Source organism: Photobacterium sp. Hal280 (assembly GCF_037162255.1).
Lineage (GTDB): Bacteria > Pseudomonadota > Gammaproteobacteria > Enterobacterales > Vibrionaceae > Photobacterium.
The window spans coordinates 57672-112353 of the sequence record NZ_JARLUO010000004.1 but is presented as its reverse complement, the minus strand read 5'-3'; the positions used below and the strand labels follow the sequence as shown (position 1 = coordinate 112353).

Below are 54682 nucleotides of genomic sequence, written 5' to 3'. Positions count from 1 at the left end.
CGAAAATATAAAAGACAAAGCCGCTCAACTGAGCGGCTTTTTTCTGTGCACCGGCTGGCCGGGAATCAGAACGAATAGCTGTACTGAACACCATACAGCAGTGCATCTGCTCGCGTGGTTGCGGTCACGGACGTGATACCGTTGGTTTCAGAAGCGTTTACGTCTTTACCCATCAGGTAGGTCAGGCCGACGTCCAGCGTCGACTTGCTGTCCAGATTGTAGCTGAAGCCGCCGGAGAACCATTGGCGATCTGAATCCGGGACAGAAATGGAGGTTTTCTTGTCCTGAGCACTGGTGTCATACATATAACCGGCACGCAGGGTCCAGTCAGCATTCACTGTGTAAGTACCACCAATCGCATAGTGCCAGCCATCCTGCCACTGGTAATCGTTCAGTGTCACACCTTTGTTGGTTTTCAGCGCATCAAAGCTGCTCCACTCGATCCACTGAACGCTATAGTGAACGGCGAACTGGCTGTTCAGTTGGTGGAAGCCGGAAAACTCCACCATATCCGGCAGTGGCATCAATAAGCTCTGGCCGTTCAGGTTGCCGCCTGCTGGCAGCAGATAAATGTCGCCTTCGGCTTTCAGCTCAGGGCTGTAATGATAGGCCAGACCGAAGCGGTTGAGGTCGTTAAGCTCATAGACTGTACCCAGGTTGAAGCCAACAGCGGTGCCGTCAACATCGACATCCAGCACGGTACCGCCGAATTTTGGGTTGGAACGCTTTAATTCACCCTGACCATAGATGATGTCCAGACCACCACCAATACTCCACTGAGGACTGAGGCGATAAGCCGCATTCAGCGCCAGGTTCAGACTTTTCACATCCGTCAGGCCGCCAAATTCGTTGGCAGCATAGCTGCTGCTGAATTCGGTCTTGGTGCCGAAGTTTGAATAAATCCCGGCACCCAGAGCCAGTTTGTCGTTGACAGGGTGAACATAATACAGGTTTGGTACGTATGATGTGCCACCGATTTGTGCATCATCAAGCGGCAGGACACTCGCGTAAGTCGTATCTTTGACGGTAATGTCTGTATCAATAACATTCAGACCCAGTGACATTGCAGGTGCATTAAACAGGGTCATCGCTGCGGCGTTACGTGACATCACTGAAGCATTGTCAGCAATGACGGCATCACCGGCAAAAGCACGGCCCAGGCCGGTGGCAGATTGTGAGTTAAGCTGGAATCCGGCAGCCAATGTTTGCTGCGAAGCCAGCATGACGGCGGTTGCCATCAGCGTTTTTGTAAACAGACGCTTCTTGTACATAGTTATTTTTATCCTGATCGGTTCTTGCTGGCACGTTAACTGTGCCAGAGAGGCAGCGATTGTAGGAGCAGGCAAAAAAACAACAAATCAGACCAGTATCTAAATGATTGTTTTATTGGAGTGGATAGGTACTGACTGATGAAATGATAGGCATTTTTTTGCGGTGGTCACTGGTCGTGATACCACCGCAAGGTTAAATACTGGTCCAACGCATGGCGTCTTTCAGTTGTTCAGCGACAGGCATGACATTTTCGCCTTTGTTCCCCACCACGATCAGGCTGGCGTTCTGAGAAGGCATGACAACGCCGCGCATTTTGCCGTCTTCGAAGCTTTTCATGGCGTTTGAAGATTGAGGTACGACAAAGACAGTGATCTTACCGTGCTTACCGCCGATGACCATGTGTAAGGCTCCACTGCCATTAAAGCCACAATGATTGAGATAGTAAACATGAGAAGGCAGACCGCTGAGCTCTGGCCCGAAAGGCTTGAGTTTGGCGTTCACCTGAGTCAGAGACACACCTTCATCAACCTGATCGACAAATGGGGCTTCGTTATAAATATGCGCCAGTGCAATCTGACCCATGTCTTCGGCAGGGCTCAGCGAAAATCCAGGCTGAAACTGACCGATTAACAAGCCACACAGGAAAGCCACGGAGGCCGCAATCGCTAAATGACGACGGACTTTTTTCTCGGCCTGATAGCCTTGCCCGGACTGGCGGAACAAGATTTTATCGGCCAGATCTTCCGGAACATCCACTTTCATCGCTGCAGACAGCTTGCTGTCTAATTGCTGTAACTCATCGTGAAGTTTACGGTTAGCGATTGACGCATTTTTCGTAGCGACCATTTCTGGACTCTGATCATTAGGATCTGCCAAAATTCGGCGACGAAATTCAAGATCGTCCATTCTGGTGGCCCCTCCGCTCGGTTTGCTTTTCTAAAGCATCTTTTAACTGGTTACGCGCTCTGAACAATCGGGTCATCACAGTGTTTCTGTTCAGTCCAAGGATATTAGCAATTTCATCACCGTTGAATCCAGCCATGACCTGTAAAACCAAAGGTTCACGGTATTCAGACGGCAGTTGTTTGATCATCTGTTGTAGCTGGCCCAGTTCAGACTCATTTAATCCGCCTGCGTCCGTGTCATGATCATCAGCAACGGGGTGATCGTCTATGTCGACCAGATCGAGTTGCTTACGCTCAAAACGCCGGGCATTTTCGCGACGCAGAATAGTGATCAGCCAGGCTTTGGCTGCACTGTCATCGTTGAGGCTGTCCAGCGATCGCCATGCGCGCAGGCAGGTTTCCTGCACCAAATCTTCGGCAATATGCTGATCATGGCACAGCCAGTAGGCGTACCTGTATAGGTCTTTGTGCCAGGCCCTGACCAGGGCTTCATAGCGTGTCTGTTTATTCATATCCACAGAGACCGAGGTACCTGTGTTTTTCTTGCGAAAAAATTGCTTAATCATGATGTAGCCCGTCCGTATCCATTGAGCCGTCGTCAATAATACGGGAGATAACAGGAATTGGATTCATAAAATAGACTGTTGTGTTATTGATTTCCCTCAATATCTGTCAACCCGCTTTCGTTATAGTAGCTGTGTTATCGGATTTAACCCCTGATAACGTCCTTTACGGACTGAGTATACCCTTCAACTACTTGCGCGCGGAAAGTGTCAGTATTTCAATTGATAACTCAATAAGGAATGCTGAACGTTATTGTTCGCTCTTTTTATCAAACTTGCACAAACGACTGACACGTTGAGTTTGTTAACCATACCATAGCGGTGTGGTTTTTTTGCGCTATGTTTTAACTCCTTACATTTTTCATTGTTTTTGGTTGCTCCAACTTCTTAAACATTAATTTGAATTAAATAACAATGCCGTTACAATCGGTGTGGTCTGACCTCTACCATAATGAAAAGGAGCCGCGATGACACGTCGCCAGAATCTCACGACCCAACAGGGTGAACGCATCGCTGTTGTAACCGGATTACGTACCCCTTTTGCCCGCCAGGCTACAGCCTTTAACGGTGTGCCTGCACTGGATCTGGGCAAGATGGTGGTCAATGAAATGCTGCAAAAGATTGATTTTGATCCCGCTTTGATTGAGCAGGTCGTGTTCGGTCAGGTCGTGCAGATGCCTGAAGCACCGAATATTGCCCGTGAAATCGTGCTGGGAACCGGGATGAATATTCACACCGATGCTTACAGTGTCACCCGAGCGTGTGCAACGAGTTTCCAGGCTGCGGCGAATGTGGCTGAGAGTATTATCTCGGGCACCATTGATATTGGTATTGCAGGCGGTGCGGATTCCTCATCGGTCTTACCCATTGGTGTGTCGAAAAAACTGGCTGCCACGCTGCTGGCGCTCAGTAAAGCAAAAACCATGAGCAAAAAAATGGGCCTGCTCAGCAAGCTCAGCCTGAAAGATTTAATGCCGGTTCCGCCTGCGGTTGCTGAATACTCAACCGGCCTGAGTATGGGCCAGACCGCGGAGCAAATGGCAAAAACGCACGGCATCAGCCGTGAAGAGCAGGATGCACTGGCCCACCGCTCTCACAGCCTGGCAGCCCAGGCGTGGCGGGATGGGTTGATTCAGGGGGAGGTGATCACCGCTTTCCCGGAACCGTATCGTCAGTGGATCGATAAAGACAACAACATTCGTGAAGATTCCTCGGTAGAAGGCTACGCGAAACTGCGTCCGGCTTTTGACCGTAAATTTGGCACAGTTACGGCCGCCAACAGTACGCCGCTGACCGACGGTGGTGCGGCGGTATTGCTGATGCGCGAAGGCCGGGCAAAAGAGCTGGGCCTGAAACCGCTGGGCTATATTCGTTCCTATGCGTTCTCAGCCATAGGCGTAGAGCAGGACATGCTGATGGGGCCATCCTATGCCACCCCGCTGGCGCTGGACCGTGCCGGTCTGACACTCTCAGATCTGACGCTGATTGAGATGCACGAGGCATTCGCCGCGCAAACTCTGGCGAATGTGAAAATGTTTGCTTCGAAAAAGTTTGCCCAGGAAAAACTCGGTCGCAGTGATGCGATTGGTGAGATCGACATGGACAAATTCAATGTCCTGGGTGGTTCGCTGGCTTATGGTCACCCCTTCGCCGCAACCGGCGCGCGAATGATTACACAAACGCTGCGCGAGCTGCAGCGTCGCGGTGGCGGTCTGGCGCTGAATACCGCCTGTGCCGCTGGTGGTTTGGGTGCTGCCATGATCCTGGAGACTGAATAATGACGGATGTAACCATGACTGAACAGACGAATACAGAACATACGGTTGAGCCGGCGCAATCAGCCTTCAGCCTGAGCTACGGCGACAATGGCCTTGCCTGGCTGAAAATTGATGTGCCGGGGGAAAAAATGAATACCCTCCAGGCCGCCTTTGCCACCCAGGTCGGCAGCGTGCTGGACGAGCTGGAAGCGAAAAAAGCAGAGATCAAAGGCCTGGTGGTTTATTCCGGCAAGCCGGATAACTTTGTTGCCGGGGCGGATATCCGCATGCTGGCGGCATGCACCACGGCCAAAGAAGCCGAGCAGCTGGCGACGCAGGGGCAGCAGATGTTCCAGCGTCTTGAAGCGCTGCCGTTTCATGTGGTCGCTGCCATTCATGGCCCGTGCCTGGGCGGCGGTCTTGAACTGGCGCTGGCGTGCCACAGCCGGGTATGTACCGACTCCGACGCCACCAAACTGGGTCTGCCGGAAGTTCAGCTTGGCCTGCTGCCGGGCTCAGGCGGCACGCAGCGTCTGCCTCGTCTGATTGGCGTGGCCAATTCGCTTGATATGATCCTGACCGGTAAACAGCTGCGCGCCAAGAAAGCCAAGAAGTTAGGCGTGGTCGATGAATGTGTACCGGACAGTATTTTACTCAAGGTGGCAGAAACACTGGCGCTGAAAGGCAAGCCGGTACGCAAGCACAGTTTCCAGGACTGGGCGATGGGCGGCAACCCTGTGGGCCGCGGTCTGGTGTTTGATCAGGCCCGTAAGAAGACACGCGAAAAAACCCGTGGCAATTACCCGGCGGCGGAAGCCATTTTAGATGTCATCAAATATGGCTTGCAGCACGGCATAGTCAAAGGACAAAAAGAAGAGGCCCGCCGGTTCGGAGAGCTGGTGATGTCTTCGGAATCTGCCTCACTGCGCAGCATCTTTTTTGCCACCACGGCCATGAAGAAAGAAACCGGTGTTGGTGACGATGTCAAACCGGCTGAGGTGAAGCGGGTCGCTGTACTGGGTGGTGGACTGATGGGCGGCGGCATCAGCCACGTGACTGCATCAAAAGCCGGCTTGCCGGTCAAAGTGAAAGATATCGCCAACGACGGCATTTTGAATGCGATGGCGTATAACTTTAAGCTGCTCGATAAAAAGCGTAAGCGCAAAATTATCAGCAAAGCCGAGCTACAAAAACAGATGCTGATGATCAACGGCGGTGTCGATTATCAGGGTTTTGATAAAGCCGATGTGGTGATTGAGGCGGTCTTTGAGGATCTCAGTCTCAAGCATCAGATGGTACAAGAGGTGGAAGCCCATGCCAGACCCGACACCATCTTTGCCACCAACACGTCCTCGTTGCCGATCAACCAGATTGCTTCTGCCGCAGCGCGTCCTGAGCTGGTGGTTGGTTTGCATTATTTCAGCCCGGTCGAAAAAATGCCGCTGGTGGAAGTGATCCCCCATGCCGGCACATCGCCGCAAACGGTCGCGACCGTGGTGAAATTAGCCAAGAAGCAGGGGAAAACCCCGATTGTGGTCGCAGATACCGCCGGCTTTTATGTCAACCGTATTCTTGCCCCGTACATGAACGAAGCCGCGCTGGCTCTGCTGGGCGGAGAGCCAATCGAACACATTGATAACGCGCTGCTGGATTTTGGTTTCCCGGTTGGACCTATCACCTTGCTGGATGAAGTGGGTGTGGATGTCGGGGCCAAAATCAGCCCGATTCTGGAAAAAGAGCTGGGCGATCGCTTCAAGAGCCCGGATGTCTTTGACATTTTGCTGAAAGATGGCCGTAAAGGCCGCAAGTCAGGCAAAGGTTTTTACCTGTACAACGGTAAGAAAAAAGGGGTCGATAAGAGCGTTTATAAACTGCTGAAGCTGAACCCGGCGCGAAAAGCCTCGGGCCATGACATCGCGATCCGCTGCGCACTGATGATGCTGAACGAAGCGGCCCGTTGTCTGGATGAAGGGGTGGTTTACAGCGCCCGTGACGGCGATATTGGTGCGATCTTCGGTATCGGCTTCCCGCCATTCCTGGGCGGTCCGTTCCGCTATATGGATCAGCTTGGTGCCAAGCGTGTCGTTGAATTGCTCAATGAGCATGTCAACAAGTACGGCGATCGCTTCCGCCCCTGCGAGCGTCTGCTGCAGATGGCGCAGGACGGGCAGCGTTTCTACGACTGATTTGCTGCTAAGCATCCAATAAATCAAAGGCCTGCATAGCAGGCCTTTGTCGTTAGAGGGAGATGGAGCAAGAGATGGCGCGAGAGATTGGAAACAAGAGCGATGCGAAACGGTTAACTGATTTTGTGGTGCTTTAACCCTTGCTGCACATTGATGCCCAGACGAAAGCGCCGGTACAGGCTTTTCGGGCGGACTAAGTGCAGCAGCAGAATCACCGAGCCTGCTACCATCAGCGGGTTAAAGCCAATCCACAGCATGAAAGTCAGTGAACACAGGGCGATAGCGGTCAGCAGACACAGCATGCTGTCAAGCTGGCGCGGATGAATAGCCTTCATACAGGGACGGCAGAACAGCCGGCTGTGTAAACTCTGGTTTTTCGCCGTAATAGACTGACGGCAGATCGAACAGGCGTGTGACATAACAGGTTCCTGAACATGGTTCTGAGAAATTATGCTTATTCGACCTCACGGCTTCTTGCATCACTATCCGATACAGACGGCCAGCCTGAGGCTGTATTTTTGGGTTTGTTAATGTAGATAATCGACTGACAGGAAAAGGAAAATTAAGAGGGATACTAAAAGTGGAATCGTGATTCCACTTTTTTCGTTTTGGATATGCAAGCAGTCTCCCCTTGAGTTCGAGATTCAGGAGGAGAAGCGGTTACCGGGCGTTACGCTGAAAATCGCTCACTGAGGTAATCGGATCGCCCACTTCCAGCGGGGTCAGGTTCAGGTGCGCGCCGCCCTGATAATACATCACCAGCCGGTTCGCGGTTCTGGGTTTAATGTCTTCGACCAGAAAACGGACCAGCTCAGCCCGGGACAATGATGCCATTTCGTGGGCAATTTTCTGCCTTTGGTCAAAATGATCATCTTTGTGGCCAATGCTGACCCAATAGCGCTGGGCACGGGCGCGTAAATTGGTATCCGGCTCGGACAACTGAGCGATCAGCCCTTGTTTACTGGCTTGCCATTGGCTCTCATTGAGCTCAAGCAACACCAGCGCGAAGGCATTGGTGAATTCATCAATGGCTTCGAGCAGCTGCAACGGACCGGCCACCGGCGACTGGATATACAGCAGCAGGCCCGGATAGCGGTTCAGCGGCAGATTCGCCGTGCCGACCATATACCCCAGTTGCTGTTCGGTGCGCAGCTCGTGGAAGAAGGTGGTCGACATCAGATGATTGGCCAGAGTGTAGGTGGCAATGGCTTTGGGCGACTGTTCCTGCGACTGGTAGTAAATCAGGATGGCGGAATCGGCATGGCCGCAGTCCACTTCATAGCGCAGCGTACTGCATTCGCCCAGATGGACCAATGGCCGCTGGGCCTCACCATAGAGCTGATCGGTGACCCGAAACGCGTCTTTCAGCACTTCTGCCAATGCCAGGGCATCATCTTTGCGCCAGTCACCGTACACGAAAGCGTCAATGTGCAATTCGGCAAACATGGCTTCGACAAAACCGGGTAATTCGGTGACTTCAACCGTTTCCAGCTCTTTGATCATCGCCGGGTAGGGTGGGTTATTCGGTTGCAGCAGGCCGGTCAGTTGATTAAACAACTGAGAGATGGGCTTGTCTTCCGCGGCATTGCGCCAGTTACGCAGCATCTGTGCTTTGATGCTGTTAAAGCGGTCGATATTGAACGTGCGGCCGGAGAATTTTTCCAGCAGCAGTTTGAGCAGCAATGGCTGCTTCTCGCTGAAACCGGATAACTGGAGTGTTACCCCGCCCTGATGGGCGTACAGGTTATATGCCATCCCTGCCACTTCTGCCGGGTAGGCCACTTCGTTGCAGGATTCCATCAGCATTTCGACACACAGGCGCGTCTTGACGATATTGCGCACAGAGCTGACCGCGTGCGGGCTGTCGATGGCGACATAGACCTGGCCTTTGGGCACTCTGAACTCATGTTCTTGCATGAACCATAACCGGAAGCCCGGCAGATCCTGAATTAACTGAGGAATCGCTTCCTGTTCACCGGTCAGCGGGTGAGGATCCATACGCTGGCACAGGTAGGGGTTTTGCTCGGGCAGCATGAGCGCCGGGTTATCGCCTGGCTCAGCCCAGGCCGTTAACTGCGCTTCGGTAAACGGCGTGACCGAATAAGGGGTGTGATACCAGTCGGCCACTCTGTCGTGCTTCTGGCCTTTTGCCACCAGTGTCAGGCGAAGATTGTCCGGGCGAAGATAGCCAAGCACATCTTGCAGCAGCGCTTCATCGTACTGGCTCATCATATAATCGCCGTAGACGATATCTTCCGGGGCATAGTGCAGCAGGTTCATCACCAGATAGCTGACGGTATCAAGCGGCCGGCTTTTTTCCTGGTAGCGGAACGCCTGCTCCAGCACCGCTTGCTTTTCCAAGTAGCGCCATTCTGCCAGCCCGTGTTCGGTGATGAGTCGGATGTACTGGAAAATGGTGGTGACGATATGATCGACACGATTCAGACCATCGGGTGTCAGGTTCAGGCCGATAGTAAATTCCCGGAAATTACTGCCACTGATCCCGCCGCCCGCCGCCAGGGTATTGATCAATCCTTCGCTTTTCAGGACTGACATCAGGCTGCCTGTACCTTCATTGCCCAGTAGATGCGCCAGATAAGACAACGGCTTGCTGCGATAATGGGCATCCATGGGGGGCAGGGTAAAAGACAGCGTGAGTTTCCGCACTTCTTTAATCGGCTCAATCGCAATAAAACAGGCGTTTTCCCTGTCTGTTATCAGTGGAACCTCAATGGCGGGTTTCTCTTTGCCTGAGTCGGGAATCGCACCAAAGTACTGTTCTGCGTAGGTTGCCAGTTCGTCCAGAGATTGCGGCCCCAGCAGCACCAGCCCCATCTGATTGGCAGAATAATGTTGCTGGTAGAAAGCGATCAGTTCATCGCGAACCGGATTATCCGGCCTGTCTTCCAGGGTGGTGATATCGCCGACTGAAAATTTAGCAAACGGGTGCTCAGGGTTGATGGTTTCTTTGTGTACCTGATAGAGGCGGCGTACATCGTCTTTGAGCTTGAGTTTGTATTCGGAATCGACAGCCTGGCGTTCTTTGTCGACCGCGTCGACATTGAACAGCGGGGCAATAAAAAATTGCCCGAAACGTTCCAGACCGGCAGCAAAGGCCGGCGGGGCGATCTCAAAAAAATAGGTGGTGTTTTCTGTGCCTGTCCAGGCATTGTTGCTGCCGCCGTACTGGTTTACGAAGGACTGGAATTCGCCCGGGTTGGGGAATTTTTCCGTTCCCAGAAAGAGCATGTGTTCAAGGAAGTGCGCCATTCCCTGGCGATCCAGAGGATCATCAAAGTGGCCGATGCCGACAGACAGCGCCGCTGCAGCCCGGGGTGCCGTGTGATCATGAACCAGCAAGACCCTGAGTTGATTGTCCAGCGTCAGATAGCGGTACTCTTTGGGATCGTTCGGACTTTTGAACACAGGAAGCGCCTATATTTACAGGGAATTAGGGTAATTATGACGCCCATTAATGGCACTGGCAAATTCTGTCTGGCCGGGATGTGTGACTGCGCGCCAGTAATCAGAGCGATTCAGCCGTCACGCTTTCACATCGCGTAATATGAAATGGCTACCCTGTCTGTGCCAGCCTTTGCTAGCATAACGACAGAAACGCGCAATCGGACTGGAGACTATGCGAATTTTTATCATGCGTCATGGCGAAGCACAGCATTTTGCCCCAAGTGACGCGGAGCGGCCCCTGACAGCCCAGGGCATGATGTATTCCCGACAGATGGCCAAGCAGTTAGCGAGTCATCTGGACGGGCAGCTTGATCTGGTGTGGGTCAGCCCGTATCTGCGCGCTCAGCAAACCTGGCAGGAAATGTCAGATGAGCTGCCTGTGCCAAAGACTCTGATGACGGTCGATGATATCACGCCCTACGGTGACGCCAGTCAGGTTGCGGATTACCTCAAAGCCGTGATTGCGCTGGAAAAGCCGAAAACGGTTCTGCTGGTGTCGCATTTACCGCTGGTGGGCTATCTGAGTGCTGAGCTGGTGCCTGGATTACAGCCGCTGATGTTCCGCACTTCATCCATTGCCGCAGTGGATTTTCATCCTGAAGGGGAACCGTCCGCCTTATTATGGCAGGAGAACCCTGTCGAAGCTGTTCAGCCGAATCACCATTGATGGGCTGCGGGACGCAGTTTTACCTTGCCAGCCTGTCCTGATTCGACAGGTCTGGTACAATGAACGATAAAAATAAAGACTGATAAATTAAGTGGTTATGAAAAAAATAGCATTCGTATTGCTTAGCTGTCTGGGACTGACGGCTTGCGCGACAAACATGGTGACACCCAATATTGTCGCCAACGGGGCGATCAAATGGGCAAATGGTGTGAGAGAAGAGATGAATATTTCTCAAACCGGCAGCACCTTAACCTTTGTGAGCCCGCCTTCTATGCTGAATCCGGGGGGTATCACCATTTTTTCCCGTATCGACAGTGCCCGTAACGGTAACTGTGAGCACTATTACAACGAAGGCTCGGTCAAAGTACGGATGCAGGTGTGTGATACCGGCGAAGTCACTCTGATCCAGGATGGCCAAGTGGTGAACGTCGGTTCATTGTCTCAGGCTGTGTATTGATCAGATAAAAGCAGCACTGCTGAGCGAGGCGTCAGGCGCAGTTGCCTGACACGCTTTCGTTTCGAGATAGGAAATTGCTTTACCGCTCGGGCACTTCAATCAGCACTAACAGGGCGCCGGCGCCACCAAACTCCAGCGGCGCCTGGTGAAATGCCATCACATCCGGATGCTGTGCCAGCCAGAGTGGCGCTTTTTGCTTCAGAATATGTTTGCCGATCCCGTGCATCACGCAGGCGCACGACACCCCGTCTTTAATGCAGGCCGCAATCATGGCCGCCAACTCACGTTTGGCTTCTTTTTGTGTCATGCCATGCATATCCAGAAAAATATCCGGCACATAGACACCGCGCCGTAACTTTTTCACTTCATACTTGGAAACGCCGGATCGGGCATATTGCATCGGGCCATGTTCGCTCAGATGAGGTTCGAACTCGTCAGAGAAATAAAACTCGTGATTATGGCTCTCTTTGGCATTCACATTGCGCTTATCGGCTTTCGGGCTCTGTCGGCGCGAAGTGATTATGGTATCATGCGACAACTTTTTAATGCCCTTCACTGCATCCCGAAAGAGCGAGAAATCGTCTTCCAGTGCAGGGTCTTTTTTACTCATAATGAATTTCCAACTACTTTATCGCGGTATTGTAGCGCCATTTGGAGGCTATTTTGGATAAGATTTTTGTCGACGAAGCTGTCAACGAACTTCACACACTGCAGGATATGCTACGTTGGACCGTCAGCCGATTCAACGATGCAGGTCTGTTTTATGGCCATGGCACTGACAATGCGTGGGATGAAGCGGTGCAGCTGGTGCTGCCGACCCTGCATCTGCCGATTGATATTCCGGCTGACGCGCGCTTCTCGCGCCTGACCAGCAGCGAGCGCCGAACGATTGTCGAGCGCGTGGTTCGCCGGGTGACTGAACGCACCCCTGTGTCTTACCTGACCAATAAAGCCTGGTTCTGTGGCCTGGAATTTTTCGTCGACGAGCGTGTGCTGGTGCCTCGCTCACCGATTGGCGAGCTGATTGATAACGGCTTCGAACCTTTCCTGACCCGTGAACCCACCCGTATCATGGACTTGTGTACCGGCAGCGGCTGTATCGGTATCGCCTGTGCCTATGCGTTCCCGGAAGCCGAGGTGGATCTGGTAGATATTTCTACCGATGCCCTGGCCGTGGCCGAGCAGAATATTCACGACCACGGTCTGGAACAGCAGGTAATCCCGCTGCATTCGGATCTGCTGCGTGACGTACCCAAAGACAAGTACGACATCATCGTGTCCAATCCGCCTTATGTGGATCAGGAAGATATGGACAGCCTGCCGGAAGAATTCCGCCATGAGCCGGAACTCGGCCTGGCCGCCGGTTTTGACGGTCTGGATCTGGTGCGCCGTATTCTGGCCAATGCCCCGGACTATCTGGCCGACGACGGTATTCTGATCTGTGAAGTGGGCAACTCCATGATTCACATGGAAGCGCAGTACCCGCACATTCCGTTCACCTGGCTGGAATTTGAAAACGGCGGCCACGGCGTCTTCATGATGACCCGTGAACAGCTGGTCGATTGTGCCGGCGACTTCGCCGACTACAAAGACTGATCTCTGCTTCACCGCACTTAAATAACGAAACAGCCAGATTGCGATCTGGCTGTTTTTGTATCTGCTGATTTTGTCAGGCATGACTTTGCGGTTGATCGCAAAAACGGCGTTTCGTTTTTTCACTCCGGCAGTCGAGGCCTAAACATGATGCAAGTATGCCAGGCGCTTATTTATCTCCGTACCAACAATCAATTAAAAAAGGAACTTAAGATGAGTCAGATTCAATCAAAACATGGATTCGCTCTGGGAGTTGTGCTGACAACGTTATCCATGACCCTGTCCGGATTTGCATCGGCGGCTGATCAAACAGGGACGACACAGCTGATCATCAATGATGGCAAGCAGGATCAGCTGGCCGAGGATGTAAAAGCAACGTCAGATTCACTGGAAAAAAGCGCTGTTCAGAAAGAAGCGTCACAAGAGCAATTAACGTATCCTGATGCGGATGAAGAGAAACATCAGCAGGACAGCCAGAAGGGGCATTCATCATACGGCAATACAGCAGTTTCTGATTGAATTCATAACGCGCAGAAATCTCAGGGGGCGCTGAGCGTCCTCTGAAGATTGCAAAGACCACAATTTCCGTGCCGAGTCCCTCTCAAGAAATATAATGCGATGACGCATCTCTGACGAACAGACGGGCGTGGTTGCTTGTTGCAAGCGCACAAGTGCAGCCAGGCTAATACCGGATAATCTGGTTATGTCTTCATTGACAGTTCTTATCACCTCCCCGCGAAACTTGCCCTAAACCACAAAGTTGACACTGCGATGTTATGTTTTAGTGAAACCTATCCCATATGCCAATAATATGTCTGACTCATCAGACGAAAATACCCTGCTTACGTGACTTCACTGTCAGGGGCGGTAGCGTACCTAAGCGCATCAAGCCGAGTTTACCGAACGGGACGTGGCACAAGATGACTCCTTGGCCTCTGGGATGCGTCCGATGAATATCGAAAACGGATTGAGCATGCACCAGTTTCTGGATCACTTTTGGATATCTGATTGGGTTGAGGGGAGGAGGGTTTGAACATCAGCACCTGCTTTGATGGAGTGATAGGACGTGAGGTTGTTAACTTGCCGAATGTAAAGGGGTTTTTGTTTAATCTGTTTTATATCAAGTGGTTAAGGTATAGGTTGGTCGGGTTATTCGACCGAGTTATATGGGATGGTGTTGTAGAACAAAGAGTTATATTTTTAAGGGGATTTTAATGAACGTCTATTTTTCGGACTATTTTTCTGTTTCAAAGGACGACCTCGAAGAGTATGGTGCGTTTAATGTCTCCTTGATCAATGACCTGCCTGTATTTATAGATCCGTTTTTGCTCTTTAATAGCGATAATCCGGAATATCAGAATTTGCATGATGAAATCATAAAGTATATTGGATTTCTCCGTGATATGTCAGAGGCTGGGAAGATCTCTAAAGGATTGATTCGACACTGGTTCTTATTCCCTGAAGTAAAACAAAATTGGCTAGGTTTCAGCAAAGTGGGAAATGGTGGATCTGGCCTAGGTCCGGGATTTGCAAACGCGCTAAATGAAAACCTTAGTAACATATTCAATAATTTTGGATCAGAGAAGATAACGAAAAGTAGTCACTTAGAAAAGCTATGTCTTATTAAGGAAGGAGTTGGAAAAGATAGCATAAGCGATTTCACTACCAATCTTATAAAGTCGTACTTGTGCGAATACACACAAGACTTTGCTCAAAAACATGTCGATTCGTCGCGAACTAAGTCAGTTATGGTCCCGCATGCGGAGTTTAATTATCAAACTCGTCGTTGGACGTCAAAAAGATATACGTTACCTTTTATAGATGGTGATTATGTATTGCTGACGCCAAAAGACATCCTTACCAAGGATGATGCATGGATTAACAAGCACGACATAATCGGTGATTTTGATGACATTATCGCGGCTATCCCCAATGTAGAGTTAAGAGATCAAGTAAACGACTATTTCCTTCGCCGGGTTCCAGAAGACGCTAAACAGCGTGAAATCAATGAGGCCATAGCGAAGACGTTAAGGAACTTCCCTGAGCTGATTGACCGCTACATCCGGCTTAAGGAAGACACAGGTGATCAAGCTGTTGCATTGAGTGAACAAAAGGTCCAAGAAATTGAGACGGTTTTCATTCGCCAAGTAGCTAACTTAATTGAGAACTTGAAGGGTAAAAGCAGTTTTTATGAGACATCTGACGATACACATGATGAAGCGTACAATCGCGTTCTATTTTTAAAGCAAGTTATTGAAAATAATGATGGCTACCGAATTTTTTATTCTAGTGGTCAACCAATCAAGCGTGAGTCGGACCTTCAGCTTATGTTTCGACTGACCTGGTACGCTTCGAAAGATGACGTTAATACTGAAGTCAATAATGGTCGCGGTCCGGTCGACTACAAAATATCCAGAGGGTCGAAAGATAGCACCCTTGTAGAGTTCAAACTGGCAAGCAATTCCAAGCTGAAGCAAAATCTGGCAAAACAAGTTGAGGTGTATAAGGCGGCAAACCAAACGAAGAAATCCATTAAAGTGATTTTGTATTTTAGCGACAGCGATCTATTTCGAGTTCAGAAGATAATGAAAGAATTAGAACTCAAAGAAGGTAAGGAATTGGTTTTAATAGATGCACAAACGACGAACAAGCCGTCTGGATCAAATGCAAGGTAAAATCAAACCATATTGGATGGGTGAGCATTGTAAAAACGGAAAAACGGAAAAACGGAAAAACTATTGTTTACTTATGGCGGTATCAAAAATATAAAAATAAGGATATGTGTAGTTCAGCCGTTACTTTATCCAGGAAAATGATGAATCGAATTCTTGCATTAATACTTATATTCACGTCTTCGATTGGGGTAGCCGGTGAAATTGTCGATCACAATAGAAATCGGATTATTCCAGTTGAGACTTCGTTTCCACCGAGCAGCTTTGACTGCTCTATTGACTCAAAGTGCCCAGTTATCTTCTTGAGTGCAGGCTATAGTGTTTCTCATCAAAAGTACCAGTTCCTGACAGATCTGTTTTCTGATCTCGGCTATTTGGTTGTCGCTATCGGACACGAACTGCCGAGTGATCCTCCGTTATCTGTATTAGGCAATTTATTTGAAACTCGCTCAGAAAACTGGATAAGAGGCTCTCGAACACTAAAAGTCGTGAGGCAGGATCTTCAAGCTAAATACCCCGAATACAGCTTTGATAGCTTAGTTTTGGTTGGTCATTCAAACGGGGGCGATATATCAGCTTGGCTAACTCGTGAATCGCCTTCATACGTAAGCCAAATCATTACCTTAGATCATCGCCGCGTTCCTCTTCCCAGAACTAAGGACATCAAAGTGTTGTCTGTCCGAGCTAGCGACTTTGAAGCTGATTATGGTGTTTTACTTACCAATACTGAACAAGTGCAATACGGTAGTTGCATTATAAAGATTCCTAATGCTCGACATAATGACATGACTGATTATGGTCCTATATGGCTTAAATCGAATATTCAGAAAATTGTTCGTGGCTGGTTAAACGAAGCATCGTGCGGCTTATAGGAATATTAAACGAATTATGATATCAATTGCGTCTTTTGCCCTCATCTTTTTCACTGAGGCTCCCATGATCTTTAGCGTAAAGCTGAGCTTAGCTAAATCTCAGGCTCAGTAATGAAAGGTACCGCAGGCTTCCATCCCGATAATCGCGGGTGGGATATTAGCAAACGTCTCAAGGACTTTTGACAGTGTGATTGATTTGTGGATTAAAATTTTGCCTTGGTGAACCTCACCAGGGTACGAAACTGTATTTGGCTAAATAAATGACATGGATAAGATGGTGATAGGGTGGCCTCCGGTTAGTCTGGAGTCAGACATCCTTGGTGTGACATAGCTTGATTAGATCAAGTCCATGCCATTTGTCATATATGAATAAGGAAATTTTTATGACATTTTCTGATCGTGAAAGAGAAGTGCTTTTGGCTGTGAAAGGTGTTGGCCCGACTGTGATCAAAAGATTTGAGGAAATTGGAATTAACACACTGTCTGATTTAGCGACCTATCAGGTTGATGAAATCGCTGAAATGGTGGCTTCTATGTTACGAACCACGTGCTGGAAAAATAGCCCCCAAGCTAAAGCTGCTATTGCGGCTGCAATTTTATGTGCCAAAGAAAGTGTATAACATACCAAGGGTCTTGTTTGTGCCGGGGTGTTCAGTTTTCTGTTAACGGTTTCAGTGAAAAGGCGGCGAACTGTTATTGCTCTATGTGTCGTAAATTTCATGGTGCAGCCTTCGGAACCTTGGTTGGGGTGCAGGGCTTAAACTGGCTTTTATCCCTCATTCCTTTCTGTAGACGGCTGTGATCCTGTGGTCACCGGTAAATGTTACAGGAGTTTCATGGTACAGAAGTTATTGTCAGCGATTTCAATTTATCGGGGCTTGCCGAGTAATATCTATTATCTGGCGTTAGCTCGAATGATTTTAGGAATGGGTAATTTCATCATTCCATTTTTAGTCTTACTTTTAACAGATAAGCTGGGTTATTCAGCCACGGTCGCAGGCTCTCTGGCTATGGGAGTGACAGGGACTTATCTTTTGGGGAGTTTTTTAGGCGGGAAGCTATCAGATGTATTTGGGCATAAACAGGTCATGGTATTTGGTGAGTTTATAGGTGCTATATTACTCATTTTGTGTGGCTTTTTTCCTGAATCATCTGTGTTAGTTCCGGTGTTTTTATTTGTGTCTTATTTCTTTGTGGGTTTGTCATTGCCGGCAAGTAACGCTTTAGTTGCAGACCTTTCTAATATGCATAATCGTGATGCGGTGATGTCTTTGAGTTATCTCGCATATAATTTTGGCTCTGCATTAGGTCCAATCATAGCGGGGTATTTATTCTGGCATCATACGGAATGGATATTTTTTGGTAATGGCTTTGCTGCATTGTTTGGGGTTTTGATTGTGGCTGTTTTTATTCAGGTACAACCAGAAAATGAAGCAATTAACGAAAATGAGTTAGAACAGCCTGTTGACGGAACCATATGGGGTGTTTTGAGTGCAAGACCAAGGCTTATATTATTTACGCTACTTTGTGGCCTGTTGTGGTACTCTTTACATCAAATGACAATGGCAAGCCCATTATATTTAAGTCATATGTTTGGTGAATCTGGCCCAATCATATTTGGCCAGTTAATGACCTATGCGTGTGTGCTGGTCGTGCTTATTACGCCTCTTTTAATGAAACTTACGTCGAGTAAAGCAGAGACTGTCAGTTTGGCCTATGCTGGCTTAATGTTTGCTTTTGGATATATGCTGGTGATGCTTTTTCCAACTATTCCTGTACATTTTCTGGCTTGGCTGTTTTTATCTTCCGGGGAAGTATTGTTACTGACAAAAGAGGGAATATATTTGGCGAATAACTCTCCGTCCAGTCACAGAGGAAGAATTCAAGGAGTACTTGTGACGCTCAGGAGTCTCTTGGTTATGCCAAGCTTTGTCGTTGTCGGATATTTTATTGATCGTTATGGTTACAGTGTTACTTGGTCTAGTGTGATTGTGATTTCAATTTTTTCTGCTGTTGGTTTCTATTTGATGAACAATATTAATAACAACCAGAAATCAGTCATAATTGAAAACAGGGAGTCAATATGAATTAATATGGCGTCAATAGAATTTTTTGGTGAGGGCTACATCTCCGTATATATGATGTTGATGCTTGGTATGTGATGGTTTCAATCTTTAAACATAATTTTAAACTAGGATGCAGTATGTCTCAAAGTTTTATATTAGCCGTTTTTCAGGGGCCAAAAGATGTTGTTATGGCACAACGGATTGTAAAAGTATCTGTTTACGTGTCGATATTAATGGTTTTTATATCAGCGGCTTTAGCCATCGCTGGTTTGTTTCAAACAAGTTCAGATGCCAGAATTCAATACATGTTGGATCCCTGGATGCTGATTGATGTTTTCTTACTGAGTGTTTTAACCTTTTTCTCTACAAACGGAAGCTATGGGCAGCAATTGTCTTTTTAATCTATCATTTGGTGAATTCGATTATAATCTACATCGAGTTAGAACAGTTTCCGGGTGCACTTGGTTTCTTGAAATTAATCTTATTTATGGCTGCTGTACGTTCGGTTTATATGATTAATAAAGAAAGTAAAAAAGATAAAACAGATCAGATGCTAAATGAGGAAACAGCTTAGAGATTTTTACAGGTAATGAATTCAAATACCCTTAAATAACATCAAAGAACCTAAAGGAAATTCTGGATATTCTAACGAATTCTTGTGTCAGTCTTTGGGTTTTCATTTTCTTCTCGCAAGGAAAGATGAACGCATAGATACCAATGCAGAGGTTTGGCGTCAATTCTATGAAAAAGCGCTGGTTCGTTCTTATTTAAATAGAACTTATTTTGCCGCAAAGATAAATGAGTCGAGTCTGGTTGCCAATATTACTGTGATTCTCTAGTGTTCAAATTTTAGTGTCTTTTCCTATGCTTCCTAAAAATTGAGAGACACATCATGGCTGATGAATACGAAAATGATATCCAGGTATTTTCCTAAGCGCTACAGTTCGGAGAAAAAATGCAGTTATCTAAAGCGTTTCAATATAAACAATGGGCCAATGCGGAGTTGCTTCAATTAGGAGAGCTGCAATTTTCAAAATTACCCGAAGTTGATGCCACTTTTTTCGTTCGGATTTTAAATCATACCACCGTTGTCGATAGTCTGTTCATCAGTCGAATTATCGGAGAACCTGAAAAATACAGTGGTGATAATACAGTAGAAACCCCTTCCTTATCCGAATTGCGTCAGACCATGAATGAGCATGACTCATGGCTTGTCAATTATACGCAGTCAGCCACGCCGGAAGAGCTCAAGCGCCTTGTTTCGTTCAAGTTTATTGATGGAGCCTTCGGGCAACTCACCGTTGAAGAAATCTTGCTGCATTTACTGACACATGGCAGTAATCACCGTGGTATGGCCTCAAGAGTGTTAGCCGAAAATGGTCTTGAACGTCCAAAAGATACATTGACGCGTTATCTGCATGAAACAGAGCCCACAAGAAGAGCGCGTGCTGGCACCGAATACTGATGGGCTTCATCGAAGACAAAAGGGGCAGTCAACGCATGGGATTTCCAGTGCGGTCAAGTTTGAAGAGAGGGCGATGTCACTCGTTATACAACAAGGAGGGAAACGTAAGATGAGCAACATATACCAAGGGTCTTGTTTGTGCCGGGGCGTTCAGTTTTCTGTTAGCGGTTTCAGTGAACAGGCAGCGAACTGTTATTGCACAATGTGTCGTAAATTTCATGGGGCTGCTTTTGGAACCCTGGTTGGGGTGCAGGGTTTAAACTGGCTTTCAGGAGAGCACTTGCTGAAAGCGTTTGTTGCGCCCAATGGCACGATTCGAACCTTTTGTTTCCATTGCGGTTCCAGTTTAGGTTTTCGCGTGAAAAATGCGACACCGAATGACATTGAGTTAGCAATCTCTACGTTTGACGACGATATACCCGTCAAAGTTGATGCTCAAATTTACACCGCATACAAGCCAAACTGGTGTCAATTGCATTCCAATTTACAGACGTTTTCCGAAGGGCGCGAAGGTTAGGTGTGCGTGGTTGTCTGATGCGGGTTATCTTTTGTTGTCGGTCAAATATCTCGATCAGGGATAAACAATAAAATCAGTTTTCATCAGCCCAAACAGGGAGTCAGAAAACAATGGACGAGATTAATTATCTGCTCATTATTGTGTCTGCTTTCGCAGCGATTGCCAGTCCAGGACCTGCGACGCTGGCGATAGCCGGTGCCTCTATGAAACACGGACGTTATCTGGGATTATCGCTGGCCGCCGGCGTGCTTACCGGTTCATTGTTGTGGTCTGCTTTTGCCGCGTTTGGTCTGGCAGCTTTAATGCATACGAATGTGTGGCTTTTGGAAACGCTGAGGTACTGCGGGGCGTTGTATTTGCTGTATTTAGCATGGAAGTCGTTACGATCCGCTTTTCAATCGGCTTCGTTAGAACTGCCAGACAGTCAGATATCGACAGCAAAAGGCAATTACTTAAAAGGTCTGCTGATTCATCTGACGAACCCCAAAGCCGTGTTGTTTTTTGGCGCTCTGTATTCCATGGGCGTACCAGCAGCGGCCGGACCCGCTGATCTGATCTCTGTCATTCTTGTGGTTGGTTTGGTCAGTGCATCCGTTTTTCTGGGTTACGCAGCGCTTTTTTCCCGCTCAGGGATCCGGCAGCTTTACCTCAGGTCCAAAAGGGGATTTGAAAGTCTGTTTGCACTGTTTTTCGGAGCCGCCAGTTTGAAGTTGCTGCTCGGTGCGAGTGGAAAATAAGCTTTACTGTGATATGAGCAATTGATAGGGCTTGGCTCGCAAGTCTGGTAAAATCGCCGTTCTCCAGCAATCGTGTTGATTGCCATGGCATACCTAAGACTAGGATCTATTTTGACCAATAATGATATCTTGCGTCGTGTACGCGATACCTTTGATTTTAAAAACGAGACGATAATTGAAATCTTCGCGATGGCGGATTTCAGCGCAACCGAAGCACAGGTTGCGGGTTGGTTAGAAAAAGACGCTGCTGAGACCTTCATCAAGCTGACTGACACAGAGTTAGCCGTGTTTCTGAATGGGCTGATCAATTTCAAACGGGGTAAGCGCGATGGCGAGCAACCCAAGCCGGAAGAGCACCTGAACAACAATATGGTGTTCCAGAAATTACGTATTGCATTGAATTTAAAAGCGGAAGATATTCTTGAGTTGCTGCAGACGGTTGGTGTGAGCTTAAGCAAGCATGAGCTGAGTGCCTTTTTCCGCAAACCAGACAACAAGCACTTCCGGGAATGTAAAGACGACGTCCTTCGTCAATTTTTATCTGCTGTTCAGCGCCAGTCAGGTGCCAACGCTAGCGGTACAGAATCCGGCGCCTAATGATAAATCCATAGCTTCCCCTGTTCTGTTCGGAACAGACTGATGATGGCGTCAATCACTGAACTGAAGATGGATGACTCCGCTTGGTTCACGATTTGACGCCATTTCGCCACATTGCCCCAGGCGGTCTTCAACTTTCTCTCTTCTATGCTATCGTTTGCAAACGACATTCTCTTCACGTTCAGAAATAGAAAGGAAATCGAATGACAAGTCGCGTTTATGTGTTGGCACAATTTAAACCCAAAGCAGGCAAAGAAGCCGAACTGTTTGACGTTCTAAAAGCGCTGGAGCCGGATTCGCTTCGTGAGGAAGGCTGCGTGCAATACATCCTGACCCGCCAGATCGACCACCCGAGTGCAACAAGAAACGACTATCCCATCGTCTTTAACGAAATCTGGGCAAGCGCTGAAGACTGGTCTGCCCATGGCCGCCGGCAACAAATTCAACACTTTTTCGAAACTCAGGTGAAAGCAGAATCAGGCTTGGTTGACGATGCAATCGTGACGGCCTATTCCGATGAAGGGTACAACTTTGACGCCCCTGTTTTCGACTAACCGCTGCGTATAGTGCTCATCTTGCTTTGTGTTCACCGCAAGCGGCTCAGCGGAGTGTGTGTCGCTTGCGTTGTTTTTCTCACCGCCGCCGAACAGGCCCACCCGGCAGTATGACCCGATACATGATAGAGCGGTCTGGACTATTCTTACGAGGCAAGTCTTACGTGAAGTGAGGCATTGCAGAATCGGACGGGGTGGCAGGTGCATGGCTGATGAAAAAGGTGAAAAACTTTCCAGAGAGCATCGACCGGAGGTGATCAGAGAAAGGCTGAATAGGCCTGCGAAGGAAAATCTTGCGTCAGATGTTGTTCTCGGGGGGATTGACGGCTGCGTGACCACCTTTGCTGTGGTATCCGGCGTCGTTGGCGCGGGATTTTCGCCGGTTGTTGCTCTGGTTCTGGGGTTTGCAAATTTGCTCGCTGATGGTTTCAGTATGGCTGTCAGCAACTATGAATCGATTAAAACCCAGGGCGAATTTATTAAAAGTATTCGCGATCAAGAACAGGAACACATCGATAAAATACCTGAAGGCGAAAGGGAAGAAATCCGGCAAATCTTCAAAAATAAAGGCTTCTCCGGCGAGACGCTGGAAAAGATTGTAGACACCATCAGCGCCGATCAGCAATTATGGATAGATACCATGCTCATTGAGGAGCATGGGGTGCAAAAAACGAATCGGAATCCTGTCAAGGCAGCCATCGCCACTTTTGTGTCGTTTGTGCTGATTGGCTCTGTGCCGTTGATCCCCTTTATGATGCCCGGCTTAGAAAAGTCTGTGCAGTTTGCCGGCAGCGCCTGTCTTGCCGCACTCATGTTTTTTTCCATTGGTGCTTTGAAAAGCCGGCTCTTCGCCAAGCCCGTCTTTATTGCCGGAATCAGCACGCTTTTTACTGGTGGCGTCGCTGCCTCGCTGGCCTTTCTGGTCGGTTACGTCCTCCGGGAAATCTTTGGGATCGTGGCGCTGTAGGGGCATCTCATCTGGGCATAGCCCCTAAAAAGCTTCGTATCAACCATGGTCCTGATGTTATTTCAGTCGAGTTTTCAAAGTGGGCTCAATGCTGCAATCGAACATGCCGCAATAGATTATGGATTACGCAATGATCTGACATCATGGCATATCCGGTATTCGATCACCGGGTGTAAACCCGAATATGTGTCGCTCATTCGGTCAGGTTGACCATTCATTATTTGTAGGGCGATCCAATCAAAGAAACTTGGATGCTTCCCCGTCTGATGAAGTCAGAAAATTCAGATATGCTCACCCTTCAGTGCACTGATTACCAAGAAGAGATTCTTTTTTCGGTACCCTTTCGCTAGTTCGGCTGATCGATGAAGAGAATGTTGTTATCTCGCATCTGGCATAAAAGTAGGTGCAAAAAATAAGCAGGAACAAATCATGAGTCATTTTATCAATACAGGCCTTGATCCGAATAGCGGGACGCAAGAACTTATCTATATCGATCCTGAACATGGTGCGCCACGGGTTTATTACCTCAGCCCGAATAGCGATGAAGCGAATTTAAATCTGGTTTGGGCCACTGCGTTGTTGAAAGCCAAAGGCAATATCAATCTGACCGGTTTTTTCAGTGCCGAACCTGGTTATGAGCGGTGCCGTATCGCTTATGACCGTAGTGGTTGTTTATATCTGGTGGATGAGAAAAATCAAAAGGCAGACTTTATTTATGACTACGGCATCGATCATATCCGGGCGGTCATTCTCTCTGATGGCCGGACACTGGCTGTTTTGTTTGAACCGGAGTGGGCTGACAACCATAGAGTGGAATTCTGGCAGTTTAGCGGCACCAAACTGAGCCGTTCCTATCCGGTAGAGCTGGACTGTTCTGCTGATGAAGACGAGGACAATGACGAGCCATCGGGCAATCTGTTGCCCCTGTACGAGATTCAATTTGATGACTTTCTCTTCGCGGGGCCGGATAACAGTCTGATTCTTTATGCCTGTGGTGAGCGCAGTTTTACCGACCTGAAAAATCGTCCGCTGCAATTTCTGATGCGGATCGATCTGAACCTGCCCCAGGGGAAAGCCAGTATTCGTGTTCAGCGGCTGGAGACGCCGCCGAAGCGATGGAAGCCGGAGAAGTGCTGTATTGCCGTGGATATCAACCGTGGCCTGCTGGCAATGCCCGGCATGGCAATTGAAACGACAGCCAGTCATGACAAGGGCCAGCCAGGCTACCGCCAGCAGGTCAATCTGATTGATTTGAACCGTATTCCGCCCGCAGGAGAAGCGCCGTTACCTGTGCAAGAGCTGATGTTACAGATACCGGTGCGTTGCTATACCGCACAGGAGCTGGGCAGTCGTTTTGATCCGGAAAATCAAAGAGATCAGGCCGCATTGATCCAAGGCATCACGAGTGTGCAGTTCAGTGAGCAGGACGATGCCTTCTGGGTTTGCTGGCACGATCATGCCGTACGCAAAACGGCCCTGAATGGCCAGTGGCGTTCCCCGGTTCTGGCTGTTGCCGATAAAGCGGATCCGGAGCGCATCCGTTCGTCTCGGAGCGAGACATGTCTGCTGCAGGCGATGCCTTCTCCGACCAAGCCGAGGATCCTGCTGGGCGGCTGGCATGATTTATATACCCTGAGGTTATCGACACAACAGCTGGCCGCTCTGGCAATGACAAGTCCAAGTGCAGCGCTTGAGGACTGGTCTGCGGTGCAGGAAGAGGTCTGTGACTGGGGAGATAACTGGTCTCAGCCACATAAGCAAAGTGACGCGCAGAAACTGCATCTGGCGCTGTTGGGGAAGCGGAAGACCAGAGTTGCCGATTTCGGGTCTGAGCAGGCGCTGGGGGCTGCGCTCTATTACCTGTCGCTGAAATGCAGTGATATGGCGAACTTTTGTACCGGCAATCACCTGATCCTCGCTTTTACAGACGGGAAAGAAGTCTGGAATGAAGCACAGTTTTTCAGCACAGTGATCCAGCTGTCTTTTGAATCAACTGCAGAATTGATGGCAGATATTCTGAACAGTTTTATCGCTTACGAAGGTGCTGATTATTGTTTCAGTGAAAATGAAAAACCGGCACTGGCAGATTGCGCGCTGCATCTTGGCTTATCTGACAGTCGTTGGCTGCCGCTGATTAGTCGTTACCTGAATGCCATCGACCCGGATCATGAAGCGTTTTTTACCGGGGAGGGAATCCACCTGCTGGAATCACGCCACGGCAATAGCCCTGAATGGGACAGCTTTTATCAGTCTCTGCCTGACACGATGGCCTGCCACGAAGAAGACTTTGAGTTTGAGGATGAGGACGAAGACGAAGAGGACAATGATGCTCCCCTGCGTTCGGATGAAGAAGTACGTGCCAGCATACCTGCTGAGCTGCTGGCGAAACTCGCTGTCAAAGAGCAAGAAGCCAGGGACGCTTACCAGCACCAGATTGATCGGGTAAATGAAGCTGAGAGCCAGGCGCAGATTGGCGAGCTGCTTGATGAGTGGCTGAACGAAAGCCATCAGGCTTATATTGACCCGGAGATTGCCAGTATTGATTACACCTCGCGCTTTCATGAACGGTTCAAAACCGAAGCGCACCTGGCCCTGGAAGCTGAGATCGAAAGCTACTTTACCGACTCGATGGACAGCTTCGCCGTCTCGGAAGGCGATTATTATGATCTGGATATCGATACCTTTCTGGATGCCTTGTTTGAAAAGGCGGAGGCATTGCAATGCTGGGACGCGCTGGAGCGTTATCTGAAAGCCCAAATTCAGTGGCTGGATGAAAACAGCGAAGGGAACGCCTGGTATATTGATGAAACCCCTTACGGTAACTACGCCGCAGAAGCCTTGCTGCGCCATGACGCAAGTTATGGTCCGCTTTATGCGCAATACCTGACCACATTGCGTCTGGCTGTGCCAGAAGAAACTGTGGGCGAATTTCTGCGCGAGATCATCCCTGAGCTGGGGATCAGCGCAGACACTTATCCAATCATTCTTGCCCGCCTGACCTTTGCAGCAGACCAGCATGGCCGAGAAGATTTTTACGACTGGTGTGAGACGCTGCCGATCCGTGACTGGTTGTATGAGCACAATCAGCTTGAGTTATTTATGGCTGCTGTTCGGGCATATGCTGAGCAGCATCATCTTGACGACGATGATGTGAAAGAAAGTGTGGATGAGATCCGGGAAATGTTGCAACTCGAAGATCCTGCGCAGCAGGCACTCCTGAGAGAACATTCCCAGGCTGAGTTATTACAAGCGCTGTATCTGCAGCGCCATGAGCTTTATCAGCAGGAACTCAACCGGATTGCCGGTATTGACTCCCCAAAGGCAATGGCAGCAGCGCTGAGCCGCTGGCAGGAAGAGCTTCGTCATCCTGATGCGCGTGTCTCACTGGATCCTCTGTGTTACGACTACGAAAAACGGTTTGAACTGCGATTTATGGGACAGGAGATCCGCCAGTTGGAGCAATCCATGGATAAAAGCCTGCTCGAACAGCTCGATCTGAAAAAGCCTAAAATTTATGGTTCTGCGATTCCTTATTGCCTGTTCGACAAAGCCAAAGCGCTGGGGTCCTGGGAAGTGCTGGAAACCTATCTGAAAGATCAGATTCGCTGGTATCAGGACAATCAGGTCAGTTCGGCGTTTTACATCGAAGAGCTGCCTTATGGTCATTATGCCGCCGGTATGCTGGCCGAAGCACACAGCCGCTATATTCCGCTCTATGTCGAATACCTGAAAGCTTTGTCTGTCATCACTGAGTACAAAGGAACCGGAGAGCAAATTGATGATCTGTTTGATCATTATTGCCGATACAAAGAGGGGATTCACGGCGGCTTTGAGGTTTTCCTGCCGGTGATACAAGCCAGACTGACTCATGCGCGGGGCGAATGCTGGGCGGAGAGTGTCCGCGACTGGTGTGAGGATTATGGGTTAGCGCAATGGCTGGATAGCAACCGGGAAGCTGCAGAAAAGTTGCGCGAGCAGGTTCAATATGAACTGATGCAGCAGGGTTATGATCAGGAAGAGATCAACAGCACCCTGGCGTTCATCGGCAACCCCGGTTGAGAGTGATTCTCCGGGCGAATTGAACTGTATTCGTTCAGATGAGGGCAGATCTTGTTTTCAGCGTTGGACAGAAACAGGATTTGCCCGCAATCAGACATTATCGTCCCTGAATATTTCTGAATAGTTCATCACTCAGCTCGCGCAACACACCAGGTGCGGGGCAGGTGTGAGAATAGGCGCGAATGCCGTAAATACCCATCACCAGATAGCGGGCGAGCTCTTGCGCGCTGCGGTTACCCGCGATTTCCCCATCGCGAATGGCTTGTGCAAATTTGCAGGCGAAGCGTTGCTCCCAATCTTTCAGCTTGTGGCTGATCAGGTGCTCAATTTCTTTATCGTCCTGTGCCAGTTCGCTCAGGGCTTTTTGCAACAGGCAATCTTTAATCTTTTCCTGCTCGCATTCGATCACCATTTGCTCCAGATAGGCTGCAATACCCGCCATGGCGGACGGCTGATTCTCAAACAGTGCCTGAAACGCGAGATCCCGTTCTTTTTGGTACTGCTCCAGTGCCGCGACCAGCAAGCCGCGCTTATTGGTAAATGCACAGTAGATCGACCCCGGATGCAGCCCGGTGGCCTGCTTGAGATCCTGCATGCTGGTTTTGCTGTAACCCTTGGCGATAAAGGCATCCATCGCGGAATGTAACACCGTTTCGCGGTCAAATTCGGCGCTGCGCATCTATTTTCTCTTATCCATGTGGCCTGCAGGGATTTTATCCGATCTTGAATGAGCATTCAAAAAATACTTGAACGCTCATTCAAGATCGTCTAACTTGAATGGGCGTTCAAGAAATGATCACAGGGTGTCCCTAATGGAAAATTTGTTTCAACCTCTCGCACTGAATCGCTCTATCACACTGAAAAACCGTATTCTGATGGCGCCTTTAACCCGCTGTATGGCGGATGATGAACTGGTGCCGACTCAGGCGATGGCTGATTACTACGCCCGTCGTGCGGATATTGGTCTGATTATCTCAGAAGCAACCATTATTCGGCCGGATGGGCAGGGCTATCCGAACACGCCAGGGCTGTTTACGCCGGCACAAATTGCGGGCTGGCGTAACGTCACCGATAAAGTCCATGACAATGGCGGCAAAATCTTCGCTCAGCTCTGGCATACCGGCCGGGTCGCGCATCCGCACTTCTTTGGCGGCGGTGATGTGCTGGCCCCTTCTGCGCTGGGTGTGGAAGGCACAGTACCGCGGATGCGGGAACTGAGCTACATGGTTCCGAAAGCGGCGACCAAAGAAGAAATTGAAGAACTGGTTGCCGACTACGCCCAGGCGGCGATTAATGCACTGGAAGCGGGTTTTGACGGTGTCGAAATCCACGGTGCGAACGGCTATCTGATCGATCAGTTCCTGCACTACAGCAGCAACGTACGTGACGATGAATTCGGCGGCAGCCCAGAAAACATGGCGCGTTTCCCGCTGGCCGTGGTGGATGCTGTAGTGAATGCCATCGGCGAAGACCGCACGGCGCTGCGCCTGTCACCGGGGGCTTACTTTAATATTGATGCTGATGCCCGCGATCGCGAGGTGTTTGACTATCTGCTGGCTGAGCTGGAAACCCGTCATCTGGCGTTCCTGCATGTGGGCGTGTTTGACGACAGTATGGCATTTGATTATCTGGGCGGCACGGCTTCTGAGTATATGCGCTCACGTTACAGCAAGACGCTGGTTGGCGTGGGTGGTTTTACACCGGAAAGCGGCAGCCAGGCGATTGCCAGTGGTAAGTTCGACTTGCTGGCGATTGGCCGTCCCTTGATTGCCAATCCCGATTATGTCGCCAAAGTCCGAGCCGGCGAAGCACTGACCGAATACTCCGATACCATGCTGGCCGAGCTGGTATAAGCAAAGTTTTACCTTGTTATATAAATCGAACGGAAGGCTTTGCCTTCCGTTTTTTTTGGGTGAGCAAAACCGCCTTTTGAATCTGACCCGTCGCACTTTTTCCATCGGCTGCTTGAATCGGTCACAGGGAGAAGCCGTGCAATGATTGGTAATGTGTATAAAGTGAGTCACGTCAGTCTCCCCGGTAAGCCACACTCTGTCATGGGTTCTGTAACTGATATAACAAGGATACCAAGATGAGTGTTTTACTGGATCAAGCAAGACTGTTTTTCGAAGCGTGTGAAACAGGAAAAGGCTGGCAAGTGTGTAAAACCTATTGTCATCCAGATGCAACTTTCTCATCGCAAACAGCGGTGCTTGCTGAGGTGAATACGCTGCAGGCATATACTGAATGGATGAAAGATCTATTCACGCCGTTACCGGATGGCCGTTATGATCTTAAGTTTTTTGCGGAAGATGAGAAACGGTCATCGGTTGCCGCTTATGCCGTTTTCCATGGCACCAGCAGTGGTCCGGGTGGACCGGTTGATCCGACAGGAAAAACGGTTGAAGCGGACTATGTTTATGTGATGCAATTTGAAGGTAATCTGATTCGGCATATGACGAAAATATGGAACGATGGCATCAGTCTCCAGCAGTTGGGGTGGATGTAACGCTGACAACCTAAGGCAGTCACCAGCGGTGAAAAGCGACAAAATTGAGGTTCATTAGGGAAGATGACAGTGAAAGAAATGAAACGCCCGCAGGATTTGGCGCGTTTACGGCGCCTGGCTTTGGGTGCACAGGGATTACTTCAGGCTCAGCCTTACGGACGAGGTCTGGCCGGTGCGCGTAACGCGATTAACCATTTAGGTTATGTGCAGATCGACACCATCTCTGTGGTGGAGCGCGCCCATCATCATGTCATTCATTCCAGAGTGCCTCAGTTCAAGCCCGAGATGACCAACCAAATGTTGCTGAACGGCGATATTTTTGAATACTGGTCGCATGCGGCAGCTTTTCTGCCCATGGCTGATTTTCGCTTTTCCCTGCCTTATAAACAGGCCATCAAAAGCGGGCAGACCCACTGGTACCGGGAACGGGATCAGAAACTGATGGGGGAGTTAGTGGCCCGTATTCGTTCGGACGGCCCGCTTCGCTCCAGAGATATCGAAACCAAAGCGAAAAAACGCGCAGGCTGGTGGGACTGGAAACCCGCCAAGAAAGCGCTCGAACAGCTGTATATGGAAGGTGACCTGATGGTCAGCAGTCGCGAAGGCTTTCAGAAAACTTATGATTTAACCGAGCGGGTGCTGCCCTCCCATGTGGACACCCAAATGCCAGAGACGGCTGATTTTGCGGCGCATTTGCTGGAGCGCCAGCTGCGCAGCCATGGGCTGATGTCCGTGAAAGGGCTGACGTATCTGCGCCGCAGTACCGATTTGCGCAAAGCGGTGAAAGCGTTAGTGCAGGAAAAGCTGGCGCTGGGCGCGCTGGAACAAGTGAAAGTCAGCAGTGGAGAAATCTTTGTGATGGAAGCCGGGGCACTGGATCGTCCGGCTCCCCGGCTGAATCAGCGCATGCTGATCCTGTCTCCGTTCGATAATGCCGTGATCCAGCGCGACCGGCTCAAATCGCTGTTTGACTATGACTACCAGATTGAATGCTATGTGCCTGAAGCCAAGCGTCAGTATGGCTATTTCTGTCTGCCGTTACTGTATCGCGGTGAATTTATTGGCCGGATGGATTGTAAAGCGCACCGAAAAATCAGCCACCTGGAAATCAAATCCCTGCATCTTGAAAACCATCGCTTTGATGCAGACCAGCTGATTGCGGCCTTTGCTGCGGCTGTCGCGCAGTTTTGTGATTTTCAGGCGTGCAGCACAGTGTCTCTGACTCAGGCTCATCCCAAACCGCTTGAGTCACCCTTGCAGTGTGCCCTGAAGGCGCTGGAAGAAAAGCAGGAATCCGCAACAGATCGCTGAAAAAGCCACAGGTCGCTGAAAAAGAAGGGCAGCCGCCTGCGTATGAAGATCAGGTTTTTGTCGTTCATAGGCAGGTCGCTGCAAGATGCTCAGGCAAAGGTACTCAGGTAACGATACTCAGGTAACGATACTCAGGTATAGTTAGCCACAGCACTTTTTGTATTTTTTACCGCTGCCGCAAGAGCAAGGATCGTTGCGGTTGGGTGTCTTTTCAAAGGTGATGGTGGCGGGCTTGTTCAGCAGCGTATCCAGCGCAACCGTGTTTTCTTTCTGAGTGGCATCGACAACAATATCGGCCACGATCGCGTGCTCAGCAACCAGCGCCTCAATCTCCGCTTTACGTGCTTCCGTGTTCACCACGACAGAAACGGGCGCTTCTTCAGTACCAGCTTTGACGCCACGGTTTACGTTATAGCCAGACTGCGCATGGTTTTGCATTACATCCCTGCGGCCTTTGAAAAAAATTTTGACATTGGAGGTTTATCACTCGTTGGTATGACGTAACAGAGCGGCGATTATACGCATAAATGGTCATTGATAAAGCAGTGATCAAACAAACCCGGTAAGAAAACGCCCTTCAGGGAATGACTGAAAGGCTGCACGCAGATTACCTAAAATGGAGGGCTGTTTTTCCGGTGAGGCCGGCTTGATTACAGTCCGTACCCGCCATTGACGTCCAGCACAGCATTACGCATGGCCAGCGATTGCTCGGAAAGCAAAAAGGCGATGGCACCGATTTGGTCTTCTGCGGACATCACTCTGCCCAATGGCGTGTTATCCAGTGAGGTAAACAAGGCGTGTTGCTGCTCAGTGGTCATGCCGGCTTTAGACTGAATCTCGGTCGCGGTAACCCCTGGGCGAACCGAATTGATCCGAATACCCTGCGGCGCGAATTCGAGATTGGCGACACGGGCAATCGCCTCAAAGGCGGCTTTACTGGCAGAATATACTGCGCTGTTGGCAAACGCCGTGTTGACGACAATGCTGGACACAAACACCACACTGGAAGGGTTGTTGAGGATCGGATGAAGCTGCTGCAGCGTCAGCCACGGCCCTTTGGTGTTGATGTCCATGGTCAGGTCAAACGCTTCTTCTGTGGTCGTCAGTATGGATTCGGGGTAGAAAACACCCGCGTTCAGCACCAGACCATCGAGCTGAATGTTGTCACGTTTCAGTGTGGCCGCAAGCTGTTTAATGTGTTCTGAACGGGCGCTGTCTGCCACATATCCGGTGCAGCCAATCGCTTTTGTTACGGTATCAATTCTGGCTTGATCACGACCTGTGATGATGACCTGGTGGCCGCACTGAACCAGATGTTCCGCCAGTGCCCGCCCGATACCGGCGGTGCCGCCAGTGATTAACATTGTTTTTCCTTTCATGGTATTTCTCCTGACTGTGATCTTGTCTCTAGCTGTGCGAACAGCGTAACAGCTTGATCTGTTGCCAATAAGGTACCAATATGTCCACATACTGATGCCAAAAGAGAAACAAACAGGAATGGATATGTCCTATCTGAACTTGCCGCTGCTGCACGTCTTCCATCTGGTGGCAGAGCGCGGCAGCTTTCAGGCTGCAGCGACTGAACTGCACTTACCGCGATCTTCGGTCAGCAAGAAAATTCGCCAGCTTGAGCAGTTTATTGGTCAGCCTTTGCTGCACCGTTCCACCAGACAACTGCAGCTGACGGATGTTGGCCGAAACCTCTTGCTGGGCACCGGTGATCTCAGGGCGGTATTATCGAACTTGCATGGGATCATTGACGAAACGCAACAGACGCCGAAAGGGCGGGTGAAAATCAGTGCCAGTATTCTGATGGGGCAGCGCTTTGTGGTGCCGGTACTGAAACAGCTGCGCCAGACGTATCCTGATATTGTGATTGAACTGAGCTTAGATGATCAGACGGTCGACTTGCTGGATGCGAAAATTGATATTGCCATTCGTATTGGTCAGCTACCGGATTCTTCCCTGATTGCCCGAAAAATCGGGGATAAACACTGGGGATGGTTTGCCTCGCCGCGTTACCTTGCTGAGCGGGGCCACCCTCAAGCACCGCATGAGCTGGCGCAGCACGATTGCCTGGTATTTGAAAATACGACTAGTCGCTTCAATTTCTGGCCGTTTCAGAACGCGAACGGCGACACAGAAACGGTTGAAGTGGCCGCGGCAATCAAAACCGACAACAGCCGGGCTTTGGTCGATATGGCATCTGAAGGGCTGGGGATTATGATGGTTGACCCTGCTTTCGTGCAGCAAGAGTGTCAGCAGAATCTGTTAGTGCCTGTGCTGACAGACTGGCGCCACCCAGAGCGCAGTCCGATACAGCTGGTCTGTGTCGGTGAACGGACCAAAGCATCGCAGGCGGTCTGGCAGTTTCTGCTGGCGCACTGGCCGGGGTAAAGCCATTCTCGGTAGTCAATGAAGAAAAGGAGAGTCAGGTATGTATCAGGGTCAGTGTCATTGCGGCAATGTCCGGTTAACCATTGCGCGACTCACAGAAACCGCCACGCGCTGTAATTGTTCGCTCTGTCACCGTTATGGGGCATTGTGGGGATATCTGACTGAGTCTGAGGTGGAGATTCAGGTGGGGGAATCCGGTACCGAATATTATGAACATGGTGATAAGTGCATTCATTTTCATCGCTGCAAACGCTGTGGCTGCGTGACACATTATTCCTCGGCGCCAGCATCCGGCAGTGATCGGCTCGCAGTAAATTACAGTATGTTTTCAGCCCGGGAGATCAGACCGATTCGTATCCGGTTGTTTGATGGGGCGGATACCTGGCAGTTTATTGACGAGTGAGTGAGCCAAAGTGCACTGATCAGGTCAATTGAACGAGCGCCAGCGCATTGAGCCTGATTTAGCAGACTGGCTGATGTGACAGACCGCAATAAAAAGGAAAGTGACTTTACTGTGACTTTCCTTTTTTCTTTTCCGATTGTCTCAAAGGATGGTACTAAAAAGTGAGCCGGAGTGCGGCTCAACCGAATGTTATTGATAGAATTGTTTTAAATTATTGTTTTTATTGTTATTTACTGTCATTTCTGTGACGTATTTTTGAAATAAAACTGTCATCAGACCGGTGTAAATTTCCTGACTCAAATCTGTCATGATTCTGAAAATAATTTGTAACGTGAAACAATAAAAACATGGAGTGTCTGATATGTCAGTTTGCAATTTATTGGAATTTTCAGAGTCTGGTGGCTGCGGATGTAAAATCCCGCCTCAGATGCTGACGAATATTCTGAAAACAACACAACAGAAAAACACCGTTAAAAATAACGATATTTTATTGGGCTTTGAAACCTCTGATGACTGCGCCATTTATAATTTCGGTGGTAAAAAGCTATTATTTTCGACTGACTTTTTTAGTTCAACTGTCAGTTCTCCCTATCTGTTCGGGAAAATAGCTGCAGCCAATGCACTGAGTGATATTTATGCGACCGGCGGCCGTCCTTTAATTGTCAATTCCATCCTGGCTTTTCCACCCGATGATATCCCCATGCCGTACATTGAAAAAATGATTGAGGGCGCCCAGGAAGTGATGGCGGAATGCGGGGCAACTGTGGTCGGTGGCCATACCATTAAAAATGCGCAGCCCTTGTATGGCTTTGCGGTGATTGGTGAAGTTGAGGATGCGCATATCCGGCAAAATAATACCCCCCGAAATCATGATCTGGTGATTATCACCAAACCGCTGGGGATTGGCATTATTTCAAACGCCCTGAAAGTGGGGAGATTGAGCGAAGCAGAGTTACCCGAGTCAACGCTCGAAATCATGAGTCGTGTGAATCGGATTGGTTACACTTTGGCTCAGTATCCTGGTGTCAGTGCGATGACAGATATTACCGGTTTTGGTCTCGCCGGACATTTGAGTGAGCTGGTGGACAACACTGGGTTTAACGTCAGCATTGATGGGGATGCGGTGCCTGTCATTGAAGGTGTGGAAGCTCTGAGCCTGACGGTGACGAAGAATCCGAGCGGTACTTACAACAATATCAGCCGTTATGCTCGGTTTGTGAAATATGAAGCCGACATCAGCGATGCGCTTCGTCTGATTCTGCACGATCCGCAGACGAACGGCGGATTATTGTTTACCGTCGACGAGGAAACCTATCGGGATCATATTCTGCCGCTGTTTGAAGCGGAACAGTCTGACCATTATGTGATCGGGACAATCAGCGCAGGGCAAGGGCAGATCATCATCAAATGAGTCAGGAAATTATCGTTGGCCTGTTAGGGATCATCACAGGCAGTTTGTCGGGTTTACTGGGTATCGGTGGCGGCATTTTGCTGGCACCTTTACTGATTATTTGCATGCCCTGGCTAAACGGAATCGCACTGCCGATGGTGACCATTACCGGATTGACGGTCGCCCAGAGCTTCTTTGGTTCCGTCAGTGCCCTGTTTCATCACTCCAAATATCAGCAACGGGATAAAAATCTGATTTACCGTTTCGGCGTCCCTATGGGCGTCGCCAGCCTGGCGGTTTCTTTATTCACGTTTCATTTATCCGACCAGGTGATTTTAATCACGTTCTCTGTGCTGGCGATCAGTTCCGTGGTGATCACGACCTTAGGCCCGGAATTCTGGCGAAAGTGGCTGGGCGAAATCCGGTTAGATTCTGTGGTATTGCCGATCATGGGTCTGTTGCTGGGGTTTACTTGCGGGATTGTCGGCCAGGGTGGCGGCTTTATTTATCTGCCGGTGATGATTGCTCTCTTCGGCTGCCTGCCCAAACTGGCTATTGCGACAGCGCCTGTGATCGGGATTATCTCTTCTTTTTCATTGTTTTTCGGACGTGCAGCTTCAGACACTCTGGACTGGATGCTCTGTGGTTATCTGGTGGCGGGCATATTCGTCGGCGCAAAGCTCGGTAGCTACCTGTATTTTCGGTTGAACGAAAAGATGCTTGCGCGTTGCGTGAATATTTTCGTGCTGCTGAGTTCTATCAAAATCATGTCGATGGCTATCGGCTGATCCAAACCGATTGGTGGAAAAATGATTAATGCGGATGTAAGCGGGTCTGACTGGATCAAGCCCGAGGTTTTTGATTACCTGAAACAGCAGTTTTCAGAACAACGTTTTGGCAACCCGAACTCGAATCATTTCATCGGAAACAGATTGTTTCAGGAGATTGAGATGGCGAGGGGGACATTGTGCGGGGTGTTATCCTGTGACAGCCACCAGCTGATCTTCAATGGTGGTGCAACCGAAGGGATCAGAAATGTGTTTTACAGTTTCTTTGAGCACCATAATTATCAGGATGCAGTGATTCTGCATTCGCCCTATGAGCATTCTGCGACGCTGGAAAACATTCGTTACTGTCGCTCGAAAGGTGCAGAGTGTATCGCTCTCGCGCATGAACAAAATGGGCTGCTGGATATGGCCGGGTTGCAGACTGCACTGAAAGACTGCCAGGGGAAAGCTGTTCTGGTGGCGGTGATGGCTGCGCATAATGAAACGGGGGTGATTCAGGACTATCAGCAGATTGCTGAATTGTGCCACGCATATGATGCGGAATATCTGTGTGATACGACGCAACTGATTGGCAAGCAGTCGTTTGATTTCGAGCGAAGCGAAGTGGATTATGCCGTCGCTTCTGGTCATAAGTTTGGCGCTTTGCCCGGCACCGGTTTTCTGCTGGTGAAAAACTCCTGGCATTTCAGCCCGCTGTTGCTGGGCGGCGGACAGGAATCCAGCCTGCGGGCAGGTACCCAGAATTATCTGGGCATTGCTTCTATGGCCATTGCTTTGCCGCTTGCACAACAACAGATGGTGAACCAGGCGGAAGTTACCGCGGTGCAGCGACGCTTTGAACAAGCGCTGAAGCACCACTTTCCCGGAACCGTCATTATCGGCGAAACGGCACCGCGTGTTCCCGGACTGACTTTCTGTGCTATTGGCGGCGTCAGCCGGGAAGCTTTGCAGGCGGTTCTGGAAGATGCCCGCATCATGGTGTCATCCGGATCGGCCTGTTCAGACCGGAAATCAGCCTTGTCGAAAGTGGCAACCGGGCTGGGGTATTGCGATGATGTGGCAAAAAATACCCTGCGTTTCAGTTTGGGGTACTCCGGGACAGAAGCCGTCTACGCCAGTCTGGCTGATACGCTCCGGCGTGTCGCGCCCAAAGCGCTGGTCGCCTGATGTTCACGGATGATGTTTGAGAAAAGCGCCAGCTGAAGATGCTGGCGCTTTTTGTTTTCACTGTTTCAGTACGACAGCGAACATCGTTAAACCCGTGCTGATGGTCGCCCGGCGGCGGGCTCAGAGCCACTACGAGAAGAAGCTCGCCGTCAGAATTAATAAAACTTGTCTCATATCGATTGATGATGCTCCGCCATGCGCCGCTTGCAGGCGCTGAATCCCGGAAGCATTGCCGGTGAGTGGCCGGCGGTGAAAGCGAATCTGCTCAGTAAGCTCAGAAATTAGGGTAGGGCTCGATAGAACAATGGGGGGCGGTTTCAGTCGGTTCGGTAGGTTAAGCACCGGACATTTCAGAGTTCAGCCACGTCATGAACACCTTTAATCGCGCCAGTCTGGCTGAGTTCGGGTCATAGACCATATAGCGCCTGACCGGATTCGGGTGAGGCAACTGAAAAGGGATCACCAGCTGCCCGGCGTCAAGCTGGCTCTGATATAAATAGGGGACGGCCAGTGTAACGCCATGGCCGTTTAACACCGCCGTCAGTGCCATATCGGTACTGTTGACCCGGGTCCACTTGGCGTGCTGTTTGCTGGCTGGCACACCTGTGTGTTCAAACCAGCTTTGCCAATCGTAGGCGCCGGGGTGTTCCAGGGTAACCAGCCAGGTGGACAGCAGATCTTCGGGGGAACTGAAAGCCAGATCACGGGCAAGTTGCGCAGAACAAACCGGGTAGACTGCGGATTCACCAAAGTACTCACAGGACAGGTTGTCCGGTGTGTGTTTTTCCACTTCAGTGCCGAAACGAATCGCCAGATCAATATGTGCTTGCCTGAGATCATCAAACCCCGCGGACGAGACCACTCGAATCTGGATATCAGGATGCAATTCGGAAAAGCGTTGCATCCTTGGCATCAACCAGAGCGTGGTAAAAGCCTGTGTTGAGCTGATGGTGAGCTCCCCTGCAATTTCTTCCTGATGAATTTGGTTCACTCCCTGCGAAATGATCGCCAAAGCTTGTTGCGCGCACTCGAACAGGCTTTGTCCTTGCTGGCTCAGCAGCATGCTTTTGCCTTTCCGGATAAATAATCGGCATCCTAAATGCTGTTCCAGTTGCCGCATTTGCTGGCTGACGGCAGCCTGGGAAATACAGAGCTCATGCGCCGCCAGACTATAGCTGTTGTGTCTGGCTGCGCATTCAAAGGTGACCAGTAGATTGATATTTTTCAGCAAAATAGGGGCGTCTTGTCTGTGTAGGGTCAGTATTATAAGTTTTTCTTATATTTAAAGTCGATTTGTATCGTTGGTGTTGAACTGCGTCGGCAAACAAAATGGGCATGCAGGGAACAGCCCGGCCCATTTGTGGTTTTCCAGTCAGGAGACAGACATCATGCAAGAATTTAAGCAGTTACATCAGCAAACGACGCCTTTCATCATCGGAAATGTTTGGGATGCTGCCAGTGCCCGTTGTGCTCAGCAGGCCGGTTATCAGGCGTTAGGGACTTCCAGTGCAGCCATCGCGAGTTTACTGGGCTATGAGGATGGCGAACACATCCCGTTTGCTGAGCTCATTTTTATGGTTCGGCGTATTGCCGCAGTCAGTAAGCTTCCCCTCAGTGTGGATATTGAAGCCGGGTTCAGCCGGAATCCGGACGTGATCGCCCATCATATTCAGCAATTAGCGGCGTTGGGTGTGGTCGGGATTAATCTTGAAGACAGCCGGGTCGACACAGAACGAACCCTTGTTCCGGCGGAGGAATTTGCGGCGATAGTGTCGGGCGTGAAAGCGATCCTGCAACAACACCAGACGGAGGTTTTTCTCAATGTTCGCTGCGACGCATTTTTACTGGGTTTAGACCATGCTTGCGCCGAAACGGTCAAGCGCGCTCAAATTTATCAGAGGGCAGGTGCTGATGGCTTCTTTGTGCCTTGTCTAACTGAGGCTGACGATATCAAGGCCGTTGTTGCAGCAAGTCGGCTCCCGGTGAATGTGATGGCAATGCCTGAGTTGCCTGCCTTTGATGAATTGGCGGGCTTGGGGGTAAAACGGATCAGTACCGGTAACTTTGCTCATGATGCGATGCACCGATATCTGCTTAATCTATGGGGTGGGATAAAACAATCGGGATCGTGCGAATCACTGTTCGGTACGGGCACGGCCGGATGAGCGGTTTTGCTGCTGCTGTTGATCCAGTTCAGAATGGGAGCGGAGAGCGTGATCTCGGGTGAGGACGTTGAGTCGGTGTGAAACACATTCAGGTTTATGGCTGCCGACCGCATGGTGCGGCCGGCGTTTTTGTTAGATGTCAGATCAGCATTTATGCCCGGTTGGCTGCCTGCTTGTCGGTCAGCGACTTCATCACACCTTCTTTATCATTCAGATAAGACTCCAGGCCATCACGGCGCAGATCGCAGGACGGACAGTTGCCACAGCCGTCACCAATCACACCGTTGTAGCAGGTCAGGGTCTGATGTCGGATATAATCCAGTTTCCCGTGCTGATCGGCCAGCGCCCAGGTTTCGGCTTTGTTGAGCCACATCAGCGGCGTTTCAATGTTCAGCGGACGATCCATGCCCAGCACCAGGGACTGATTCAGTGATTTCACAAATGCATCGCGGCAGTCCGGGTAGCCGGAGAAGTCGGTTTCACACACACCGGTAATCACGGCTTCTGCACCGATCTGGTAAGCGTAAATGCCTGCCAGCGTCAGGAAGAGTATGTTACGACCCGGCACAAAGGAATTGGGTAAGCCGTTCTCTTGCAGCGCATGGGACACCGGAATATTGTCCCGGGTCAGTGAGCTGATGGCCAGTTCATTGAGCAGGCCGACGTCCATCACCTTGTGCGCGGCAACCCCTAAGTCTTTCGCAATGGCCTGTGCCACTTCGATTTCCAGTTTATGGCGCTGACCATAGTCAAAGGTGATGCAATGGACTTCATCATAATTGGCCATAGCCTGAATTAAACAGGTGGTCGAGTCCTGTCCGCCACTGAAAACGACAACGGCTTTGCGCATGGTGCTGCTCCGAATCTGGTTCAAAAAGAAGGCACATCCTACCCTGAGAGTCAGGATATGCCAAGTGAGCCGTCCCTTCACTCATGCTTACCCGGCGTGAAGCCTCAGCTGAGTTGCCCTGTCTGTTCGAAGGCCGTCAGCTGATCGAGGTAGGGCTGAATGTCACCGATGTTATTGGCGACCCAGTCGGTGTCGAAATAGGTATCCAGGTAGCGCTCACCGCTGTCGCACAGCAAGGTCACGATGGAACCTTGTTCGCCGCGCGCTTTCATATCACTGGCGAGCTGCAGCACACCGTACAGATTGGTGCCGGTAGAGGCGCCGGCTTTGCGGCCCAGCAGTTTCTCCAGCCAGTGCACAGTGGCGATACTTGCGGCATCCGGAATGGTGCGCATGTCATCGACGACATCCGGGATGAAGCTTGGCTCGACGCGCGGACGGCCAATCCCTTCAATACGGCTGCCACGCTCACCTTTCAGGTTGGGATCCCGGGTGAGGTAGTAATCGTGAAAGACCGAATGCTCAGGATCCACCACACACAGTTGGGTGCCGTGCATCTGATAGCGAATATAGCGGCCGATGGTGGCGGAGGTGCCGCCCGTGCCGGCACTCATGACGATCCATGTTGGTATCGGGTGCGCTTCTAACTGCATCTGCTCAAAAATACTCTTGGCAATATTGTTATTGCCCCGCCAGTCAGTGGCACGTTCCGCATAGGTAAACTGATCCATGTAATGACCGTTCAGTTTTTCAGCCAAACGACGAGATTCGTCATAAATCTGGCAGGGATCATCCACAAAATGTGCCTGGCCGCCATAGAATTCAATTTGTTCAATTTTTTTACGGGCAGTCCGGCGCGGCACCACGGCAATAAACGGCAAGCCGAGCAGCCGGGCAAAATAGGCTTCAGAGACCGCGGTGCTGCCCGACGAGGATTCGATGATAGTGGTGTGTTCGCCAATCCAGCCATTGCACAGGCTGTAGAGGAACAGGGAACGGGCCAGACGGTGCTTCAGGCTGCCGGTCGGGTGGGTGCTTTCATCTTTCAGATACAGGTCGATCCCTTCAATGGCCGGAATATCCAGTTTGATGAGATGAGTATCGGCAGAGCGCTGAAAGTCGGCTTCGATTTTTCTGATGGCCTGGTTCACCCAGAGTGGATCATGACGCATGAAACATCCTTGAAAATTGACTGATTAACTCAATGAAAGTTTACGCAAACGAATGGAAATTTCTTTGCTATTATTATTGTTGATTTGATTAATTATAGAAATTTTTTCTTCAAAATAGACATTTCAGGGAAAAATATGGCCGAAAGGAATATAGCGGAAATAGATACCACGGACCGATTACTGCTGGATTTGCTGCAAATGGATGCCAGCCTGTCACTCAACGATTTAGCAGAAGCGGTCAATCTGACCACCACACCGTGCTGGAAACGGTTAAAACGGCTGGAAGAAGCGGGAATCCTGAAGCGGCGGGTGGCCTTGCTGGACCCGGTCAAATTAGGCCTGTCATTCATTGCCTTTGTGCAGATAAAAACCAGCGATCATTCACAGGAGTGGTATCACCGTTTTGTCGCGACTGTCAGTGAGTTTCCGGAAGTAATGGAGTTCTACCGCATGGCTGGTGAATATGACTACATGATGAAAGTTCAGATGGCAGATATGGCTGCGTTTGACAGCTTTTATAAAAAACTGGTCAACAGTATCAGCGGATTAACCAATGTGACTTCTACCTTTGCGATGGAGCCCCTGAAATACACCACAGCGCTGCCTTTATAAATCTCTGATTTGTATTGAAAAAGCACTGTATAAAAACGAATATTCCGTTAACGCCGTGAAAATAGGCAGCATCACCTGCTGTTTTGCTGCCATTCCTTACATTTGGGTTGATAATCAGCCTGTCTTTTTGCCAATATGTTGCTAGATTGTCACCTCAGTGTGATAAGCGATTTTATCCTCTCGATCCACCCGATCTGATTATATTTTTCTATTCTTCCGCTTACTTCTCGTGAGCAGAGCGTGTTTTGCTGGAGGAAACATGCAGGTTTTTTGGCAACTCAGGTGGTACTTTCGGCAAGAATGGCGGCGATATGGCGGCGCAATTGCGATTTTTGTCATCATTGCCTTTTTTGAACTGATCCCACCCCGGGCCGTGGGTTGGATTGTTGATGGTGTGGTTGAAGGCAAAATGACCCTCAACACCATGCTGATGTGGCTGGGCGGGCTGGCTGCGATGTGGGTGCTGGTGTACGTGCTGCGGATCGTCTGGCGTCTGTGGTTGTTTGGCAGTGCTGCAAAGCTGGGCACTGTGCTCAGAGACAAGCTTTATCGCCATTTTACCCGGCAGGCGCCGAATTTTTTGAGCGCCACAAAACCGGTGATCTGATGGCCCGCTCAACCAATGATGTGAATGCGCTGGTGATGACCGCCGGAGAAGGCGTACTGACCGCGGCGGACTCACTGATCACCGGCCTGGCGGTGTTGCTGATTATGTCCACCCAGCTCAGCTGGCAACTGACCATTCTCGCGCTCCTGCCGATGCCCGTGATGGCCTTGCTGGTCTCGCGTTTTGGCAGCCAACTGCATGACAGGTTCAGTGAATCGCAGGCGGCTTTTTCTGCCCTGACAGATACCACTCAGGAGTCGCTGAACGGCGTCAGGATGATCCGCGCTTTTGGTCTGGAGCACAGGCAGCAGGCGGCGTTTGAGAAAGTTGTTGACCATGCCGGTGAAAAGAATTTTGGTGTGGTCAAAGTAGACGCCAAGTTTGACCCAGTGATCCAGCTGACGATTGGGATGTCTTTTTCCTCAGCGTCGGTGGCGGGGCTTATCTGATTCATCAGGGCGAGCTGACTCTGGGCGATCTGACCGCGTTTACCCTCTATCAGGGCTTGATGATCTGGCCGATGCTGGCTATTGCCTGGTTGTTCAATATTCTTGAGCGCGGCTCAGCGGCATGGAAACGCCTGCAGGAAATTTTGGATCAGGCCCCGACGATTGTCAGCGGCACCCAGACACTGCCGGACACCCGTCAGGCGCTGGATATCCGGATTGAAGCGTTTTCCTGGCCGCAGCAACGCCAGCCTGCACTGCAGGATCTGGCGATCCAACTACCGGCGGGTCAGATGCTGGGGCTGGCCGGGCCGGTCGGGTGCGGCAAGTCCACCTTGCTGGCGCTGTTGTTACGCCAGCAGGAGCTGAACCATGGTCGCATTGCGTATGGCGGCGTGTGTATCCGCGACGCGGTGCTGGAACAATGGCGCAGCCGTTTTGCCGTGGTCAGTCAGAGTCCGTTCCTGTTTTCCCGCTCAATTGCCGAAAACATCGCATTGGGCAAGCCGGATGCCAGTCTGGAGGCCATCCGTCACGCTGCCGAATTAGCCTGTATTGATGAAGACATCCTGCTGTTCCCTGAGGGCTACAACACCCTGGTCGGAGAGAAGGGCATTACGCTGTCCGGCGGCCAGAAACAGCGTATCGCGATTGCCCGGGCGCTGCTGCTCAATGCTGAAATTCTGGTGCTGGATGATGCGCTGTCGGCTGTCGACGGCAAAACAGAGCACAGGATCTTGCATAACCTGCGCAGTCAGCCTCAGCGACAGACCGTGATTGTGATTGCCCATCGCCTGACCGCGCTGGAGCAGGCCGATGAAATCGTGGTGTTGCAGCATGGCCAGGTGAGCGAGCGCGGGAAACACGCTGCTTTGCTGAACAATGACGACTGGTACGCCGAGATGTACCGCTACCAGAAACTGGAACAAGCGATTGAGGAGGCGCAATGAAAACACAGGCGGTAAACCGGGCGGTACTGCAGCGGCTGCTCAGATACGCACTGGATGATAAGCGCAACCTGTTCATTGCGATCGCGCTCTTGTTTGTGGCTTCTCTGGCGGATGTGTCCGGCCCCTGGTTGCTGCAGCGTTTCATCGACCATTACATTGCGGTTGATCAGTTTCCGGTCGCCGATGTGGCGACGCTGGTGGCGGCGTATCTCGCGCTGATGATTCTGGCGGGTGTGTTCAAGTATGCCCAGTCACTGCGTTTTAATCAGATTGCCATCGGCGTGGTGCAGAAAGTCCGCAAGCAATTGTTTGCCCGGGTGATGAACCAGCCTTTGTCGGCGTTTGATTACATGCCCAGTGGCAAGCTGATCTCCCGGCTGACCAATGACACTGAATCGATTAAAGATTTTTATGTTTTTGTGATTGCGACTTTTTTAAAGAACGTCACTCTGATTGTGGTGATGCTCACTGTGATGTTTATCATGAGCTGGCGTCTGGCCCTGGTGGTACTGGCGTTGTTGCCGGTTGTGGTGGGCGTGATGGTGGTCTACCAGCACAAAAGTGCCAGTGCCTACCGGCGGATGCGCGACTTGCTGGCGGACATTAATTCTTCCATGAGCGAGTCGATTCAGGGGATGAGTCTGATCCAGCTCATGCGGCAGGAAAAAGCCTTTCGTGCCTATTTTGCCGGGCTGACCGATCAGCACCTGAAGGCGCAAATCGGCGTGACCAAACTGAACAGCATGCTGCTGCGACCCCTGATTGATTTGTTGTCCGGGATCGCCTTGCTGACGCTGGTGGCGCTGTTTGGTTTTGGTGGCACCGAGCTGATCGGGGTCGGAGTGCTGTATGCGTTTCTGAGCTATCTGGGCCGGGTGACTGAGCCGCTGATCGAAATGACGCAGCAATTATCTCTGCTCCAGCAGGCACTGGTGGCCAGCGAGCGGATCTTTGCGCTGATCGATTCACGTCAGCAAGCATACGGTGAGGATGAAAAGCCACTGACCAGCGGGCATCTGGCGTGCCGTCATCTGAGTTTCAGCTATGACGGCAAGCAGAAAGTGCTGAGTAACATTGATATTGAGCTGCCGCATCAGGGGTTTCTGGCGCTGGTGGGCCATACGGGCAGCGGCAAAAGTACCTTGGCTTCGCTCATGATGGGCTTCTATCCAAGTTCAGAAGGCGGCGTTGAGTTAGACGGGCGTGCGCTGGAAAGCCTGAGTCGGCCTGTGTTGCGTCAGGGCATCGCCATGGTCCAGCAGGATCCGCATGTACTGAGTGACACCGTGAGGGAAAATGTCAGCCTGGGCCGGGAGATGACTGATGATCAGATCTGGCACGCCTTAGAGACAGTCGGCCTGGCCGGACAGGTGCAACAATACGAGTTGGGCTTGGACACTGTGCTGGGGGGCGGGGAAGTGAATCTGTCTGCCGGACAAAAGCAGTTACTGGCGCTGGCACGCGTACTGGTCGAGCAGCCGAAAGTGCTGATCCTGGATGAAGCGACCGCCAATATTGACTCAGGGACAGAGCAAAAAATTCAGCATGCGCTTTCGGTGCTGCGTCAGAACATGAGTATTGTGGTGATTGCGCACCGGCTTTCAACCATCATGGATGCTGATGAAATTGTGGTATTGCACCATGGCGAAGTGATTGAAAGAGGCACGCATTTCAGTTTGCTTTCTGAGCGAAAACAGTACTGGCAAATGTACCAGTTGCAGCAGGCGAGTGATCACCTCCACCATTTGGAAGAAGCATCTGCAGAGACAGCAGAAAATTGACATCAGCCTGACAAAAATGTACAAGTCATTCACTATAAATGGCTCCCGGGATAATGGTGGCATATCGCTATTCCGGGAGCTTTGCCGTGAGTGAGTACTTAAGATCCGTAAGATGAACGTCTGTGAAATGAATCAGTCTTCACGCTTGCGCATCAAACCTTCCTGTACGGCGGAAGCAACCAGTTCGCCGTCACGGTTATAAATCTCACCCCGTACCAGACCGCGTGAACCGCTGGCTGATGGACTGTCAATGACATACAGCAGCCAGTCGTCCATCCGGAACGGGCGGTGGAACCACATGGAGTGATCGATGGTGGCCACCTGCATTTTCGGGGTCAGCAAGGTGACGGCATGGGGTTGCAGGGCAGTGACCAGGAAACCCCAGTCAGAGGCGTAGGCCAGCAGGTACTGGTGTATGCGAGGATCGTTCAACATTTCACCATTGGCTCTTATCCAAAGGTATTGTTTGGCCGCCTCTGATTGAGGATGGAGCGGATTGATCACTGTGACCGGACGGACTTCAATCGGTCGCTCGCAGCCAAAGGTCTCGACAAATTTACGGGGCAGCTGGTCTGCGATGGCTTTGACATGGTCTTGTTCTGATTTCAGCGACTCGGGTGGCGGCACCTCTTCAGGCATCGGAAACTGGTGGTTAAAACCGTCTTCCAGCGCTTGATAAGACGCGGTCAGGTAAAAGATAGGGCGACCGTTCTGAATCGCTTTTACCCGACGGGTGCTGAAACTTTTGCCGTCACGCAGGTTTTCGACATCGTAGATAATCGGTTTTTGCGGATCACCTGGCAGCAGGAAGTAGCTATGGAAGGAATGGACAAACCGGTTCTCCGGCACAGTTTCTTTCGCTGCTGACAGGGATTGTCCGATGACCTGACCACCATAGACCTGGGGTAAACCAAGATGTTCACTCTGGCCGCGGAACAAACCTTGTTCCAGTTGTTCTAAGTGCAACAGATTGAGAAGTTCGTTCAGTTCTTTGCTCATCGGAGCTCCAGTTATAATGCTATTATTAGCCAAATTTTTACAGTTAGTTACCCATAAACTCAAGGCGGAAGGTTCCGAAGTGTTAGAACCATCAGTTTGTGGGAGGAATATCAAGGGCAGGGTACAACGATGAAAAAGATGTTTGCGTTACTAACCTTATTGGTCACAGCTATGGTTATTTCAGCATGTACAAATATGATCAATAAAGAAGCAGGTGTCGGAAAAGTTGAAGGTAATCTGACGTATCGTGAGCGTATGGCGCTTCCGGATGATGCGCTGATTACGGTGACCTTGTCAGATGTTTCTCTGATGGATGCGCCCGCGAAAGTGATCAGCCGCCAGTCGTATCTGGCTGCAGGCAAGCAGGTGCCTTTTTCATTCAGCCTTCAGTATATGGAAGAAGAGATTAAGCCTTCTCATACCTATGCTGTGAGCGCACGAATCGAAGTGAACGGCCAACTGCTGTTCATCACGGATACTGCCAATCATGTGATTACCGATCCGTCCAAAACCACTCAGTTGGATCTGATGCTGGTACGCGTCAGCCAGTAATCTCTGAATCAGAATCCCTAAAGCCCGGCCATCGCCGGGCTTTTTGCATTTGGGTGCAATTCAAGGCTCTTGCTCTTGTTCCTCCCCTTGAAAAGGGGAGGGAATAGCTCAGTATTTAATGTCGGGTCCTTTGCTTTTGTTCCTCCCCCTCGTGGAGGGGGAGGCTAGGAGGGGGTCTTCAGGGCACCAAGTTTCGGGGGATATTCTTCCCGCTACGCCACCGGAAACCCATCCCAGCGGTAACGCTTCAAAGCAACCCTGCCCGTAGCAGAAACCTCAATGCCATCAGCGATCAGACATTGCCGCTGGCGCAGGAAGTCATCACCCTGCTGTGAAATTTTCCCCTGACTGTTGATCACCCGGAACCAGGGTAGCGTAGAGCCTTCCGGCAGCTGGCCTAACAGCTTTCCCACATGACGGGCATAACCGGGGAAGCCTGCAAAGCGGGCAATATCACCGTAAGTCGACACTTTGCCATAAGGAATCTGCGTGATCTGGCTGTAGATTTGATGCTTAAAGTCGTCCATATTGGGATCCTGGGTAACAATTTGTGCAGGGAGGTGCAAATGTTATATACCACAATCCTGGCTGTCATGAGCATGTTACTGACCATTGTCGGGGTCAGCGCCCTCGGGCTCGCACAGCATCATTTAACTGTCCTTGCGGTTGCTATCCCCGCGCTGTGGCTATTGCCGCAAGGCGGTCTGCCTGCTGTGTTGCTGCTAATGGGCATCGGTATGTTTGGTGCCGTATTGCCTTTTCAGCCACTCGCGCTCTCGGTGAGCCTGCTGATGATGCTTCCTGTCCTGACTGTGTCTTTCTCGCCCCGGGGCAACTGGCAGGTCGCGGCCTTACTCTTTGCGGTCGTGATCGCCATGGATGCAGGCTTACTGGCACTGCAAAGCGAAGAAAAGCTGACGGGGCAGGCTGGTTACACCTTGCTGCAGGTTCTGGCGGTGTGTTTCATCTGGCTTGCTGCCCGTTACTGGCGCCCGGTTCAAGCCAATTATGGCTGGCCATTACTGCTGGCAGTGCCCTTATGGCTTGGCGGGCTGACACCGGCCGCTCTGGTCGTACTGTGCATCATCGGTGTTATTGTCGCACTCCAGACGCTGTACCAGCAGAGCCAGCTGGTTTGGGTATCCAGGCTCAATTGGGTCTTGCCGGCGATTGCGTTTGCCACCCTGGTGGTGATCCCTGAATTTGAAGTGCCTAATCCTGTTTTAGTCTCCTGGCTGCTGGTACTGGGCAGTGCCTCGCTGGCCGAATATTTACTGAACGAACTCGAAAGCAGCTGAAGGAAAATTGTTAGATGGGCAATAATCCAGCAGTCAGCAGTACGCGGCTTGCCAATGCCTTGCAATGTCATTGGGGTTAGTGGATAATCCGTCCCGTTCTCGCAATGATCTGAAACGGTTATCAGTGAGAGATCGAATCTATGGAGGCCCCCATTGGTCCTCCCGCAACACTAACTCGTGAACCCGGTCAGGCCTGGAAGGGAGCAGCCGCAGCGAGCGACGTGTGTGCCGGGATGTGGCTGGTGGGGGTCTCCACCCATCTGGCGTTTGCCAATTTCCTGCTTCAAAAGTGACTTCCTGATTCTTTAAATTGCTCTGTGTTGTGGCATTCCCAATTCGCCATTTGGTGATTTTGCATGTCGCGCTTTATATTCGGAGAGCTCCTCAGCATTTTTCCCTTGGGGAGAGTGAGTAACGATAGTTTGCTCGTTGTTGGAGAGTTATTATTGTGGCGTATATTCCTTGCAATGAGAGGGTATGTCGCGCTTGAGTTCGGTATTTCATTCAACATGGTTTGATGCGCGCCAGGTACTCTTTTCCAGCAAAAAGAGTACCCAGAAATGCCTTTGAATTCTCTGATGTTGTCCGGGTCGGTTGTAGGCGCTCCCGGCGCCGAAAACCTAAAAATTCGTCCTGAATTTTTACCCTATTTCGCGCGTCATACTTAAGCTCATAATTGCCCCAAAGTTTGTTAGATCCGCAACTCTACAGCGCTCAAACCACTTCATTTTCCCATAAATCTGTTAATGAGCGCACATCTATGTGATTGCACTGTGTGTACAGTTCTGCATGCAGCTATGCTGGATAGATTAGGGGCACGGAATTTTGCGAACGTGAGGGCGGTAGCGTAACTAAATGGGTTGCTGTGCTAAATAGCACGCTGATGCCCCAAAGCTTGCTAGCACTCGTTTAGTGAATCGAAAATTGACGAACTACTTGCCCTAACAGTTCTTATTGATTAACCCGTTTTTAGCGCCTCTTCATGAGTGAGCGGAACTGGATGGGTATACAGTCATATTCTAATTTAAGTAGCTTTTTGCGCTTTTAACCTCATTAGTTTGCGCATTTTTTAATCTGAAATTATCAAAACCACTTAAAATCAATTATATACACTTACACCAAATTAGTTAATAGTTTTGGAAAACACGCATGCGCGTTTTTTCCAGAGGGTGTATTTGATAGAAAGCTGATAAGTTCTTTACATACAGATAGTGAACTGTGCTCGTTTTCACTAGCCTAACGTGGTAAACACGCATGCGCACTAATAAAATGTTATACGAATCGGAGGAAAAATGAGTTCACATTTAGCTATGCAAGATTTTGTAGATAATCTTAGTTTAAAGCGTGATGACTATGGTAATTGCACGTTTCAAGCGTTAGTTGAGTTCAGAAGTAAACGACGGAATGTTAGCGAAATTACAACCGTCAAATTCATCCGAAATGGATACAATGACGGGAATATTACAATAACAGAAGAAGCTGAACTAACTTCAGATTATTATCATTTAGATTTTTCTCCAGATTGGCAAGAATACTCTTTTAACCCGAACGATAACTCACTGTTAATTAAGGGGAGCTCTCCTAAAATGGGAGGGAAATATACCGTTGCTATTAAAGTTGCATGATTCGTATAACAAGGCGAAGCAATTGACAAAATACATGTCACGAATTTTGAAACTGCTCTTTGCGTTAGCTGTAAAAGGGAATTATGAAACTCTTCGAAGTCATAAATGCTATAGATACCTTCGATGATGAAGGAACAATATTCGTACAAAAAGTTGATGGCTCTTATCACCCTAAGTCTGAAGCTGTTGTGATAGAAATGACGGACGAAGAACTTGAAATGAAAACTAGTGAATTCGCAAGAAAACGATGCCCTGGCAAGTCCTATTTCCTTGAGGTCTTTATAGTCCAAGAGGTTCTTGAGGGCTGGGCTTCAAATCACGGTGGCAGGCAACCAAATAACGAGAAAGCTTGTCATTTTTAATATATTACGCTGAACATGATGCATATCCTGAATCATTTTTCAGCTAACAAGGCGCTCAAGAAATGACAAATTTTCCATGGCCGATTTTTGTGCTTTAACGCTACGCGAGCACAAAAACGTCCACTCCAAGTTTGCCGCTTAGCTTGGCGTTAAGTGAGTAAAGAGGGTGTTTGAAATGGTAGATATTGCATCTATATCCGCAGGGTTAACATCAATAAAAACTGCATTGGATATTACGAAAGAACTAAGGAATATTGACTCATTGCTAAAAGATGCTGAAGTGAAGCTAAAACTAGCTGATCTAATTGAGGCTTTGTCTGAAGCAAAAATACAAGTTTCTGAAATTCGAGTTGAGAACCAAGAACTTAGAAATAAATTAAAAGAGTTAGAGAACCAATTATATCAAACCGATGAGGTATTTTTCGACAAGGGCCACTATTTTTTAAAGTCTCCAAAAGAAGGGGAGGCTCAGGGGCCCTATTGTGCTAGGTGCTACAGCGACAACGGGAAATTATTTCCAGAGTCGGAGCTTCCTTCAACCTTCCATGATCTTGGTAGGTATAGGTGCCCTAAATGTAGTTCCGTTACTATGTAACCAACATAAATTTTATGAACTAACCCAATCAATATTTAAGCATTATCTGGTAAGTCGGTTGATGCTACCACAGAGAAAATGGACTTTTTATGACACCCTATACAAACATGAATGGAAATTCAAATATTGAATCTTATGAAGTTGCGGATGATTCAATTACTGTTCGGTTTAAGTCTGGTAGGTTCCGAAATTATCAATATACGAACCTAAGGCCAGGTGCGGCAGTGGTTGAACGGATGAAAGTCCTTGCTGTACAGGGGTATGGACTCAATTCCTACATATCGACAACTGTAAAGTCACGGTTTGCTCGTAAATGGTAAGTCACATAACAAGCAAAGTCAGCGTCGCCCCTACGGGGCTGGATCTCGCTAAGCTCGGCCGCTGTTTATGGCGTTAGGTGCTAAGAGGAAATAATTAGATGCTGTCGAATAAAGTTCTAGATTGGATGAATAAAACAGGTTTTCCGCTAGAAATGAAAACTGCCCTTAGCTTTCGAAAGCAAAGCTTCGATGTGTATCAATCTTACGACTATAAAGACTTTGAATCTGATAAAAGCAGAGAAATAGATGTATTGGCAATACATATTGATCAAACCAGTAAAGGTATGATCGATGTTGCTTACGTAATGGAATGTAAAGCATCAAAAAAGCCTTGGGTTGTACTTAAAGGCAAAACACTGTCAGATAGTTACCACAGGCTAAATTCCTTTTGTATCGCTTCAGTCGCCGGAAGAGAAGCCTTTGTAGATAAACTAATTAACGGTGAATTAGAGTATATCCGAGATTATACAGAGACATCGAAATATGCTGGTTATGATTTTCGACAGGCTATGGGAGGTGACCATGACCCAGCTTATGGGGCAGCTATTGGAGTAATCAAAGCTTGTTTGGGTTATATACAAGATCGCACATGTAACGTGTCAGACAGATTGTGTTATTGTTTTCCTGTTATCGTGGTGGATTCTCCACTGTTCGAATGTTGGCTCAATGAAACTGGTGAGTTAGAGCTTCAGGAAGTGCAGCGTAGCTGTTTCAAATTTAGTTCTTATCATTCTGAAAGAGTCTCTACAACAGTAACTGTGATTACTAAGTCAGAACTTGATGCGTTCTCTAGCGAAGCTGAAAGGGTTGCTGATTCAATAAGAAATGAATTCGCAGCGAGAGAAAATGAACTTTTTGATAAACTTTGCAAACGCACCTAATAAACGCACCAAGAAGGACTGTAACGCGTGGTAGTTCTAGTCCTAATGAGCTGCGGTGGTTGCAGTTGCTGTGTTTTAGCTTGGTGGTATTATGCGTAGTGAGCCTAGGAAATAAGGAAAACGTGTGTTTATTGAAAAATATCAATGGATGTATGCAGTGATATCGGGTTACTCGGCTACTGCTTTATTAGTAATGACCAATGTTAACCCCGACTATTTTGGTTTTTGGTTATCGCTATCCACTATCTTGTTTGCAATCTGTCTTCCTGTTTTTGCAACCATGTCTATGACATATTGGATTTTTTTAAAGTACAGAGTTCCTCAAAAGAACGTGGCTCTATTAATAAACAGTAAAAAAATCAAGTGTTCACAGTTATTAGTCTGACGCTGCTAGCTTTGGCTAGCTTATCTTTTGTACTTCATCTTAGTTACCTAGCAGGTATTGCGATGTTGTGCGCTTTAGTTGTAGGGAAACTATTTCAATCATATTGTTTAGATAAGGTTGGAATAACTAATGGGTGGATGGATTCTGTAAAAAAAACACCAGGAGATGCGCCAAATATTGAACCTAACTAAAAATACGTATAACAATTAACTTAAGAGTGGTTCGCAATGCTTGATATTTTTGTTTTAAGTTGACTTTTGTGTTTACGGTGCAGTGATTTAAGAAGGTGGTAGTATTGCTCACATCTTAATTGGGAGTTAACTCATAGAAATTTTAATCTGAAATGAACGAGTTAGAGTTAAGACTTTAACTCGGAAATGTCCAAAAACGAGTTTTGACCCCAAAGTTTCCCACTCCCCAGGGGGAAATTCAGGGCGAATTTTCAGGTTGTCGGCGGCGGGAAGCCGACAACCTGCCGGGACAGCAGCAAAGAATAAAAAGGCATTTCTGGATACTTTTATGCCAGCAAAGCGTATCTGGTGCGTATGAAATCATGCTGATAGAAATACCGAACTCAAGCGCGACATACCTCACAGCCAGACATACCATCAGCCGATAATGAATAATTGTGGGGATGTTTGCATATTGGGGGTCAGAATCGGTCTTGATGGTGGTAGTGTCTGCATTTGAGCACTGTGTAATCCCTGTAAAGTACGCGGCTATAGTTTTGAATTGTCACGCTAAAGGGGATGTGGGCAGTGGTATCAAGCCAAAGCTCCCGAAAAGCAGCAAGCAACATTGAACGCTTGAAGCTCGAGAAGAAATCAGAGTAGCGTTATCAGCCACAATGTCATGAAGAGTAATAGCATTTATGCTAACTCACTGCCCTTCAACTATTTAAACTCTTCTAGTGAAACTGAAACGGTTCGTCCTGCAATTAAAGTGAAGTCTTTTGGAATCGTATCTATTTTGATCCGAACTGGAATGCGCTGAGCGAGGCGTATCCAACTGAATGTCGGATTCACATTTGCCAGTAATGTTCCTGAAGCTGTTGTTCTTTCACTGTCGTTGATTCCCGCTGATAACCCTTCAACATGCCCATATATCGGTTTGGTTTCGCCCATCACGAAGATGGTGGCGAGTGCGCCATTCTGTATACGACTTAGTTTTGTCTCTTCAAAATATCCGGAGACATAAAAACTATTTTGATCAACGAGTGCCATGACTGGGACGCCAGCTGAGGCGAATGTCCCTGGTCTGAGAGAGAAATTCGTGATCACACCATTAACCGGCGAGTAGATGTCGGCTCTGCTCAGGTTAATTTCAGCCAGCTCTAGGTCTGCTAAAGACTTATCCACGCTGGCCTGAGCCAAAATGAGTGCATCGCGTTTATCGTCACGTTGCTGCGCCGAGACGGCGTTATTTAATCGCTGATAGCGTTTGTATTCCCGATCAGCGGCGTGAAGTGTTGCTTTAGCTTGTTTCACCATTGCTTTGGCTTGCGTCACTTCACTGTTCAGGCGCTTTTTATCTAAGCTAAACAGCAGTGTGCCCTTATTAACGACCTGGTTATCGTGAACATAGACGGCTTCTACGTTTCCAGAAATATCGGTGGCAAGCGGAACGATATCTGCACGAATTTTTCCATCCCGAGTTTGCGGCGCATAGTGATAGTAACTGTATAAATTCCAAACGACGACGCCGGCTAGAAGCACTGTACTTGCCGTCATCAGGACTTTAAAGCTCGAT

The 54682-nt window shown here is 49.4% G+C and carries 52 protein-coding genes, 1 other RNA gene and 1 pseudogene (1 of these 54 running past the window's edge); 38 read left to right on the top strand and 16 right to left on the bottom strand.

The genetic code is table 11. The features are described 5' to 3' along the window. Window positions 1-65 precede the first annotated feature (65 nt). The 3 genes from P4S53_RS09000 to P4S53_RS08990 all read right to left on the bottom strand — a co-directional run bounded on the left by P4S53_RS09000 (window position 66) and on the right by P4S53_RS08990 (window position 2743). On the bottom strand, window positions 66-1271 hold the full coding sequence (locus P4S53_RS09000) for an outer membrane protein transport protein (protein ID WP_337112422.1): 1206 nt from the start codon (window positions 1269-1271) through the stop codon (window positions 66-68). Between the two features lie 193 nt (window positions 1272-1464). Next, window positions 1465-2178: a DUF3379 domain-containing protein gene (locus P4S53_RS08995; RefSeq protein WP_337112421.1), complete on the bottom strand. Its 714-nt coding sequence runs from the start codon at window positions 2176-2178 to the stop codon at window positions 1465-1467. Further along, window positions 2165-2743: a sigma-70 family RNA polymerase sigma factor gene (locus tag P4S53_RS08990; RefSeq protein WP_337112420.1), complete on the bottom strand. Its 579-nt coding sequence runs from the start codon at window positions 2741-2743 to the stop codon at window positions 2165-2167. The genes P4S53_RS08995 and P4S53_RS08990 overlap by 14 nt, the downstream gene beginning before the upstream one ends. A gap of 464 nt (window positions 2744-3207) precedes the next feature. Between P4S53_RS08990 and fadI the strand changes: the two genes are divergently transcribed. Next, window positions 3208-4518: an acetyl-CoA C-acyltransferase FadI gene (gene fadI, locus P4S53_RS08985; RefSeq protein WP_027253975.1), complete on the top strand. Its 1311-nt coding sequence runs from the start codon at window positions 3208-3210 to the stop codon at window positions 4516-4518. A 14-nt stretch (window positions 4519-4532) separates the two neighbouring features. Beyond that, entirely contained in the window at window positions 4533-6683 is a 2151-nt protein-coding gene (gene fadJ, locus P4S53_RS08980; RefSeq protein ID WP_337112428.1) for a fatty acid oxidation complex subunit alpha FadJ, read from the top strand. Between the two features lie 113 nt (window positions 6684-6796). Here the strand turns inward: fadJ and P4S53_RS08975 are convergent, their stop codons facing one another. After that, complete coding sequence (locus tag P4S53_RS08975) at window positions 6797-7102, bottom strand: hypothetical protein (RefSeq protein ID WP_337112419.1); 306 nt, start codon at window positions 7100-7102, stop codon at window positions 6797-6799. A 241-nt stretch (window positions 7103-7343) separates the two neighbouring features. Then, a complete protein-coding gene (locus P4S53_RS08970) occupies window positions 7344-10109 on the bottom strand; it encodes an insulinase family protein (protein ID WP_337112418.1) in 2766 nt (921 codons plus the stop codon). A 211-nt stretch (window positions 10110-10320) separates the two neighbouring features. Here P4S53_RS08970 and sixA point away from each other — a divergent pair, with 211 nt between their 5' ends. Together sixA and P4S53_RS08960 are read left to right on the top strand one after the other, a co-directional pair. Then, on the top strand, window positions 10321-10815 hold the full coding sequence (gene sixA / locus P4S53_RS08965) for a phosphohistidine phosphatase SixA (protein WP_337112417.1): 495 nt from the start codon (window positions 10321-10323) through the stop codon (window positions 10813-10815). 97 nt (window positions 10816-10912) lie between these two features. Continuing rightward, the gene (locus P4S53_RS08960; RefSeq protein WP_337112416.1) at window positions 10913-11272 is read left to right on the top strand and encodes a hypothetical protein; all 360 of its coding nucleotides are present in this window, start codon (window positions 10913-10915) and stop codon (window positions 11270-11272) included. A 79-nt stretch (window positions 11273-11351) separates the two neighbouring features. Here the strand turns inward: P4S53_RS08960 and smrB are convergent, their stop codons facing one another. Next, a complete protein-coding gene (gene smrB, locus P4S53_RS08955; protein ID WP_192014737.1) occupies window positions 11352-11882 on the bottom strand; it encodes an endonuclease SmrB in 531 nt (176 codons plus the stop codon). 53 nt (window positions 11883-11935) lie between these two features. Here smrB and prmB point away from each other — a divergent pair, with 53 nt between their 5' ends. The 12 genes from prmB (at window position 11936) to P4S53_RS08900 (ending at window position 21791) form a co-directional block, all read left to right on the top strand. Then, on the top strand, window positions 11936-12868 hold the full coding sequence (prmB, locus tag P4S53_RS08950) for a 50S ribosomal protein L3 N(5)-glutamine methyltransferase (RefSeq protein ID WP_192014738.1): 933 nt from the start codon (window positions 11936-11938) through the stop codon (window positions 12866-12868). A 210-nt stretch (window positions 12869-13078) separates the two neighbouring features. Next, a complete protein-coding gene (locus tag P4S53_RS08945) occupies window positions 13079-13384 on the top strand; it encodes a hypothetical protein (RefSeq protein WP_337112415.1) in 306 nt (101 codons plus the stop codon). A gap of 695 nt (window positions 13385-14079) precedes the next feature. Next, window positions 14080-15540 (top strand): hypothetical protein, encoded by a 1461-nt coding sequence (locus tag P4S53_RS08940; RefSeq protein WP_337112414.1) that lies wholly within the window; start codon window positions 14080-14082, stop codon window positions 15538-15540. A gap of 140 nt (window positions 15541-15680) precedes the next feature. Further along, window positions 15681-16409, top strand: a complete 729-nt coding sequence (locus P4S53_RS08935; RefSeq protein WP_337112413.1) for an alpha/beta hydrolase — start codon at window positions 15681-15683, stop codon at window positions 16407-16409. A 383-nt stretch (window positions 16410-16792) separates the two neighbouring features. Then, window positions 16793-17029, top strand: coding sequence for a helix-hairpin-helix domain-containing protein (locus P4S53_RS08930; protein ID WP_337112412.1), 237 nt, complete (start codon window positions 16793-16795; stop codon window positions 17027-17029). Beyond that, window positions 17008-17211 (top strand): GFA family protein, encoded by a 204-nt coding sequence (locus P4S53_RS22645; protein WP_442958652.1) that lies wholly within the window; start codon window positions 17008-17010, stop codon window positions 17209-17211. The genes P4S53_RS08930 and P4S53_RS22645 overlap by 22 nt, the downstream gene beginning before the upstream one ends. A gap of 34 nt (window positions 17212-17245) precedes the next feature. Further along, on the top strand, window positions 17246-18496 hold the full coding sequence (locus P4S53_RS08925) for an MFS transporter (RefSeq protein ID WP_337112411.1): 1251 nt from the start codon (window positions 17246-17248) through the stop codon (window positions 18494-18496). Between the two features lie 116 nt (window positions 18497-18612). Next, window positions 18613-18876, top strand: a complete 264-nt coding sequence (locus P4S53_RS08920; RefSeq protein WP_337112410.1) for a hypothetical protein — start codon at window positions 18613-18615, stop codon at window positions 18874-18876. A 554-nt stretch (window positions 18877-19430) separates the two neighbouring features. After that, a complete protein-coding gene (locus P4S53_RS08915) occupies window positions 19431-19940 on the top strand; it encodes a DinB family protein (RefSeq protein WP_337112409.1) in 510 nt (169 codons plus the stop codon). A 109-nt stretch (window positions 19941-20049) separates the two neighbouring features. Continuing rightward, window positions 20050-20457, top strand: a complete 408-nt coding sequence (locus tag P4S53_RS08910; RefSeq protein ID WP_337112408.1) for a GFA family protein — start codon at window positions 20050-20052, stop codon at window positions 20455-20457. 110 nt (window positions 20458-20567) lie between these two features. Beyond that, complete coding sequence (locus P4S53_RS08905; protein WP_337112407.1) at window positions 20568-21194, top strand: LysE family translocator; 627 nt, start codon at window positions 20568-20570, stop codon at window positions 21192-21194. Window positions 21195-21305: 111 nt separating this feature from the next. Beyond that, window positions 21306-21791 carry a DUF1456 family protein gene (locus tag P4S53_RS08900; protein ID WP_337112427.1) on the top strand — a complete coding sequence of 162 codons (486 nt, stop codon included), beginning with the start codon at window positions 21306-21308 and terminating at the stop codon, window positions 21789-21791. On the opposite strand, the gene P4S53_RS08895 is transcribed toward P4S53_RS08900, so the two are convergent. Then, a complete protein-coding gene (locus tag P4S53_RS08895) occupies window positions 21788-21925 on the bottom strand; it encodes a hypothetical protein (RefSeq protein ID WP_337112406.1) in 138 nt (45 codons plus the stop codon). The two genes, P4S53_RS08900 and P4S53_RS08895, sit on opposite strands and share 4 nt — an antisense overlap. 69 nt (window positions 21926-21994) lie before the next feature. Between P4S53_RS08895 and P4S53_RS08890 the strand changes: the two genes are divergently transcribed. The 3 genes from P4S53_RS08890 to P4S53_RS08880 all read left to right on the top strand — a co-directional run bounded on the left by P4S53_RS08890 (window position 21995) and on the right by P4S53_RS08880 (window position 27371). Next, window positions 21995-22345, top strand: a complete 351-nt coding sequence (locus P4S53_RS08890) for a putative quinol monooxygenase (RefSeq protein WP_337112405.1) — start codon at window positions 21995-21997, stop codon at window positions 22343-22345. 205 nt (window positions 22346-22550) lie between these two features. Next, window positions 22551-23312, top strand: a complete 762-nt coding sequence (locus tag P4S53_RS08885) for a VIT1/CCC1 transporter family protein (protein ID WP_337112404.1) — start codon at window positions 22551-22553, stop codon at window positions 23310-23312. 429 nt (window positions 23313-23741) lie between these two features. Continuing rightward, on the top strand, window positions 23742-27371 hold the full coding sequence (locus P4S53_RS08880) for a hypothetical protein (RefSeq protein WP_337112403.1): 3630 nt from the start codon (window positions 23742-23744) through the stop codon (window positions 27369-27371). A 97-nt stretch (window positions 27372-27468) separates the two neighbouring features. Here the strand turns inward: P4S53_RS08880 and P4S53_RS08875 are convergent, their stop codons facing one another. After that, entirely contained in the window at window positions 27469-28050 is a 582-nt protein-coding gene (locus tag P4S53_RS08875) for a TetR/AcrR family transcriptional regulator (protein WP_337112402.1), read from the bottom strand. 133 nt (window positions 28051-28183) lie between these two features. On the opposite strand from P4S53_RS08875, the gene P4S53_RS08870 reads away from it, so the two are divergent. From P4S53_RS08870 to P4S53_RS08860, 3 genes are all read left to right on the top strand, one after another. After that, window positions 28184-29224, top strand: coding sequence for an alkene reductase (locus P4S53_RS08870; protein WP_337112401.1), 1041 nt, complete (start codon window positions 28184-28186; stop codon window positions 29222-29224). Between the two features lie 236 nt (window positions 29225-29460). Beyond that, window positions 29461-29877 carry an ester cyclase gene (locus tag P4S53_RS08865; protein ID WP_337112400.1) on the top strand — a complete coding sequence of 139 codons (417 nt, stop codon included), beginning with the start codon at window positions 29461-29463 and terminating at the stop codon, window positions 29875-29877. 78 nt (window positions 29878-29955) lie between these two features. Further along, entirely contained in the window at window positions 29956-31188 is a 1233-nt protein-coding gene (locus P4S53_RS08860; RefSeq protein ID WP_337112426.1) for a winged helix-turn-helix domain-containing protein, read from the top strand. A 141-nt stretch (window positions 31189-31329) separates the two neighbouring features. Here P4S53_RS08860 and P4S53_RS08855 read toward each other — a convergent pair whose 3' ends face one another. Both P4S53_RS08855 and P4S53_RS08850 read right to left on the bottom strand, forming a co-directional pair. Next, complete coding sequence (locus tag P4S53_RS08855; RefSeq protein ID WP_337112425.1) at window positions 31330-31653, bottom strand: PBPRA1643 family SWIM/SEC-C metal-binding motif protein; 324 nt, start codon at window positions 31651-31653, stop codon at window positions 31330-31332. 185 nt (window positions 31654-31838) lie between these two features. Next, window positions 31839-32567 carry an SDR family NAD(P)-dependent oxidoreductase gene (locus P4S53_RS08850; protein WP_337112399.1) on the bottom strand — a complete coding sequence of 243 codons (729 nt, stop codon included), beginning with the start codon at window positions 32565-32567 and terminating at the stop codon, window positions 31839-31841. A 124-nt stretch (window positions 32568-32691) separates the two neighbouring features. On the opposite strand from P4S53_RS08850, the gene P4S53_RS08845 reads away from it, so the two are divergent. The 5 genes from P4S53_RS08845 (at window position 32692) to P4S53_RS08825 (ending at window position 37333) form a co-directional block, all read left to right on the top strand. Next, on the top strand, window positions 32692-33585 hold the full coding sequence (locus tag P4S53_RS08845) for a LysR family transcriptional regulator (protein ID WP_337112398.1): 894 nt from the start codon (window positions 32692-32694) through the stop codon (window positions 33583-33585). A 40-nt stretch (window positions 33586-33625) separates the two neighbouring features. Then, complete coding sequence (locus P4S53_RS08840) at window positions 33626-33988, top strand: GFA family protein (RefSeq protein WP_337112397.1); 363 nt, start codon at window positions 33626-33628, stop codon at window positions 33986-33988. A gap of 361 nt (window positions 33989-34349) precedes the next feature. Then, complete coding sequence (selD, locus tag P4S53_RS08835; RefSeq protein WP_337112396.1) at window positions 34350-35399, top strand: selenide, water dikinase SelD; 1050 nt, start codon at window positions 34350-34352, stop codon at window positions 35397-35399. Continuing rightward, the gene (locus P4S53_RS08830) at window positions 35396-36166 is read left to right on the top strand and encodes a sulfite exporter TauE/SafE family protein (RefSeq protein ID WP_337112395.1); all 771 of its coding nucleotides are present in this window, start codon (window positions 35396-35398) and stop codon (window positions 36164-36166) included. Before selD ends, P4S53_RS08830 begins: the two co-directional genes overlap by 4 nt. Before the next feature lie 21 nt (window positions 36167-36187). After that, the gene (locus tag P4S53_RS08825) at window positions 36188-37333 is read left to right on the top strand and encodes a cysteine desulfurase family protein (protein WP_337112394.1); all 1146 of its coding nucleotides are present in this window, start codon (window positions 36188-36190) and stop codon (window positions 37331-37333) included. Window positions 37334-37667: 334 nt separating this feature from the next. On the opposite strand, the gene P4S53_RS08820 is transcribed toward P4S53_RS08825, so the two are convergent. Further along, on the bottom strand, window positions 37668-38564 hold the full coding sequence (locus tag P4S53_RS08820; protein WP_337112393.1) for a LysR substrate-binding domain-containing protein: 897 nt from the start codon (window positions 38562-38564) through the stop codon (window positions 37668-37670). A 157-nt stretch (window positions 38565-38721) separates the two neighbouring features. Between P4S53_RS08820 and P4S53_RS08815 the strand changes: the two genes are divergently transcribed. Then, window positions 38722-39498, top strand: a complete 777-nt coding sequence (locus P4S53_RS08815) for an isocitrate lyase/PEP mutase family protein (protein WP_337112392.1) — start codon at window positions 38722-38724, stop codon at window positions 39496-39498. Window positions 39499-39649: 151 nt separating this feature from the next. Here the strand turns inward: P4S53_RS08815 and queC are convergent, their stop codons facing one another. Both queC and P4S53_RS08805 read right to left on the bottom strand, forming a co-directional pair. Next, complete coding sequence (queC, locus tag P4S53_RS08810) at window positions 39650-40372, bottom strand: 7-cyano-7-deazaguanine synthase QueC (RefSeq protein WP_337112391.1); 723 nt, start codon at window positions 40370-40372, stop codon at window positions 39650-39652. 80 nt (window positions 40373-40452) lie between these two features. Further along, entirely contained in the window at window positions 40453-41520 is a 1068-nt protein-coding gene (locus P4S53_RS08805; protein WP_337112390.1) for a PLP-dependent cysteine synthase family protein, read from the bottom strand. 135 nt (window positions 41521-41655) lie between these two features. On the opposite strand from P4S53_RS08805, the gene P4S53_RS08800 reads away from it, so the two are divergent. From P4S53_RS08800 to P4S53_RS08790, 3 genes and pseudogenes are all read left to right on the top strand, one after another. Then, a complete protein-coding gene (locus P4S53_RS08800) occupies window positions 41656-42132 on the top strand; it encodes an Lrp/AsnC family transcriptional regulator (protein WP_161459897.1) in 477 nt (158 codons plus the stop codon). A 259-nt stretch (window positions 42133-42391) separates the two neighbouring features. Beyond that, window positions 42392-44135, top strand: a pseudogene (locus P4S53_RS08795) (SmdA family multidrug ABC transporter permease/ATP-binding protein). Continuing rightward, window positions 44132-45916, top strand: a complete 1785-nt coding sequence (locus P4S53_RS08790) for a SmdB family multidrug efflux ABC transporter permease/ATP-binding protein (RefSeq protein WP_337112389.1) — start codon at window positions 44132-44134, stop codon at window positions 45914-45916. The pseudogene P4S53_RS08795 and the gene P4S53_RS08790 overlap by 4 nt, the downstream one beginning before the upstream one ends. A 132-nt stretch (window positions 45917-46048) precedes the next feature. Here the strand turns inward: P4S53_RS08790 and tesB are convergent, their stop codons facing one another. Next, window positions 46049-46915 (bottom strand): acyl-CoA thioesterase II, encoded by an 867-nt coding sequence (gene tesB / locus P4S53_RS08785; RefSeq protein WP_337112388.1) that lies wholly within the window; start codon window positions 46913-46915, stop codon window positions 46049-46051. Window positions 46916-47044: 129 nt separating this feature from the next. Here tesB and P4S53_RS08780 point away from each other — a divergent pair, with 129 nt between their 5' ends. Then, window positions 47045-47467: a YbaY family lipoprotein gene (locus tag P4S53_RS08780; RefSeq protein ID WP_161444096.1), complete on the top strand. Its 423-nt coding sequence runs from the start codon at window positions 47045-47047 to the stop codon at window positions 47465-47467. Window positions 47468-47679: 212 nt separating this feature from the next. On the opposite strand, the gene P4S53_RS08775 is transcribed toward P4S53_RS08780, so the two are convergent. Beyond that, a complete protein-coding gene (locus tag P4S53_RS08775; protein ID WP_337112387.1) occupies window positions 47680-47994 on the bottom strand; it encodes an MGMT family protein in 315 nt (104 codons plus the stop codon). A 39-nt stretch (window positions 47995-48033) separates the two neighbouring features. Here P4S53_RS08775 and P4S53_RS08770 point away from each other — a divergent pair, with 39 nt between their 5' ends. The 6 genes from P4S53_RS08770 (at window position 48034) to P4S53_RS08745 (ending at window position 52548) form a co-directional block, all read left to right on the top strand. After that, window positions 48034-48765, top strand: coding sequence for a hypothetical protein (locus P4S53_RS08770; protein WP_337112386.1), 732 nt, complete (start codon window positions 48034-48036; stop codon window positions 48763-48765). Between the two features lie 151 nt (window positions 48766-48916). After that, an RNA gene (gene ffs, locus P4S53_RS08765) (signal recognition particle sRNA small type) lies at window positions 48917-49013 on the top strand. 1044 nt (window positions 49014-50057) lie between these two features. Continuing rightward, window positions 50058-50390: a hypothetical protein gene (locus P4S53_RS08760; protein ID WP_337112385.1), complete on the top strand. Its 333-nt coding sequence runs from the start codon at window positions 50058-50060 to the stop codon at window positions 50388-50390. An 83-nt stretch (window positions 50391-50473) separates the two neighbouring features. Beyond that, complete coding sequence (locus tag P4S53_RS08755) at window positions 50474-50752, top strand: hypothetical protein (RefSeq protein WP_337112384.1); 279 nt, start codon at window positions 50474-50476, stop codon at window positions 50750-50752. Between the two features lie 175 nt (window positions 50753-50927). After that, window positions 50928-51347 carry a hypothetical protein gene (locus tag P4S53_RS08750; protein ID WP_337112383.1) on the top strand — a complete coding sequence of 140 codons (420 nt, stop codon included), beginning with the start codon at window positions 50928-50930 and terminating at the stop codon, window positions 51345-51347. A 418-nt stretch (window positions 51348-51765) separates the two neighbouring features. Beyond that, a complete protein-coding gene (locus tag P4S53_RS08745; RefSeq protein ID WP_337112382.1) occupies window positions 51766-52548 on the top strand; it encodes a hypothetical protein in 783 nt (260 codons plus the stop codon). 1278 nt (window positions 52549-53826) lie between these two features. Here the strand turns inward: P4S53_RS08745 and P4S53_RS08740 are convergent. Further along, window positions 53827-54682, bottom strand: the 3' portion of a protein-coding gene (locus P4S53_RS08740; protein WP_337112381.1) for an HlyD family secretion protein. Its footprint extends 20 nt past the window's final position; the window shows 856 of its 876 coding nt (coding positions 21-876); its start codon lies off the right edge, out of view; its stop codon occupies window positions 53827-53829.

Coding starts and splice junctions, on each gene's coding strand:
- P4S53_RS09000 (WP_337112422.1), bottom strand. CDS start 1,271: ATGTACAAGAAGCGTCTGTTTACAAAAACGCTGATGGCAACCGCCGTC.
- P4S53_RS08880 (WP_337112403.1), top strand. CDS start 23,742: ATGAGTCATTTTATCAATACAGGCCTTGATCCGAATAGCGGGACGCAA.
- P4S53_RS08770 (WP_337112386.1), top strand. CDS start 48,034: ATGTTATATACCACAATCCTGGCTGTCATGAGCATGTTACTGACCATT.
- P4S53_RS08805 (WP_337112390.1), bottom strand. CDS start 41,520: ATGCGTCATGATCCACTCTGGGTGAACCAGGCCATCAGAAAAATCGAA.
- P4S53_RS08830 (WP_337112395.1), top strand. CDS start 35,396: ATGAGTCAGGAAATTATCGTTGGCCTGTTAGGGATCATCACAGGCAGT.
- P4S53_RS08875 (WP_337112402.1), bottom strand. CDS start 28,050: ATGCGCAGCGCCGAATTTGACCGCGAAACGGTGTTACATTCCGCGATG.
- selD (WP_337112396.1), top strand. CDS start 34,350: ATGTCAGTTTGCAATTTATTGGAATTTTCAGAGTCTGGTGGCTGCGGA.
- P4S53_RS08990 (WP_337112420.1), bottom strand. CDS start 2,743: ATGATTAAGCAATTTTTTCGCAAGAAAAACACAGGTACCTCGGTCTCT.
- P4S53_RS08860 (WP_337112426.1), top strand. CDS start 29,956: ATGAAACGCCCGCAGGATTTGGCGCGTTTACGGCGCCTGGCTTTGGGT.
- P4S53_RS08925 (WP_337112411.1), top strand. CDS start 17,246: ATGGTACAGAAGTTATTGTCAGCGATTTCAATTTATCGGGGCTTGCCG.
- P4S53_RS08915 (WP_337112409.1), top strand. CDS start 19,431: ATGCAGTTATCTAAAGCGTTTCAATATAAACAATGGGCCAATGCGGAG.
- smrB (WP_192014737.1), bottom strand. CDS start 11,882: ATGAGTAAAAAAGACCCTGCACTGGAAGACGATTTCTCGCTCTTTCGG.
- P4S53_RS22645 (WP_442958652.1), top strand. CDS start 17,008: ATGTGCCAAAGAAAGTGTATAACATACCAAGGGTCTTGTTTGTGCCGG.
- P4S53_RS08995 (WP_337112421.1), bottom strand. CDS start 2,178: ATGGACGATCTTGAATTTCGTCGCCGAATTTTGGCAGATCCTAATGAT.
- P4S53_RS08930 (WP_337112412.1), top strand. CDS start 16,793: ATGACATTTTCTGATCGTGAAAGAGAAGTGCTTTTGGCTGTGAAAGGT.
- P4S53_RS08750 (WP_337112383.1), top strand. CDS start 50,928: ATGGTAGATATTGCATCTATATCCGCAGGGTTAACATCAATAAAAACT.
- P4S53_RS08775 (WP_337112387.1), bottom strand. CDS start 47,994: ATGGACGACTTTAAGCATCAAATCTACAGCCAGATCACGCAGATTCCT.
- P4S53_RS08890 (WP_337112405.1), top strand. CDS start 21,995: ATGACAAGTCGCGTTTATGTGTTGGCACAATTTAAACCCAAAGCAGGC.
- P4S53_RS08780 (WP_161444096.1), top strand. CDS start 47,045: ATGAAAAAGATGTTTGCGTTACTAACCTTATTGGTCACAGCTATGGTT.
- fadJ (WP_337112428.1), top strand. CDS start 4,533: ATGACTGAACAGACGAATACAGAACATACGGTTGAGCCGGCGCAATCA.
- P4S53_RS08935 (WP_337112413.1), top strand. CDS start 15,681: ATGAATCGAATTCTTGCATTAATACTTATATTCACGTCTTCGATTGGG.
- P4S53_RS08960 (WP_337112416.1), top strand. CDS start 10,913: ATGAAAAAAATAGCATTCGTATTGCTTAGCTGTCTGGGACTGACGGCT.
- P4S53_RS08945 (WP_337112415.1), top strand. CDS start 13,079: ATGAGTCAGATTCAATCAAAACATGGATTCGCTCTGGGAGTTGTGCTG.
- P4S53_RS08870 (WP_337112401.1), top strand. CDS start 28,184: ATGGAAAATTTGTTTCAACCTCTCGCACTGAATCGCTCTATCACACTG.
- P4S53_RS08940 (WP_337112414.1), top strand. CDS start 14,080: ATGAACGTCTATTTTTCGGACTATTTTTCTGTTTCAAAGGACGACCTC.
- P4S53_RS08840 (WP_337112397.1), top strand. CDS start 33,626: ATGTATCAGGGTCAGTGTCATTGCGGCAATGTCCGGTTAACCATTGCG.
- P4S53_RS08910 (WP_337112408.1), top strand. CDS start 20,050: ATGAGCAACATATACCAAGGGTCTTGTTTGTGCCGGGGCGTTCAGTTT.
- tesB (WP_337112388.1), bottom strand. CDS start 46,915: ATGAGCAAAGAACTGAACGAACTTCTCAATCTGTTGCACTTAGAACAA.
- P4S53_RS08800 (WP_161459897.1), top strand. CDS start 41,656: ATGGCCGAAAGGAATATAGCGGAAATAGATACCACGGACCGATTACTG.
- P4S53_RS08975 (WP_337112419.1), bottom strand. CDS start 7,102: ATGTCACACGCCTGTTCGATCTGCCGTCAGTCTATTACGGCGAAAAAC.
- P4S53_RS08885 (WP_337112404.1), top strand. CDS start 22,551: ATGGCTGATGAAAAAGGTGAAAAACTTTCCAGAGAGCATCGACCGGAG.
- fadI (WP_027253975.1), top strand. CDS start 3,208: ATGACACGTCGCCAGAATCTCACGACCCAACAGGGTGAACGCATCGCT.
- P4S53_RS08845 (WP_337112398.1), top strand. CDS start 32,692: ATGTCCTATCTGAACTTGCCGCTGCTGCACGTCTTCCATCTGGTGGCA.
- P4S53_RS08905 (WP_337112407.1), top strand. CDS start 20,568: ATGGACGAGATTAATTATCTGCTCATTATTGTGTCTGCTTTCGCAGCG.
- P4S53_RS08745 (WP_337112382.1), top strand. CDS start 51,766: ATGCTGTCGAATAAAGTTCTAGATTGGATGAATAAAACAGGTTTTCCG.
- P4S53_RS08865 (WP_337112400.1), top strand. CDS start 29,461: ATGAGTGTTTTACTGGATCAAGCAAGACTGTTTTTCGAAGCGTGTGAA.
- P4S53_RS08815 (WP_337112392.1), top strand. CDS start 38,722: ATGCAAGAATTTAAGCAGTTACATCAGCAAACGACGCCTTTCATCATC.
- P4S53_RS08825 (WP_337112394.1), top strand. CDS start 36,188: ATGATTAATGCGGATGTAAGCGGGTCTGACTGGATCAAGCCCGAGGTT.
- sixA (WP_337112417.1), top strand. CDS start 10,321: ATGCGAATTTTTATCATGCGTCATGGCGAAGCACAGCATTTTGCCCCA.
- P4S53_RS08790 (WP_337112389.1), top strand. CDS start 44,132: ATGAAAACACAGGCGGTAAACCGGGCGGTACTGCAGCGGCTGCTCAGA.
- P4S53_RS08755 (WP_337112384.1), top strand. CDS start 50,474: ATGAAACTCTTCGAAGTCATAAATGCTATAGATACCTTCGATGATGAA.
- P4S53_RS08850 (WP_337112399.1), bottom strand. CDS start 32,567: ATGAAAGGAAAAACAATGTTAATCACTGGCGGCACCGCCGGTATCGGG.
- P4S53_RS08920 (WP_337112410.1), top strand. CDS start 18,613: ATGTCTCAAAGTTTTATATTAGCCGTTTTTCAGGGGCCAAAAGATGTT.
- P4S53_RS08760 (WP_337112385.1), top strand. CDS start 50,058: ATGAGTTCACATTTAGCTATGCAAGATTTTGTAGATAATCTTAGTTTA.